55 protein-coding genes (1 of these 55 only partly in view) are annotated in these 56,826 nt (G+C 68.8%); 9 read left to right on the top strand and 46 right to left on the bottom strand.

Annotated elements, in window-relative coordinates:
• The 19 genes from gltB to hisD form a co-directional block, all read right to left on the bottom strand.
• Window positions 1-4,424, bottom strand: partial view of a glutamate synthase large subunit gene (gene gltB / locus ACLM5J_RS17980; protein ID WP_413657900.1) — the 5' portion only. It extends 106 nt beyond the left edge of the window; the window shows 4,424 of its 4,530 coding nt (coding positions 1-4,424); its start codon is at window positions 4,422-4,424; its stop codon lies off the left edge, out of view.
• A gap of 202 nt (window positions 4,425-4,626) precedes the next feature.
• A complete protein-coding gene (locus ACLM5J_RS17975) occupies window positions 4,627-5,424 on the bottom strand; it encodes a VIT1/CCC1 transporter family protein (RefSeq protein WP_413657898.1) in 798 nt (265 codons plus the stop codon).
• Window positions 5,321-6,259, bottom strand: a complete 939-nt coding sequence (gene lgt, locus ACLM5J_RS17970) for a prolipoprotein diacylglyceryl transferase (protein ID WP_413657896.1) — start codon at window positions 6,257-6,259, stop codon at window positions 5,321-5,323. Before lgt ends, ACLM5J_RS17975 begins: the two co-directional genes overlap by 104 nt.
• Entirely contained in the window at window positions 6,259-6,876 is a 618-nt protein-coding gene (locus ACLM5J_RS17965) for an SCO family protein (protein WP_413657894.1), read from the bottom strand. Before ACLM5J_RS17965 ends, lgt begins: the two co-directional genes overlap by 1 nt.
• Window positions 6,869-7,660 carry a tryptophan synthase subunit alpha gene (trpA, locus tag ACLM5J_RS17960; RefSeq protein ID WP_413657892.1) on the bottom strand — a complete coding sequence of 264 codons (792 nt, stop codon included), beginning with the start codon at window positions 7,658-7,660 and terminating at the stop codon, window positions 6,869-6,871. The genes ACLM5J_RS17965 and trpA overlap by 8 nt, the downstream gene beginning before the upstream one ends.
• The gene (gene trpB, locus ACLM5J_RS17955; protein ID WP_413657890.1) at window positions 7,657-8,877 is read right to left on the bottom strand and encodes a tryptophan synthase subunit beta; all 1,221 of its coding nucleotides are present in this window, start codon (window positions 8,875-8,877) and stop codon (window positions 7,657-7,659) included. Before trpB ends, trpA begins: the two co-directional genes overlap by 4 nt.
• Entirely contained in the window at window positions 8,877-9,683 is an 807-nt protein-coding gene (gene trpC / locus ACLM5J_RS17950) for an indole-3-glycerol phosphate synthase TrpC (RefSeq protein ID WP_413657888.1), read from the bottom strand. The genes trpB and trpC overlap by 1 nt, the downstream gene beginning before the upstream one ends.
• Before the next feature lie 69 nt (window positions 9,684-9,752).
• Window positions 9,753-10,121, bottom strand: a complete 369-nt coding sequence (locus tag ACLM5J_RS17945; RefSeq protein ID WP_413657886.1) for a DUF2752 domain-containing protein — start codon at window positions 10,119-10,121, stop codon at window positions 9,753-9,755.
• Between the two features lie 43 nt (window positions 10,122-10,164).
• The gene (locus ACLM5J_RS17940) at window positions 10,165-10,359 is read right to left on the bottom strand and encodes an HGxxPAAW family protein (RefSeq protein ID WP_413657884.1); all 195 of its coding nucleotides are present in this window, start codon (window positions 10,357-10,359) and stop codon (window positions 10,165-10,167) included.
• A gap of 54 nt (window positions 10,360-10,413) precedes the next feature.
• Window positions 10,414-11,034 carry a Trp biosynthesis-associated membrane protein gene (locus ACLM5J_RS17935; protein WP_413657882.1) on the bottom strand — a complete coding sequence of 207 codons (621 nt, stop codon included), beginning with the start codon at window positions 11,032-11,034 and terminating at the stop codon, window positions 10,414-10,416.
• Window positions 11,031-11,420, bottom strand: a complete 390-nt coding sequence (gene hisI, locus ACLM5J_RS17930) for a phosphoribosyl-AMP cyclohydrolase (protein WP_413657880.1) — start codon at window positions 11,418-11,420, stop codon at window positions 11,031-11,033. Before hisI ends, ACLM5J_RS17935 begins: the two co-directional genes overlap by 4 nt.
• A complete protein-coding gene (locus ACLM5J_RS17925; protein WP_413657878.1) occupies window positions 11,384-13,177 on the bottom strand; it encodes an ABC transporter ATP-binding protein in 1,794 nt (597 codons plus the stop codon). Before ACLM5J_RS17925 ends, hisI begins: the two co-directional genes overlap by 37 nt.
• Window positions 13,174-14,964, bottom strand: coding sequence for an ABC transporter ATP-binding protein (locus tag ACLM5J_RS17920; protein ID WP_413657876.1), 1,791 nt, complete (start codon window positions 14,962-14,964; stop codon window positions 13,174-13,176). The genes ACLM5J_RS17925 and ACLM5J_RS17920 overlap by 4 nt, the downstream gene beginning before the upstream one ends.
• A gap of 219 nt (window positions 14,965-15,183) precedes the next feature.
• Window positions 15,184-15,960: an imidazole glycerol phosphate synthase subunit HisF gene (gene hisF / locus ACLM5J_RS17915; RefSeq protein WP_413657874.1), complete on the bottom strand. Its 777-nt coding sequence runs from the start codon at window positions 15,958-15,960 to the stop codon at window positions 15,184-15,186.
• A complete protein-coding gene (priA, locus tag ACLM5J_RS17910) occupies window positions 15,957-16,694 on the bottom strand; it encodes a bifunctional 1-(5-phosphoribosyl)-5-((5-phosphoribosylamino)methylideneamino)imidazole-4-carboxamide isomerase/phosphoribosylanthranilate isomerase PriA (protein ID WP_413657872.1) in 738 nt (245 codons plus the stop codon). The genes hisF and priA overlap by 4 nt, the downstream gene beginning before the upstream one ends.
• Before the next feature lie 68 nt (window positions 16,695-16,762).
• The gene (gene hisH, locus ACLM5J_RS17905; RefSeq protein ID WP_413657870.1) at window positions 16,763-17,407 is read right to left on the bottom strand and encodes an imidazole glycerol phosphate synthase subunit HisH; all 645 of its coding nucleotides are present in this window, start codon (window positions 17,405-17,407) and stop codon (window positions 16,763-16,765) included.
• Complete coding sequence (gene hisB / locus ACLM5J_RS17900) at window positions 17,404-18,033, bottom strand: imidazoleglycerol-phosphate dehydratase HisB (protein ID WP_413657868.1); 630 nt, start codon at window positions 18,031-18,033, stop codon at window positions 17,404-17,406. Before hisB ends, hisH begins: the two co-directional genes overlap by 4 nt.
• Window positions 18,030-19,121 (bottom strand): histidinol-phosphate transaminase, encoded by a 1,092-nt coding sequence (locus ACLM5J_RS17895; protein ID WP_413657948.1) that lies wholly within the window; start codon window positions 19,119-19,121, stop codon window positions 18,030-18,032. The genes hisB and ACLM5J_RS17895 overlap by 4 nt, the downstream gene beginning before the upstream one ends.
• 5 nt (window positions 19,122-19,126) lie before the next feature.
• Window positions 19,127-20,431, bottom strand: coding sequence for a histidinol dehydrogenase (gene hisD / locus ACLM5J_RS17890; RefSeq protein WP_413657866.1), 1,305 nt, complete (start codon window positions 20,429-20,431; stop codon window positions 19,127-19,129).
• 132 nt (window positions 20,432-20,563) lie between these two features.
• Between hisD and ACLM5J_RS17885 the strand changes: the two genes are divergently transcribed.
• Both ACLM5J_RS17885 and ybaK read left to right on the top strand, forming a co-directional pair.
• The gene (locus tag ACLM5J_RS17885; protein ID WP_413657864.1) at window positions 20,564-21,232 is read left to right on the top strand and encodes an LON peptidase substrate-binding domain-containing protein; all 669 of its coding nucleotides are present in this window, start codon (window positions 20,564-20,566) and stop codon (window positions 21,230-21,232) included.
• The gene (ybaK, locus tag ACLM5J_RS17880; protein ID WP_413657946.1) at window positions 21,232-21,720 is read left to right on the top strand and encodes a Cys-tRNA(Pro) deacylase; all 489 of its coding nucleotides are present in this window, start codon (window positions 21,232-21,234) and stop codon (window positions 21,718-21,720) included. The genes ACLM5J_RS17885 and ybaK overlap by 1 nt, the downstream gene beginning before the upstream one ends.
• On the opposite strand, the gene ACLM5J_RS17875 is transcribed toward ybaK, so the two are convergent.
• From ACLM5J_RS17875 to mraZ, 24 genes are all read right to left on the bottom strand, one after another.
• Window positions 21,717-22,280, bottom strand: coding sequence for a hypothetical protein (locus ACLM5J_RS17875; protein ID WP_413657862.1), 564 nt, complete (start codon window positions 22,278-22,280; stop codon window positions 21,717-21,719). The genes ybaK and ACLM5J_RS17875 overlap by 4 nt on opposite strands.
• A complete protein-coding gene (dnaE, locus tag ACLM5J_RS17870) occupies window positions 22,273-25,830 on the bottom strand; it encodes a DNA polymerase III subunit alpha (protein ID WP_413657860.1) in 3,558 nt (1,185 codons plus the stop codon). The genes ACLM5J_RS17875 and dnaE overlap by 8 nt, the downstream gene beginning before the upstream one ends.
• Before the next feature lie 55 nt (window positions 25,831-25,885).
• Window positions 25,886-26,365, bottom strand: a complete 480-nt coding sequence (locus ACLM5J_RS17865; RefSeq protein ID WP_413657858.1) for an N-acetyltransferase family protein — start codon at window positions 26,363-26,365, stop codon at window positions 25,886-25,888.
• Window positions 26,365-27,294 carry an RluA family pseudouridine synthase gene (locus ACLM5J_RS17860; protein ID WP_413657856.1) on the bottom strand — a complete coding sequence of 310 codons (930 nt, stop codon included), beginning with the start codon at window positions 27,292-27,294 and terminating at the stop codon, window positions 26,365-26,367. The genes ACLM5J_RS17865 and ACLM5J_RS17860 overlap by 1 nt, the downstream gene beginning before the upstream one ends.
• Window positions 27,287-27,868: a signal peptidase II gene (gene lspA, locus ACLM5J_RS17855; RefSeq protein ID WP_413657855.1), complete on the bottom strand. Its 582-nt coding sequence runs from the start codon at window positions 27,866-27,868 to the stop codon at window positions 27,287-27,289. Before lspA ends, ACLM5J_RS17860 begins: the two co-directional genes overlap by 8 nt.
• Window positions 27,841-28,968 (bottom strand): TraR/DksA family transcriptional regulator, encoded by a 1,128-nt coding sequence (locus ACLM5J_RS17850; RefSeq protein WP_413657854.1) that lies wholly within the window; start codon window positions 28,966-28,968, stop codon window positions 27,841-27,843. Before ACLM5J_RS17850 ends, lspA begins: the two co-directional genes overlap by 28 nt.
• A gap of 227 nt (window positions 28,969-29,195) precedes the next feature.
• A complete protein-coding gene (locus ACLM5J_RS17845; protein WP_413657853.1) occupies window positions 29,196-29,948 on the bottom strand; it encodes a DivIVA domain-containing protein in 753 nt (250 codons plus the stop codon).
• A gap of 109 nt (window positions 29,949-30,057) precedes the next feature.
• Window positions 30,058-30,351, bottom strand: a complete 294-nt coding sequence (locus ACLM5J_RS17840; RefSeq protein ID WP_413657852.1) for a YggT family protein — start codon at window positions 30,349-30,351, stop codon at window positions 30,058-30,060.
• Window positions 30,352-30,358: 7 nt separating this feature from the next.
• Window positions 30,359-30,835, bottom strand: coding sequence for a cell division protein SepF (locus ACLM5J_RS17835; protein WP_413657851.1), 477 nt, complete (start codon window positions 30,833-30,835; stop codon window positions 30,359-30,361).
• Between the two features lie 64 nt (window positions 30,836-30,899).
• Complete coding sequence (locus ACLM5J_RS17830) at window positions 30,900-31,592, bottom strand: YggS family pyridoxal phosphate-dependent enzyme (RefSeq protein ID WP_413657850.1); 693 nt, start codon at window positions 31,590-31,592, stop codon at window positions 30,900-30,902.
• Window positions 31,585-32,322: a peptidoglycan editing factor PgeF gene (gene pgeF, locus ACLM5J_RS17825; protein WP_413657849.1), complete on the bottom strand. Its 738-nt coding sequence runs from the start codon at window positions 32,320-32,322 to the stop codon at window positions 31,585-31,587. Before pgeF ends, ACLM5J_RS17830 begins: the two co-directional genes overlap by 8 nt.
• 7 nt (window positions 32,323-32,329) lie before the next feature.
• Window positions 32,330-33,538, bottom strand: coding sequence for a cell division protein FtsZ (gene ftsZ, locus ACLM5J_RS17820; protein WP_413657848.1), 1,209 nt, complete (start codon window positions 33,536-33,538; stop codon window positions 32,330-32,332).
• Between the two features lie 497 nt (window positions 33,539-34,035).
• The gene (locus tag ACLM5J_RS17815; protein WP_413657847.1) at window positions 34,036-34,782 is read right to left on the bottom strand and encodes a cell division protein FtsQ/DivIB; all 747 of its coding nucleotides are present in this window, start codon (window positions 34,780-34,782) and stop codon (window positions 34,036-34,038) included.
• Window positions 34,775-36,211 carry a UDP-N-acetylmuramate--L-alanine ligase gene (gene murC / locus ACLM5J_RS17810; RefSeq protein ID WP_413657846.1) on the bottom strand — a complete coding sequence of 479 codons (1,437 nt, stop codon included), beginning with the start codon at window positions 36,209-36,211 and terminating at the stop codon, window positions 34,775-34,777. Before murC ends, ACLM5J_RS17815 begins: the two co-directional genes overlap by 8 nt.
• A complete protein-coding gene (gene murG / locus ACLM5J_RS17805; protein ID WP_413657845.1) occupies window positions 36,208-37,278 on the bottom strand; it encodes an undecaprenyldiphospho-muramoylpentapeptide beta-N-acetylglucosaminyltransferase in 1,071 nt (356 codons plus the stop codon). The genes murC and murG overlap by 4 nt, the downstream gene beginning before the upstream one ends.
• A gap of 63 nt (window positions 37,279-37,341) precedes the next feature.
• Window positions 37,342-38,526: a putative lipid II flippase FtsW gene (gene ftsW, locus ACLM5J_RS17800; RefSeq protein ID WP_413657844.1), complete on the bottom strand. Its 1,185-nt coding sequence runs from the start codon at window positions 38,524-38,526 to the stop codon at window positions 37,342-37,344.
• A 64-nt stretch (window positions 38,527-38,590) separates the two neighbouring features.
• A complete protein-coding gene (gene murD / locus ACLM5J_RS17795) occupies window positions 38,591-40,060 on the bottom strand; it encodes a UDP-N-acetylmuramoyl-L-alanine--D-glutamate ligase (RefSeq protein ID WP_413657843.1) in 1,470 nt (489 codons plus the stop codon).
• Entirely contained in the window at window positions 40,042-41,157 is a 1,116-nt protein-coding gene (gene mraY, locus ACLM5J_RS17790; protein WP_413657842.1) for a phospho-N-acetylmuramoyl-pentapeptide-transferase, read from the bottom strand. Before mraY ends, murD begins: the two co-directional genes overlap by 19 nt.
• Complete coding sequence (locus ACLM5J_RS17785) at window positions 41,154-42,563, bottom strand: UDP-N-acetylmuramoyl-tripeptide--D-alanyl-D-alanine ligase (protein ID WP_413657841.1); 1,410 nt, start codon at window positions 42,561-42,563, stop codon at window positions 41,154-41,156. The genes mraY and ACLM5J_RS17785 overlap by 4 nt, the downstream gene beginning before the upstream one ends.
• Complete coding sequence (locus ACLM5J_RS17780; protein WP_413657944.1) at window positions 42,560-44,014, bottom strand: UDP-N-acetylmuramoyl-L-alanyl-D-glutamate--2,6-diaminopimelate ligase; 1,455 nt, start codon at window positions 44,012-44,014, stop codon at window positions 42,560-42,562. Before ACLM5J_RS17780 ends, ACLM5J_RS17785 begins: the two co-directional genes overlap by 4 nt.
• Before the next feature lie 74 nt (window positions 44,015-44,088).
• Complete coding sequence (locus ACLM5J_RS17775) at window positions 44,089-45,807, bottom strand: peptidoglycan D,D-transpeptidase FtsI family protein (RefSeq protein ID WP_413657840.1); 1,719 nt, start codon at window positions 45,805-45,807, stop codon at window positions 44,089-44,091.
• A gap of 41 nt (window positions 45,808-45,848) precedes the next feature.
• The gene (locus ACLM5J_RS17770) at window positions 45,849-46,448 is read right to left on the bottom strand and encodes a hypothetical protein (RefSeq protein ID WP_413657839.1); all 600 of its coding nucleotides are present in this window, start codon (window positions 46,446-46,448) and stop codon (window positions 45,849-45,851) included.
• Window positions 46,445-47,431 carry a 16S rRNA (cytosine(1402)-N(4))-methyltransferase RsmH gene (gene rsmH, locus ACLM5J_RS17765; RefSeq protein ID WP_413657838.1) on the bottom strand — a complete coding sequence of 329 codons (987 nt, stop codon included), beginning with the start codon at window positions 47,429-47,431 and terminating at the stop codon, window positions 46,445-46,447. The genes ACLM5J_RS17770 and rsmH overlap by 4 nt, the downstream gene beginning before the upstream one ends.
• A gap of 212 nt (window positions 47,432-47,643) precedes the next feature.
• Window positions 47,644-48,072, bottom strand: a complete 429-nt coding sequence (gene mraZ / locus ACLM5J_RS17760) for a division/cell wall cluster transcriptional repressor MraZ (protein WP_413657837.1) — start codon at window positions 48,070-48,072, stop codon at window positions 47,644-47,646.
• A 330-nt stretch (window positions 48,073-48,402) separates the two neighbouring features.
• Between mraZ and ACLM5J_RS17755 the strand changes: the two genes are divergently transcribed.
• Genes ACLM5J_RS17755 through ACLM5J_RS17745 form a run of 3 tightly spaced genes read left to right on the top strand, consistent with a single transcriptional unit; the run spans window position 48,403 to window position 53,040 of the window.
• Window positions 48,403-49,380 carry an AAA family ATPase gene (locus tag ACLM5J_RS17755; protein ID WP_413657836.1) on the top strand — a complete coding sequence of 326 codons (978 nt, stop codon included), beginning with the start codon at window positions 48,403-48,405 and terminating at the stop codon, window positions 49,378-49,380.
• A gap of 7 nt (window positions 49,381-49,387) precedes the next feature.
• Window positions 49,388-50,659 (top strand): DUF58 domain-containing protein, encoded by a 1,272-nt coding sequence (locus ACLM5J_RS17750; RefSeq protein ID WP_413657835.1) that lies wholly within the window; start codon window positions 49,388-49,390, stop codon window positions 50,657-50,659.
• Complete coding sequence (locus tag ACLM5J_RS17745) at window positions 50,656-53,040, top strand: transglutaminaseTgpA domain-containing protein (protein ID WP_413657834.1); 2,385 nt, start codon at window positions 50,656-50,658, stop codon at window positions 53,038-53,040. Before ACLM5J_RS17750 ends, ACLM5J_RS17745 begins: the two co-directional genes overlap by 4 nt.
• A gap of 32 nt (window positions 53,041-53,072) precedes the next feature.
• Here ACLM5J_RS17745 and ACLM5J_RS17740 read toward each other — a convergent pair whose 3' ends face one another.
• From ACLM5J_RS17740 to ACLM5J_RS17730, 3 genes are all read right to left on the bottom strand, one after another.
• On the bottom strand, window positions 53,073-53,501 hold the full coding sequence (locus ACLM5J_RS17740) for a DUF3040 domain-containing protein (RefSeq protein WP_413657833.1): 429 nt from the start codon (window positions 53,499-53,501) through the stop codon (window positions 53,073-53,075).
• A 99-nt stretch (window positions 53,502-53,600) separates the two neighbouring features.
• Window positions 53,601-54,326, bottom strand: a complete 726-nt coding sequence (locus ACLM5J_RS17735) for a class I SAM-dependent methyltransferase (protein ID WP_413657832.1) — start codon at window positions 54,324-54,326, stop codon at window positions 53,601-53,603.
• A 22-nt stretch (window positions 54,327-54,348) separates the two neighbouring features.
• Window positions 54,349-54,807, bottom strand: a complete 459-nt coding sequence (locus tag ACLM5J_RS17730) for an SAV_6107 family HEPN domain-containing protein (protein WP_413657831.1) — start codon at window positions 54,805-54,807, stop codon at window positions 54,349-54,351.
• A 147-nt stretch (window positions 54,808-54,954) separates the two neighbouring features.
• Between ACLM5J_RS17730 and ACLM5J_RS17725 the strand changes: the two genes are divergently transcribed.
• The 4 genes from ACLM5J_RS17725 to ACLM5J_RS17710 are packed head-to-tail and all read left to right on the top strand — an operon-like array spanning window position 54,955 to window position 56,650.
• On the top strand, window positions 54,955-55,422 hold the full coding sequence (locus ACLM5J_RS17725) for a YbaK/EbsC family protein (protein ID WP_413657830.1): 468 nt from the start codon (window positions 54,955-54,957) through the stop codon (window positions 55,420-55,422).
• Entirely contained in the window at window positions 55,422-55,790 is a 369-nt protein-coding gene (locus tag ACLM5J_RS17720; RefSeq protein ID WP_413657829.1) for an ArsC/Spx/MgsR family protein, read from the top strand. Before ACLM5J_RS17725 ends, ACLM5J_RS17720 begins: the two co-directional genes overlap by 1 nt.
• Window position 55,791: 1 nt before the next feature.
• A complete protein-coding gene (locus ACLM5J_RS17715; protein ID WP_413657828.1) occupies window positions 55,792-56,412 on the top strand; it encodes a DUF4126 domain-containing protein in 621 nt (206 codons plus the stop codon).
• 40 nt (window positions 56,413-56,452) lie between these two features.
• A complete protein-coding gene (locus ACLM5J_RS17710; RefSeq protein WP_413657827.1) occupies window positions 56,453-56,650 on the top strand; it encodes a hypothetical protein in 198 nt (65 codons plus the stop codon).
• Window positions 56,651-56,826: the final 176 nt, after the last annotated feature.

Below are 56,826 nucleotides of genomic sequence, written 5' to 3'. Positions count from 1 at the left end.
ATGACCTCGGTGAACCGAGCCACACTCGCCTCCCAGTCAGCCAGCAGCGCCTGAGCCACGTCGGACTCGGTCTCCTCGAAGTGCTTGGTCACCAGTTCCTTCAGCTCGTCGGCGGCGGCGCCACCGAGCGGGCTGAGGTCGACCAGCTCCGGGTTGACCCGGGCCCGGTCGAGGTCGAGCACGTAGGCGTAGCCACCCGACATGCCTGCCGCGAAGTTACGGCCGGTCGGACCGAGCACGACGACACGACCGCCGGTCATGTACTCGCAACCGTGGTCCCCCACGCCTTCCACGATCGCCGTGGCGCCGGAGTTGCGCACGCAGAACCGCTCACCGGCCTGGCCCCGCAGGAAGACCTCACCCGAGGTGGCGCCGTACCCGATGGTGTTACCGGCGATCACCTGCGCACCGGCCTCGAAGGTCGAAGCGCGATCCGGGCGGACCACGATCCGACCACCCGAGAGGCCCTTGCCCACATAGTCGTTGGCGTCGCCCTCCAGGCGCAGCGTGATCCCGGCCGGCACGAAGGCACCGAACGACTGACCAGCAGAACCGGTGAAGGTGATGTCGATCGTGCCCTCGGGCAGACCGGCACCCCGATACCGCTTGGTGACCTCGTGGCCCAGCATCGTGCCGACGGTGCGGTTCACGTTGCAGACCTCGACCTGCGCGCGCACCGGCTCACCGTTCTGGATCGCCGGCTGGGCGATCTTGATCAGTTCGACATCCAGTGCCTTGTCCAGGCCGTGGTCCTGACCGGTGGTGTTGTGCAGCGCGGCGCCGGCCGGCAGCTCGGGAGCGTGCAGCACCGGGCTGAGATCCAGGCCGGACGCCTTCCAGTGCGAGACCGCACGGTCGACGTCGAGCGCACCCACCTGGCCCACCGCCTCCTCGATGCTGCGGAAGCCCAGCTCGGCCAGGATCTCGCGCACCTCCTCGGCGATGTAGGTGAAGAAGTTCTCGACGAACTCGGGCTTGCCGCTGAACCGGTCGCGGAGCACCGGGTTCTGGGTGGCGACTCCCACCGGGCAGGTGTCGAGGTGGCAGACCCGCATCATGATGCAGCCGGAGACCACCAGCGGAGCGGTCGCGAAACCGAACTCCTCGGCACCGAGCAGCGCCGCGATGACGACGTCCCGACCGGTCTTGAGCTGGCCGTCGGCCTGCACCACGATCCGGTCCCGCAGCCCGTTGAGCAGCAGGGTCTGCTGGGTCTCCGCGAGACCCAGTTCCCAGGGGCCACCGGCGTGCTTGAGCGAGGTCAACGGCGACGCGCCCGTACCACCGTCGTGGCCGGAGACCAGGACGACGTCCGCGTGCGCCTTCGAGACACCGGCCGCGACCGTGCCCACACCGACCTCGGAGACCAGCTTCACGTGCACCCGTGCCGACGGGTTGGCGTTCTTCAGGTCGTGGATCAGCTGGGCGAGATCCTCGATCGAGTAGATGTCGTGGTGCGGCGGCGGCGAGATCAGGCCGACGCCCGGGGTGCTGTGCCGGGTCTTGGCCACCCACGGGTAGACCTTGTGACCGGGCAACTGGCCACCCTCACCAGGCTTGGCACCCTGCGCCATCTTGATCTGGATGTCGTCGGCGTTGGTCAGGTACTCGGAGGTGACGCCGAAGCGACCCGAGGCGACCTGCTTGATCGACGAGCGACGGGCCGGGTCGTAGAGGCGCTCCGGGTCCTCGCCACCCTCACCGGTGTTGGACTTCGCACCGAGCCGGTTCATCGCGATCGCGAGGGTCTCGTGTGCCTCCTGGCTGATCGAGCCGTAGGACATCGCGCCGGTGGAGAACCGCTTCACGATGGCCGAGACCGGCTCGACCTCGTCGATCGAGATCGCCTGGCGACCGAGCGCCGCGGCATCCTTGAACGTGAAGAGGCCACGCAGGGTCATCAGCCGCTCGGACTGCTCGTTGACCCGCTCGGTGTACTGCTTGAAGACGTCGTAGCGTCCGGCCCGCGTCGAGTGCTGCAGACGGAAGACGGTCTCCGGGTCGAACAGGTGCGGCTCACCTTCACGCCGCCACTGGTATTCGCCACCGATCTCCAACTCGCGGTGCGCCGGAGCGATCCCACTGGCCGGGTACGCCTTGGCGTGGCGCAGGGCCACCTCCTCGGCGATGACGTCGATGCCGATGCCACCCAGCTTGGAGGTGGTGCCGGTGAAGTACCGGTCGACGACCTCCTGGGAGAGGCCGACCGCTTCGAAGATCTGCGCACCGGTGTAGGAGGCGACCGTGGAGACGCCCATCTTGGACATCACCTTGAGCACGCCCTTGCCCAGCGACTTCACCAGGTTCTTGACCGCGATCTCGGGGTCGGTGGTGACGTAGTAACCCTCGCGCGCCAGGTCCTCCACGGACTCCATCGCCAGATACGGGTTGACCGCTGCCGCGCCGAAGCCGACCAGCAGGGCCACGTGGTGGACCTCGCGGACGTCGCCGGCCTCGACCAGCAGCCCGACCTGGGTCCGGCTCTTCTCGCGGACCAGGTGGTGGTGGACCGCCGCGGTCAGCAGCAGCGACGGGATCGGCGCGAGTTCGGCGTTGGAGTGCCGGTCCGAGAGCACGATGATCCGGGCACCGTCGGCGATCGCCTGGCTGACCTCGGCACAGATCTCCTCCAGGCGCGCGGCCAGAGCGGCACCGCCGCCCTCGACCGGGTACAGACCGCGGGCCACGTGGGTCCCGAAACCGGGGCGCTCGCTGTCGCGGTTGAGGTGCCGGATCTTGGCCAGGTCGTCGTTGTCGATGACCGGGAACGGCAGCACGATCTGGCGGCACGAGTCGGCGCTCGGCTCCAGCAGGTTCGACTCCGGGCCGATCGAGCCGAAGAGCGAGGTGACCAGCTCTTCGCGGATCGCGTCCAGAGGCGGGTTGGTGACCTGCGCGAACAGCTGCGCGAAGTAGTCGAAGAGCAGCCGCGGCTTGGCCGACAGCGCCGCGATCGGCGAGTCGGTACCCATCGAGCCGATCGCCTCGGCGGCGGTGTTCGCCATCGGGGTGAGCAGCACCCGCAGCTCCTCCTCGGTGTAACCGAAGACCTGCTGACGGCGGGTGACCGAGGCGTGCGTATGCACGATGTGTTCGAGGTTCGGGATGTCGTCGAGCTTCAGGATGCCGCCGTCGAGCCACTCCTGGTAGGGGTGCTCGGCCGCCAGCGCCGACTTGATCTCGTCGTCGTTGATGATCCGGTGCTCCGCGGTGTCGACCAGGAACATCCGGCCCGGCTGCAGCCGACCCTTGCGGACGATCGAGGCCGGGTCGATGTCGAGCACGCCGACCTCGGAGGCCAACACGACCAGGCCGTCGTCGGTGACCCAGTAGCGGGCCGGGCGCAGACCGTTGCGGTCCAGCACGGCACCGATCTGGGTGCCGTCGGTGAAGACGACGCAGGCCGGGCCGTCCCAGGGCTCCATCACGGCGGAGTGGAACTCGTAGAACGAGCGGCGGGCCGGGTCCATCTCGGCGTGGTTCTCCCACGCCTCGGGGATCATCATCAGCACCGAGTGCGGCAGCGAACGGCCGCCGAGGTGGAGCAGCTCCAGGACCTCGTCGAAGGAGGCCGAGTCGGAGGCGTCCGGCGAGCAGATCGGGAAGAGCCGCTCCAGGTCACCCGGGATCTCGTTGGATGCCAGGAGGGCTTCGCGGGCTCGCATCCAGTTCCGGTTGCCCTTGACGGTGTTGATCTCACCGTTGTGCGCGATGTAACGGAACGGGTGGGCCAGCGGCCAGCTCGGGAAGGTGTTGGTGGAGAAGCGCGAGTGGACCACACCCATCGCCGAGGCGACCCGCTCGTCGACCAGGTCGGGGAAGACCTGGTCAAGCTGCTCGGTGGTCAACATGCCCTTGTAGGCCAAGGTGCGCGAGGACAGCGACGGGAAGTAGACCCCGGTCTCCCGCTCCGCACGCTTGCGCAGGCAGAACGCGAGGCGCTCCAGCTCCATCCCGGTCTGCGCGGCGTCGCCGCTCACGAAGAGCTGGACGAAGCTGGGCATGCAGGAGAGCGCGGTGGCGCCGAGCGACTCCGGGTTGACCGGAACCTCACGCCAGCCGAGAACGGTCAGGCCTTCGGCCACGGCGATCTTCTCGATCGCGGTCCGGGCCTCGGCGACCTCGCCGTCCGAACCCGGGATGAAGGCGGTGCCCACGGCGTAGGCGCCCTGAGCGGGCAGCTCGAACCCGGCTACCGCGCGCAGGAAGGCGTCCGGAACCTGGATCAGGATGCCGGCACCGTCGCCCGAGTTGGGCTCAGCGCCAGCGGCGCCACGGTGTTCGAGGTTACGGAGGGCAGTCAGGGCCTTGGCCACAACGTCGTGGCTGGCCTCACCGGTCAGGGTGGCGACGAAGGCAACACCGCACGCGTCGTGCTCGTGCTGGCCGTCGTACAGACCCTGGGGCGGCGGGAATGCGTGCATGGCATTCTCCCGTCATCTGCGCCTGCCACGGCTCAATGCCGCGACATGGCGGACTGGGCAGTGCAAGATGGTGGAGCTCGCAGGGGACGACGTTGGCCCGAACGGAGGGACAGCGTAGCACCTGGATACGTAGTTGTAGACGCCGCGAAACCTCAGCGACACATCACCGTGACTCGAATCTCACCACCCCGACCCCGCTGGTTCAGCCCAGACCGGTGCCCACCAGCGAGCCGATCCCCCAGGTCAGCGCGAACGCCGCGCCGCCCAGAGCCGCCTGGCGCAGGCCTCCGAACCACCAGGGCCGCGACGTCAATCGGGTCACCACGGCGCCACAGCCGAAGAGCGCGACCAGGGTCAGCACGAGCGCGAAGAGCACGTTCGGAAAACCCAGCAGGTACGGCAGCAGCGGCACCACGCCACCGAGGGTGAAGGAGATGAAGGAGGAGACCGCGGCCAGCATCGGAGAGGCCAGGTCGTCGGGATCGACGCCGAACTCCTCCATCGAGTGCACCGCGACGGCCTTGTCGACGTCACGGTGGACCTGCCGGGAGACCTCGTCGGCCAGTTCGGCCTCCAGACCCTTGGCCCGCAGTGCGTCGGCCAGCTCGGCGCGCTCGGCCTCCGGGTTGGCGATGATCTCGCGCCGCTCGATCGCGATCGCGCGTTCGGCCGCCTCACTCTGACTGGCGACTGAGGCGTACTCCCCCGCCGCCATCGAGAAGGCACCGGCCGCCAGACCGGCGAAGCCGGCCAGCAGGACCGCCTTCGACGCGCCGCCCTGGGTACCTCCGGCGACGCCGGCGATCAGTGCTGCGTTGGAGACCAGGCCGTCCATCGCCCCGAAGACCGCCGGCCGGAGCCAGCCGCCGTCGAGGTCATGGTCGTGGGACGCCGGCTCAGTCGGAGTCGGACGATCGGGCCGGGTCCGACTCCGATGCGGAAGATTCTTCGGCTTCGTCGACGGTTGCGGCGGCGTCGACTGACTCAGTTCCTGGTCCACGCCCCTCACGGTAGACCTGAGCCTCGCGGCCGGGGAAGCGTCGGTTGGAATAGACGAACCAGGCCAGGGCCAACGCGAACAGAATGATCGAGGTCCAGACGTTCCAGCGCAGGCCGCCGACGTCGTCGAGTTGGACGTTGTCGATGCGCAGGCTCTCGATCCAGCCGCGGCCCAGGGTGTAGGCCATCACGTAGAGCGCGACCATCCGGCCGTGGCCGATCTTGAACCGGCGATCCAGCCAGATCAGCAGCGCGAAGGCGCTTACGTTCCACAGGGCTTCGTAGAGGAAGGTCGGGTGGAAGAGCGTCCCGGCGGCGTACCCGGCAGCCTCCGCGACCTGGTCGCTGACCTCCAGGCCCCAGGGCAGATCGGTGGGCTTGCCGAACAGCTCTTGGTTGAACCAGTTACCGAACCGGCCGATCGCCTGGGCGACCAGGACACCGGGAGCAAGGGCGTCCAGCACGGGCAGCACCCGCAGGCCCATCACCCGGGCGCCGATCACCACACCGAGCGCACCCATCGCGATACCGCCCCAGACGCCGAGCCCACCGCGCCACACGTAGAGCGCCGTGATCGGGTCCTTGCCCTCACCGAAGTAGAGCTGCCAATCGGTGGCCACGTGGTAGAGCCGGGCACCGACGATGCCGAACGGCACCGCCCAGATCGCCAGGTCGGCGATCTGGCCCTTCTCTCCCCCGCGCGCGACCCAACGCCGCTCGCCGATCCAGATCGCCGCGAGCACTCCCGCCACGATGCACAAGGCATAGCCGCGGATCGGCACCGGTCCTAGGTGCCAGATCGACTCCGCGGGGCTGGGAATGCTCCAGACGCTCATCAGCTCTCCTTCACCAGCAGGGTGAGGTCTTCGGCCAGTACCGCGGCCGAGGTGTCCTGTTTCCAGAAGTACGGAACCTGATCATCGCCGTCGACCAGGAAGATCTGCGTGCCGTGGGTGACGTCGTAGCCGCCGCCCGGCAACTTCTTACCCTTCTGCCACGCCACGTGGAACCCCTCGGCGGCCGCGCGCAGCGGCTCGATCTTTCCGGTCAGCCCGATGAAGCTCGGGTCGAACCGGTTCAGGTAGCCGCTGAGTGCCTGGGTGGTGTCGCGGGCCGGGTCGGTGGTCACGAAGACGACGTCGACCTTTTCGCGCACCTTGTCGTCGACCCGGGTCAACGCCGAGGCGATGTTCGACATCACCATCTTGCAGATGTCGGGACAGTTCACGTAGCCGAAGAAGACCAGGGTGAACGGCTTCGTGGAGTCCTCGGTCAGCGAGTAGTCGCCACCGGTGGTCGCCATCAACGAGACCGGCGGGACCTGGTACGGCGTCTCGGTGATGTCGACGGCGCTGATCTCACCGTCGGGCTCCGTCGAGGAACAGGCGCTCGCCAGCAGGCCGAGCGCCAGTACGGCACCGACCAGCCGGGTCCGGAGTCGGCGTTCAGCCACGGCGGACGCCCTGCGCCAGGTCCTCGGTCAACCTGGCCAGTTCCTTCAGACCGGCGGCCCGGTCCGGCGTCTGCAGGGCCCGTACGAAGGCCGAACCGACGATCACGCCGTCGGCGAACTTCGCGACCTCGGCCGCCTGGTCGCCGTTGGAGACGCCCAACCCGACGCCGACCGGGAGGTCGGTGGTCGCCTTGGTCCGGGCGACCAACGGGCCGGCCAGATCGCTGGTCGCCTCGCGCGCCCCGGTCACGCCCATCACCGCGGTGGCGTAGACGAAACCGCGGCAGTTGGCGGTGGTCATCGCGATCCGCTCGTCGGTCGACGACGGCGCGACCAGGAAAATCTTGTCGAGATCACGAGCGTCTGCTGCGGCGATCCACTCCGGCGCGTAGTCCGGGGTGATGTCGGCGGTGATCAGGCCGGAGCCACCGGCGGAGGCTAGGTCGGTGGCGAACCGCTCGACGCCGTAGGCCTCGACCGGATTCCAGTAGGTCATCACCACGGTGGCCACGCCGGTCGCGGCGACAGCCTCGACGGTGCGTAGCACGTCGGTGATCCGGATCCCGCCCTCCAGCGCCTGCTGAGCAGCGGCCTGGATGGTGGGGCCGTCCATCACCGGATCGGAGTACGGCAGACCGATCTCGACGACGTCGACGCCGGCCGAGACCATCGTCTTGATCGCTTCGATCGACCCGTCGATGTCCGGGAACCCGGCCGGGAGGTAACCAACCAGCGCGGCTCGGCCCTCGGCACGGGCCTTGTCGAATGCGGGCTTGACGCTCACTGGTCGTCTCCCTGTCCCAGGTTGAAGTACTCGATCGCAGTGCCCATGTCCTTGTCACCGCGGCCGCTGAGGTTGATCAGCAGGATCGCCTCGTCGCCCTTCTCCTCGCGGAGCTTCGGGGCCATCCGCAGGGCACCGGCCAGCGCGTGCGACGACTCGATGGCGGGGATGATGCCTTCGCTGCGTGCCAGCAGCGCCATCGCGTCCATCGCCTCGGCGTCGGTGACCGACTCGTAGGCGACCCGGCCGATCCGGGCCAAGTGCGAGTGCTGCGGGCCGACGCCCGGGTAGTCGAGTCCGGCCGAGATCGAGTGCGACTCGATGGTCTGGCCGTCCTCGTCCTGGAGCACGAAGGTGCGGGCCCCGTGCAGGACGCCACTGGCGCCGGCACCGATCGTCGCGGCGTGCCGCCCGGTCTCGACGCCGTCGCCGCCGGCTTCGAAGCCGTAGATGGCGACCTCGGGATCGTCCAGGAATCCGGCGAAGAGGCCGATCGCGTTGGAGCCGCCGCCGACACAGGCAGCGATCGCATCCGGCAGTGCGCCGTACTGCTCCAGGCACTGGGCCCGGGCCTCGTCACCGATGCCGCGACAGAAGTCGCGGACCATGCTCGGGAACGGGTGCGGTCCGGCAGCGGTGCCGAAGAGGTAGGCGGTCTCGTCGACCGTGGCCACCCAGTCGCGCAGCGCTTCGTTGATCGCGTCCTTCAAGGTCGCGCTGCCGGAGTCGACCGAGACCACCTTGGCGCCCAGCAACTGCATCCGGGCCACGTTGAGCGCTTGCCGACGGGTGTCGACGGCGCCCATGTAGACGGTGCAGTCGAGACCGAAGTAGGCCGCGGCGGTGGCACTGGCGACACCGTGCTGGCCGGCGCCGGTCTCGGCGATCACCCGGGTCTTGCCCATCCGCTTGGTGAGCAGGGCCTGACCCATCACGTTGCGGATCTTGTGGGCACCCGTGTGGTTGAGGTCCTCACGCTTGAGCAGCACCTTGACGCCGACCGCCTCGGAGAGCCGCTCCGCGTGGTACAGCTTCGACGGCACTGCGGCGTAGTCGCGCAGGATCCGGTCGAACTCACCGGTGAACTCCGGGTCGGCCATCGCGCCGCGCCAGGCGACGTCCAACTCGTCGAGAGCCGCGACCAGGGCCTCGGGCATGAACCGCCCACCGAAGTCTCCGAAGAATCCGCGCTCGTCGGCGTCGAATCGGGTGCTCATCACGCTCCTGCAGGGTTGGGGCTGCTGGCGCGGACCGCGCTCAGTGCCCGGGTTGCGGACTCAGGGTCTCCGTCCTTGACCAGCGCTTCGCCGACCAGCACCACGCTGGCGCCCTCGTCGGCGAACCGCTGCACATCAGCCACACCGGTGATCCCGGACTCGGCGACCCGGACCCGGTCATCGGGGATCAACGGAGCGAGCCGGGCGAAGGTGTCGTTGTCGACGGCGAGGGTCTTCAGGTTGCGCGCGTTGACACCGATCAACTCGGCGCCCAGGTCGACCGCACGGCGGGTCTCCTCGGCGTCATGGACCTCGACCAGGACCGTCATCCCGAGGCTGCGCGCCTCCTCGTGCAGGCGGGTCAACAGCGACTGCTCGAGCGACGCCACGATCAACAGGATGAGGTCGGCCCCGGCGGCGCGGGCCTCGTGGATCTGGTACTCGGTGACCATGAAATCCTTGCGCAGCAAGGGCGTCTCAACCGCCGCACGCACCGCGCGCAGGTCGTCCAGCGATCCCTTGAAGCGACGCTCCTCGGTCAAGACGCTGATCGCGGCAGCGCCGCCCCGGCTGTAGGCCGAAGCCAGCGCGGCGGGGTCGGTGATCTCGGCGAGCGCACCCTTGCTGGGGCTGCTCCGCTTGACCTCGGCGATCACGCTCATCCCGCTGCCGCGGAAGTGCGGCATCGGGTCACGCGGGGCCGGGGCCGCGGCTGCAAGCGCGCGGATCTCGTCGTCGCTGATCCTGGCCTGGCGCTCGGCCAGATCCAGACGGACTCCGGCGACGATGTCGTCGAGCACGGACATGCAGGGAACCTCCCGTTGAGAATCTGCTCACTAGCCTCTCACCTCGGCCCGAACCCGGTCCGAGGTGGCTCAACCTGCGGCCAGCCACGACCCTGCAGGAAGGTTGCGCACGACGGCGAAGACCGCCAGCACCAGCAGCACGGTGACTGCGAACGGCGTCGACCAATCCATCAGGCGAACCCGTTCACCGCGCCACGACCGGCGGAGCCAGAGCACCCAGCCGATAAAGAAGAACGGCAGCGCGATCACCAGCAAGAAATTGCTGGAGGCGGCTGCCGCCAGATTGCCGTCGGTGAGGTCGTGGACGGCCCGCAGGCCACCACAACCGGGACAGTCCCAACCGGTCAGCACCTTCGTCGGGCAGATCCCCCACGAGCCCTGCTCGTGGGGGTCCCGAAAGTGCAGCGCGACCGAGGCAGCCAGAACCGTCGCGCCCACGGCTAGAGGCGCGACCACCCGGCGCGAACGCTGGGACAGGAACTCAGCTGTCGCCAAACCCCATCTTGTCCATCACGATGAAGACGATGAAAGCGATCGGGAGCAGTGCGATCCCCGCCCAGAAGATCGGCATCTTCACGGGGTCGTTCATCACGCCGATGCTGCCGACAAGAAAGCCGGCCAGGGCAACGATGACTCCGGTCCATGCCGCCGGGGTGTTGCCGTGGTGTGCAGACATGCCAGTTCTCTCCTTGTAATGCAGACAAACGCCGCGCTGAGTCTAGTTGATCAGTTACTCGGTCGGGTCGCGACCCTCGTCGAGTTGCTTCCACAGATCCAGGTTGCTCTGCTCCTCTATCTCCGCCGTCCCCGTGTTGGCGCTGCCTTGGCCGGTCGGGGCGTCGTAGCGACTCCCCATCTCCGGCCAGAACGGGGCAAGTCGGACAGCCAGCACACCGGCCACGACGCAGAGCAGTCCACCGACCAGCAGCGCCCAGAACCAGCCGGTGATGTGCACCGAGAACGCGTCGGCGACCTCAGCCGGCATCCCGACCTTCACCACGGTGTCGGCAGCGAAATCCTCACGTAGGCCGACCATTCCGACGACGGCGGCGACCAGCACCCCGACCGAGCCCAACGCGGCGAGCACCGCGACCAACCGACGGAACGTGCCGCGGGTGAGCAACAGCACGCCCCACGAGGCCAGGGCGACCAACGCCAGGGCTTGGGCCAGGGGCAGGTTCGCGGTGCCGTCGGTCGCCATCTCGATGGTCGCTGTGCCGAGCTTCAGGCTGTCCAGGTCGCTCTGGTCGATGCGGACCTGGTCCTTGCCGGCGCTGACCGCGGCCAGCGCCCCGGCAGCCAGACCCAGCAGGACCAGCGGCCCGAAGCTGGCCCGCCGGCGGTCGCTCACGCCAACGCCTCGGCAGGCCCGAGCAGCGCGGCGTCGAAGCAGGTGCGGTCCCCGGTGTGGCAGGCCGCGCCCTCCTGGTCGACCTTGACCAGCAGGGTGTCGCCGTCGCAGTCGAGGCGCACCTCTTTGACCCACTGCCGATGGCCCGAGGACTCGCCCTTCACCCAGTACTCCTCGCGCGACCGGCTCCAGTAGGTGGCCCGGCCGGTGGTCAGGGTGCGGGCCAGCGCCTCGTCGTCCATCCAGCCGAGCATCAGTACCTCGCCGGTGTCATGCTGCTGGACGACTGCGGGAACCAGGCCGTCGGTGGTGCGCTTGAGGCGCTGAGCGATCGTGGGGTCGAGAACTGTCACTGCCCCATTGTCGCACTCTGCTGGGCCACCCATGACGCGTGCAGTCCCGCATAGACACCGGGCTCGGTGACCAGGACGGCGTGCGGGCCCCGCTGCACGATCCGGCCGGCGTCGACGACGATCACCTCGTCGGAGTTCTCAGCCGTGCTCATCCGGTGCGCGATGGTGACCGAGGTCCGGTTCGCCATCAGCCGCTCCAGAGCCCGCCCGATCCGCATCTCCAGGCGCGGGTCGACCGCGCTGGTCGCCTCGTCCAACACCAGCAGGTCGGGGTCGGCCAGGTGCGCGCGGAGCAGCGCCACCAGTTGACGTTCGCCGGCTGAGAGCGACTCGCCGCGCTGGCCGACCCGGGTGTCGAGTCCTGCGGGAAGCCCGTCCAGCCAGTCGGCCAGGCCGAGCGCCTGCGCCGAGTCCAGGATCTCCTCGTCGCTGGCGTCGAGCCGGCCGTAGCGGACATTGGCCCGCAGCGTGTCGTCGAAGAGGAAGCCCTCCTGGGGCACCAGCACCACGGAGCGCCGCAGCGACGCACTGGCGACGTCACGGATGTCGACGTCGTCGAGCAGGACCTGGCCGGCGACCGGGTCCATCAACCGGGTCAGCAGCTTGGCGAAGGTCGACTTCCCGGAGCCGGTCTCGCCGACGATCGCGATCCGGGTACCCGGCTCGATCGTCAGGTCGACATCACGCAGCACCGGCGGACCACCCGGGTAGGCGTAGCTGACGTCGCGGAACGCCACCGAGACGGCGCCTGGCGGCAGCTCCTTGCCCGCCTCGCCCGGGTCGTGGAGGTCGGCCGGGGTGTCGAGCACCGCGATCACCCGGCGCCAACCCGCGATCGCGCTCTGCGCATCCGTCAGGATCTGGGTACCCATCTGGATCGGGCCGACGAAGAGCGTGACCAGGAAGGCGAACGCCAACACCTCGCCGGCGGTGATCTCTCCCGCGAAGCCCAGCCAGATACCGATGATCAGGACACCCGCATTGGCCAGGCCGCCGGAGAGGCCACCGAGGGAGAAGGAGAACGCGGTGAAGCCCTGCGCCCGGGTGCTGGCCGCCTGGTACTCGTCGACGGCGGCGTCGATCCGTTGCTGGGTGCGGGACTCGATGCCGTAGGAGCGGACCACCTCGGCCCCGACCACCGGCTCGGCGATCGCGGAGAGCAGCACGCCGACCTGCTGACGCACCACGCCGTAAGCCAACGACAGCTTGCGTTGGAAGTACCGCAGGCTGAGCAGCAGCGGCAGGAAGGCGATCCAGACCACGAGGGTCAACTGCCACGAGTAGACGAGCATGATCACCGTCGCCACCAGTACCTGACCGATGCTGACGATGAAGAGGATGCCGCCGAAGACGAGGAACTGACTCACCTGGTCGACGTCCGAGGTGACCCGAGAGACCAAAGCACCGCGGCGTTCGGTGTTCTGCGTGAGCACCGGCAGATCGTGGACATGGCGGAACGCCTTGATCCGCAAGGTGGCCAGGCCGCGTTCGCCCTGGCGGAAGAGCCTGGTCGTCATCAGGAACGAAGCGACTCCGGTCAACACGACGGCGAGCCCGGCGAGCAGGCCCATCCGGACCACGAAGCCCACATCGACGCCGCCGGAGCCACCGAGGCCGTTGTCGAGCGTCTGCTGCACCGCGATCGGCACGATCACCTGACCGCCGGTCGCGAGCACCGCGAGAAAGAGGGTGAGGCCGAGACCGTGGCGCAGCTCAGGCGAATGCTGCATCCCCCGACGGATCGTCTCGATGGCGCGCAGTTCGTCGCCGGTGCCCAAGGTGGCGCTCATCGTGCCTCGCTCTGCGCCGCAGCCGCGGGTTGGTCGGCGTCGTGGTCGTACGCGTTGACCAACGTCGCGTAGTCGGTGCTGGCGGCCAGCAGTTCGGCGTGGCTGCCCCGTCCCGCGATCCGACCTTCGGCGAGGTGCACCACCTCGTCCGCCAGCGCGATCGTCGCCTTGCGGTAGGCGACGACCAGCAGGCTGGCTCCGTCGGCGCGCTCGGCGCCCTCGGGCCGGAGTGCCGCCAGGATCCGGGCCTCCACCTCCGGGTCGACGGCTGAGGTGGCGTCGTCCAGGATCAGCAGGCGGGGGCGACGGACCAGCGCGCGGGCTAGCGCCAGGCGTTGCCGCTGACCGCCCGAGAGTGAGGCACCGCGCTCGCCCAGCCGGGTGTCGAGGCCATTGGGGAGCGCCGCGACGAAGCCGTCGGCCTGCGCCACCCGAAGCGCCGACCACACCTCGTCGTCGCTGAACTCGCCGCCCAGGGTGACGTTGCCGCGCACCGTGTCGTCGAAGAGGAAGGCCGTCTGCCCGACCAGCGCCACCGCCGTCGGCAGTTCGCCGCGGGCCAGCTCACGCAGGTCGACGCCGTCCGCGCGGACAGCACCGGCGTCCGGGTCGACGAGACGGGTGACCAACGAGGTCAGGGTGCTCTTGCCGGACGCCGTCTCCCCCACCAGTGCGACACTCGCGCCGGGCTCGATGGTGAAGGTGACGTCGCTCAGCACCGGCTGGCCGTCGGGATACGTGTAGGCCAGGTCGGCGACCTCGAGGCGGAGGCCGTGCCGCTCGCCGCTCGGCAGCGCCTGCGGACCGTAGTCGGTGCGCTCGGTGGCCTCGAGCACCGCCTGAACCCGGTTGAACCCGACCACGCTGCGCGGGAAGTCGCCGAGGAGCCAACCGATCGAACGGATCGGGAAGGCGACCACGGTGAGCAGGTAGGCGATGGTGACCACGTCAGCGGCACTGCTGCTGCCGGCGTCGACGCGGGAGACCCCGACCGCCAGGACCGCGAGTACGCCGATGCTGGGCAGGGCGCTGAGAACCGGGTCGAAGGCGGCACGGACCCGACCGGCCTGGATCAGTTGGTCACGGAGCTGGGTGGCCTTGGCCGCGAACCGCTCGGTCTCCTGTTCCTCGCGGCCCAGGGTCTTCACCACCAGAGCACCCTCGAAGGACTCGTGGGCGATCTCGCTGACCTCGGCGCGGAGCTGCTGGGCACGGGTGATCAGGGGGGAGGAGAGCCGCTGGAAGATCACGTTGGCGATCACCACGCACGGGAAGACCAGCAGGCCCACTGCGGCGAGCACCAGGTCGGTCCACAGCATCTGACCGACCGCGATCACCAGCATCGCGACGGTGCCGACCGCCATCGGCAGCGGGGCGATCGGGCCCCAGGCGGCCTCGACGTCGGCGTTCGCGTTGGAGAGCAGTTCGCCGGTGGGGTGCCGTTGGTGCCACGCGACGGGCAGGTCGAGGTACTTACGGGTGACCGCGCGCCGGTAGTGCGCCTGCATCCGGTACTGCATGATGCCGGCGCCGAGCCGACGGGCGACGATGCCGACCGCACGCAGGATCGCGACACCGACGAAGAGCCCGAAGACCGCCCAGAGCACCCCCGCGCCGATCTCGCCGTCACGGAACGCCGGGATCACCGCATGCTGCGTGGACCATCCCAACACCCACGCATCGGCGACCGTCAACGCACCGAACAGGATGCTCCCGAGCGTCGACACCGCGAAGACCCACGGCTCACGCCGAATCGCCACACCAAGTACTGCGAATCCCTCACGCACCCCTGAGCAACCTCTCTCTCGCCCGCCCCATTCCCGAACCGTCAGGCATATCGCCCGAACCGTCATTAATTCGGGCCGAACCGTCAGTCAACCGCGCCGAACCGTCAGTTGATTCCATGCATGTGACGGCTCGGCGCGTATGCGCGACAGTTCGGCGCGTGCGACTGACGGTTCGGCGCGCATGCGTGACGGTTCGGGGCGTATGTGTGACGGTTCGGGTCAGCGGGTGGGGTGGCCGGCGGCGGCCAACGCCTGCTTGACGTCGCCGATCCGTAGCGTGCCGAAGTGGAAGACCGAGGCAGCCAGGACGGCGTCGGCACCGGCCTCGACGGCGGGCGCGAAATCCTCCACCTTGCCCGCACCACCGGATGCGATCACCGGGATGGAGACCTCGCGGCGGACCCGCTCGATCATCTCGATGTCGAAACCGTCCCGGGTTCCGTCCGCGTCCATCGAGTTGAGCAGGATCTCGCCGACGCCCAACTCGGCGGCACGGATCGCCCAGGCCACGGCGTCCATACCCTCCACCGCCTTCTTGCCGCCGTGCGTGGTGACCTCGTAACCGGAGTCGGTCGGCGTGCCACCCGGGCGGACCCGGCGGGCGTCCACAGACAGCACCAGCACCTGGTTGCCGAACCGGTCGGCGACCTCGCTGATCAGCTCGGGACGGTTGATCGCGGCGGTGTTCATGGCGACCTTGTCGGCACCGGCCCGCAGCAGTCGGTCGACGTCGGCGACCTCCCGCACTCCCCCGCCGACGGTCAACGGGATGAAAACCTCCTCGGCGGTGCGCGAGACGATGTCCATCGTGGTGCCACGCGCCTCGACCGAGGCGGAGATGTCCAGGAAGGTCAGCTCGTCGGCACCTTCGCGGTCGTAGAGGCGAGCCAACTCGACCGGGTCACCGGCGTCGCGCAGGTTCTCGAAGTTGATCCCCTTGACCACCCGGCCGCCGTCGACGTCCAGGCACGGGATAACCCGGACCGCGAGCGTCATCGCTCACCGCCCTTGGTCGCAGCCAGTGCCTCGGCGAAGTCGATCCGGCCCTCATAGAGAGCGGTGCCGATGATGGCGCCCTCGACGCCACCCGCGACCAGGTCGTTCAAGGCGACCAGATCCGCGACCGAGGTGACGCCACCGGAAGCGATGACCGGCGAGGAGGTAGCGGCCGAGACGGCGCGCAACAGGTCCAGGTTGGGACCTTCCAGCATCCCGTCCTTGTTGACGTCGGTCAGCACGTACCGGGCACAGCCCTCCGCGTCGAGCCGGGCCAGCGTCTCGTAGAGGTCGCCGCCCTCCGAGGTCCAGCCACGGCCGGCCAGCGTCGTCCCCCGGACGTCGAGAGCGATCGCGATCCGGTCGCCGTGCTCGGCGATGGCGCGGGCACACCACTCGGGGTTCTCGATCGCGGCGGTGCCGATGTTGACCCGGGCGCACCCGGTGGCCAGCGCCTTCTCCAGCGACGCGTCGTCGCGGATACCGCCGGTCATCTCGACCTTGATGTCGAGGGTGCGAACGATCTCGGCCTTCTTCTCGAAGTTGTCGCCGGTACCGAAGGCGGCGTCCAGGTCGACCAGGTGCAGCCACTCGGCGCCGGCCTCCTGCCAGCGCAGCGCCTGGGTGAGCGGGTCGCCGTATGCGTTGCCGGTGCCGCTCACGCCCTGCGCGAGTTGCACCGCCTGGCCGCCACGGATGTCGACGGCGGGAAGAAGCTGGAGGTAGTCAGACACGAGATCACCTTTCACAGGCGGGAAGGGAAGCAGATGGGGCGCCGCGGCAGGTGCCGTGGCGGCCCGCGTCACAGCGAGGTGACCCAGTTGCGCAGCAGGGCCGCGCCGGCGTCACCGGACTTCTCAGGGTGGAACTGGGTGGCGCTCAACGGGCCGTTCTCGACCGCGGCGACGAACCGGTCGCCACCGTGCTCGGCCCAGGTCACCAGGGGTGCCCGGGTGCGGTCGTTGGTGACCAGCTTCCAGTCCCGCACCCCGTAGGAGTGCACGAAGTAGAACCGTTCGTCCTCGACGCCGGCGAAGAGCTGGGTGGGCTGGCCCTCGACCTGCGGGACCTCGACGGTGTTCCACCCCATGTGCGGGGTCACCGGTGCCTGCAGCCGCTCGACGACACCGGGCCACTCGTCGCAGCCGTCGGTCTCCACGCCGTGCTCGACTCCCCGGGAGAAGAGGATCTGCATGCCCACACAGATGCCGAGCACCGGACGGCCGCCGGCGAGGCGCCGTCCGATGATCCGCTCGCCCTTGATCGCGCGCAAGCCCTTCATGCAGGCCTCGAACGCACCGACGCCAGGCACCAACAGACCTTCGGCCTCCAGCGCGGTGGTGAAGTCGGAGGTCAAGGTGACCTCGGCGCCCGCCCGTTCGACCGCGCGGACCGCGGAGCGGAGGTTGCCAGAGCCGTAGTCGAGGACGACGACCCTAGGGCTCACTGGCCCTCCCCTTCGAGGGTGCCCTTGGTCGACGGGACGCCGGTCTCGCGCGGGTCGAAGGCGACGGCGTCGCGGAACGCCCGAGCGAACGCCTTGAACTGGGTCTCCACGACGTGGTGCGGCTCGATGCCGGCCAGCACCCGCACGTGCAGGGCGATGTGGGCGTGGAAGGCGACCGTCTCGAAGACGTGCTTGGTCAGCGAGCCGAGGTACGGCACGCCACCGTTGCCGCCACCGATCTGGACGTAGGTCTGTCCGGCTGGTTCACCACTGTGCACGCAGTAGGGACGACCGGAGACGTCGACGACCGCGTGGACCAGCGCCTCGTCGAGCGGCACCGTGGCGTCGCCGAAGCGACGGATGCCCTTCTTGTCGCCCAGCGCCTGGCGCAGGGCCTGGCCCAGGATGATCGCGGTGTCTTCGACGACGTGGTGCGCGTCGATGTGGGTGTCACCGGTGCTGCGCACGGTGAGGTCGACCAGCGAGTGCCGACCGAAGGCGTCGAGCATGTGGTCGTAGAAGGCGACGCCGGTCGAGACGTCGGTCTTGCCGCTGCCGTCGATGTTCACCTCGACCAGCACCGACGACTCCTTGGTGCTCCGTTCGATGCGTGCGATCCGGCTCATCGGTTCTCCTCCACTACCGCCACGAGGGCGTTCTTGAACGCAGTCATCTCTTCTGGGGTGCCGATCGACACCCGCAGCCAACCTTCGGGCCCGGACTCACGGATCAGGACGCCGTGGTCGAGCAGTTGTTGCCACACCGCATGCCGGTCGGCGAAGGTGCCGAACAGCGCGAAGTTGGCGTCCGAGTCGGCGACCGTGAAGCCCTGCTCACGGAGCCATGCGACGGTGTCGTCGCGCTCGGCGCGCAATTCGGCGACCTTGCCGAGCAGTTCGGGGGCGTGCCGCAGCGCGGCCAGCGCGACCGCTTGGGTGACCGCGGAGAGGTGGTACGGCAGCCGCACCACCCGGACGGCGTCGACCACCTCCGGGTGCGCTGCAAGGTAGCCGAGCCGGGCACCGGCAAGGGCGAACGCCTTGCTCATGGTGCGGGTGACGACCAGATTGCGGTGCTCGGGGAGGACCTCCAACGCGCTCGGCACGCCTTCGCGGCGGAACTCGCCGTACGCCTCGTCGATCACCACGATGCCGTTGCCGGCCGCTTCGCAGAGCATCGCGACAGCCTCGGGCGGCAACGCCGTCCCGGTCGGGTTGTTCGGGCTGGGCAGCAGCACCACAGCGGGCTGGGTCTCCAGCACCTTGGCGCGCGCCGCCTCCAGGTCGAGGCTGAAGTCGCTCTCCCGTCGTCCGGCGACCCACTCGGTGAGCGAGTCGCGGGCGTACTCGGGGTACATCGAGTAGGTGGGCGCGAAGGAGAGCGCCACCCGTCCGGGGCCACCGAACGCCTGCAACAGCTGCAACATCACTTCGTTGGAGCCGTTGGCCGCCCACAGGTTGGCCTCGGTGAGCCCCTTGCCGCCGTCGGCGTTGAGGTAGTCGGCCAGGCCGGCGCGCAGCGCAAACGCTTCGCGGTCGGGGTACCGGTTCAGGGTGAGTGCAGCCTCGCGAACCGAGTCGGCGATGTCGGCTGCCGCCTCGGCCGACGGCCCGTACGGGTTCTCGTTGGTGTTCAGCTGCACCGGGACGTCGATCTGTGGGGCGCCGTACGGCACCTCCCCCACCAGCGCGTCACGTAGCGGGGGCCAGGGCAGCGCGGTCACCGGTCGTCACCGGCGAATCGCACCGTGACACCGGCACCGTGGGTGGGCAGGTCCTCGGCGTTGGCCAGGATCTCGACATGGGCGGCGACCTCCGCGAGGGCCTCGCGGGTGTAGTCGACGACGTGCATCTCCTTGAGGAAGGCGGAGACCGCTAGGCCCGAGGAGTGGCAGGCACAGCCGCTGGTCGGCAACACGTGGTTGGAACCGGCGCAGTAGTCGCCGACCGCGACCGGCGAGAAGGCGCCGACGAAGACGGCACCGGCGTTGCGGACCCGGCCGGCCATCTCGGCGGCGTTGCGGGTGTGGATCTCCAGGTGCTCGCTGGCGTAGGCGTTCGCGACGTCGAGTCCCTGCTCGACGTCGTCCACGAGGACGACGGCGGACTGCTGGCCGGCGAGGGCGTCGGCGATCCGAGCACCGTGCGGGGCGGCGGCGACCTGCTTGGCCAGCTCGACGTCGACGGCGTCGGCGAGCTCCGGCGAGTCGGTGATCAACAGTGAGGCCGAGGTGCCGCCGTGCTCGGCCTCGGTCATCAGGTCGGCGGCGACGAAGGCCGGGACAGCCGTCTCGTCGGCCAGGATGGCGATCTCGCTGGGGCCGGCCTCGGAGTCGATCCCGACCTCGCCGCGGAGCAGCCGCTTGGCGGCGGTGACGTAGAGGTTGCCGGGACCGATCACCATGTTCACCGGCTTGCACGGGCCGGCTCCGAGCGCCAGCATCGCGACGGCCTGGGCGCCACCGGCGACGTAGACCTCCTCGACGCCGAGCAGCGCACAGGCGGCAAGGGTGGTCAGGTCGGGCATCCCGGTCTCACGCTGCGGCGGCGTCGCCAGAGCGATCGACGGGACGCCCGCCACCTGAGCCGGGACCACGTTCATCACGACGGTGGAGACCAGCGGCGCCACGCCGCCCGGTACGTACAGGCCGACGCGGTCGACGGGGACCTTGCGGTGGGTGATCACCGCACCGGGGGCCACCTCGATCACCTTGTCCGGCGTCAGATCGGCCTCGCAGGTGGTCCGCAGCCGCCGGATCGACTCCTCCAGCGCAGCCCGCACCTCGGGGGCGAGGTCCGAGAGGGCCTTATCCAGCACGGTGGCCGGGACCGCGATCTCGTCCAGCTTCACACCGTCGAACCGCTCGGTCAGCTCGATCACTGCCTCGACGCCGCGCTCGCGGACCGCCTCGATGATCGGACGCACCGCATGAGTTGCCGCCTCGACATCGAACTCGGCGCGCGGCAGCGCAGCGCGGTAGTCGACGGCAGCGTCGCTGCCCCTAAGGTCGATTCGGCGGATCATGGGGCAAGTCTAGGTGGCCGGAGCCCTGAGTCTCGACGCGGTTTCGACCTGCGGCCACCCGCCGCTGGGCCGCCCCGCGGAAACCGCGGCCGTTGGCCCGGAACTCCTGGCTCCTGCCACTAGGCTGGCACCGTGTTGCGTTCGGTTCCGCTCTTCCCGCTGAACACCGTCGTCTTTCCAGGCGTCACGGTGCCGTTGAGCGTGTTCGAGGACCGGTACCGGGCGATGATCCACCAGCTGCTGCGGATCCCGGACCCGGAACAACGGGTCTTCTGTACGGTCGCGATCCGCGAGGGGTACGAGGTCGGCGAACGGGCCGGCCACTCGATCCATCGGATCGGGTGTCTCCTCGAGCTCACCGACGCCGAGGAGCGGCCCGACGGCAGCTTCAGCATCCTGGCGGTGGCGAGGGACCGGATCAAGCTGATCGAGACCCATCCGGCGGACCCGTTCATCACCGCCGACCTGGTCACCCTCCCCGACGTGGAGAGTCCGAGCGCTCCGGTCCGGGCTCCCCGGGTCCGCAAGATCTTCGTCAAGTACCGCGACGCACTGACCAAGGTCCGTGGCTACAACGCGTACCCGGGCGACATCCCCGATGACCCGACGATCCTGGCGTGGGTGCTCGCCGCGACCTGCCAACTGCCGCTGGACGAGCAGCAGCGTCTGCTGGAGGCCGAGACCACCGACAACCGGTTGGATCTGCTGGAGATGTTGATGAACCTGGAGCGGGAGGCGATGGCAGCGATCCCGTCGCTGCCGGCGATCAACCTCGCCCGCAACCGGTGGTCCCCGAACTGATGGCGAAGAAGAAGGGCGCTGGCGGTACCCCGGCCACGGTGGCGTTGGCCGCTGCGTCGGTCTCATTCACCGCCCATCCCTACGACCACGATCCGCGGGCGGCCAGCTTCGGCTTGGAGGCCGCCGAGGCGCTGGGGGTGGCCCCGGAACGGGTCTTCAAGACGCTGCTCGCGGACGCCGACGGCGAACTGGTCGTCGCCGTGGTGCCGGTCAGCGGCCAACTCGACCTCAAGGCGTTGGCCCGCGCGGTCGGTGCCAGCAAGGCACAGATGGCTGACCCGGTGGCTGCCCAGCGCGCCACCGGTTACGTGGTCGGTGGCATTTCACCGCTGGGGCAGCGGCGCGCACACCGCACCGTCGTCGACGAGACGGCGGCGAGCATGGAGACCGTCTTCGTCTCGGGCGGACGCCGAGGCCTCGACCTCGAACTGGCGCCGGAGGACCTGATCCGGCTCACCGACGCCGCTGTCGCGGCGATCGGTCGCTAGCTCCAGGGCTGGTTCGGCGCGGCCGCTTCTGGCTGGGCGACCGGGAGCGCAGCCCGCTTGGCCTTACGCCCACCGCTGAGCAGCAGGACGGCGAGTGCGGCCAGGGTCGCTCCCCCGGGCATCGCGGTGAAGACCACGAGGCGGTCCGCGGTGAGCTCCGCCTTGACGGTGGGGAATCCGTTGGGATGCTCGACGTTGGGGTCGATGCTGGCCGGCGCATCCGGACCGAGCAGGTGGCCCAGCCAGGCCATCAACAGACCGCCGAGCAGCGCGGCCACCACGACGGTGATCAAGGTGACCACTTCGTCACGGTCGACGAACCACATCGCCAGACCGCCGAGCACGGCACCTACCGCCGCGGCGATGAAGAAGTAGAGCCCGGTGGCCCGAAAGATCACGTCGCGTTCGAAGAGCGGCCGGCCACCGTTGCGGAGGTAGACGTCGGTGGTCGGCGCCGGGGACCACCAGAAGTACCAGAGCAGGCCGGCGATCAGACCGGCCAGCAGGAACGCCGCGGCAACGAGGCCCAGCTCGCCGAGCTTCCGGCCCCGGCTAGCCAAGGCAGCCCGGCCCGAGGAGTTGCTTGAGGTCGGCGAAGAGCGAGGAGGACGGCGTCACCCGGAGGCGATCGTCGAGGCGTAGCACGGTGGTGCTGGCGCGAGCCTTCAGGTGCAACTGGACCTCCGACATTCCCGGGTGCGCTGAGAGCACGTCCCGGAGACCTTCGACGACCGGCGGCGTGCACCGGGTAGAGGGTAGCCGGATCACCACAGGGCCCGAGGGACCATCGTTGAGGTCGGGCAGCGAGACCTCCTGACCGCGGATCTCGGGCTGCTCCTTGTCGCGGGACAGGTTGCCCTTGACCCGGATGATGGAGTCCTCGGCGAGGTGCGGACCGGCGAGCTGGTAGGCGCTCGGGAAGAAGAGCACCTCGATCGCACCGTCGAGGTCCTCCAGGGTGATCGTCGCCCAGGCGTCGCCACGCTTGGTGATCCGGCGCTGGACACCGGTGACCAAGCCGCTGACGGTGATCATCGAGTTGTGCGGGCGCTCCTCGTCGACCAGGAGCTGACCGATCGTGGTGTCGGTGCCGTTGGACAGCACGTGCTCCAGCCCCAGCAGCGGGTGGTCCGAGACGTACAGACCCAACATCTCCCGCTCGTAGGTGAGCCGGGTCATCTTGTCCCACTCGTCGATCTCCGGGATATCGATGCTGGTCGCGGCCGACCCCATGTCGGCGGCACCGAGCATCTCGATCAACGAGTCCTGGCCACCCTCGTCGTCCTTCTTGGCCTGGACGTAGCGGTCGACGGCCTCTTCATGGATCAACTGGATCGCGCGACGGTGGTGACCCATCTCGTCGAAACCGCCGGCCTTGGCGAGCGAGTCCATGACGCGCTTGTTCATCGCAGCGAGCGGGATCTTGTCGAGGAAGTCGTTGAAATCCTTGAACCGCCCCTTGCCCTCGCGGGCCGCCACGATGCCGTCGACGACGTTCGAGCCGACGTTGCGGATCGCGGTCAGACCGAATCGGATGTCGGTACCGACGGCCGCGAAGTTGTGGGCGGAGGAGTTGACGTCGGGCGGGAGCACCTGGATCTTCATCCGGCGACACTCGTTGAGGTAGATGGCCATCTTGTCCTTGTCGTCCTTCACCGACGTCAAGAGGGCGGCCATGTACTCGGTCGGGTAGTTCGCCTTCAGATAGGCGGTCCAGTAGGTGATCACGCCGTAGGCGGCGGAGTGCGACTTGTTGAAGGCGTAGTCGGAGAACGGGAGCAGGATCTCCCACAGGGTGCTGATCGCGGCCTGCGGATAACCGCGCTCCAGCATGCCGGCCTGGAACCCGGCGTACTGCTTGTCGAGTTCCTCCTTCTTCTTCTTACCCATCGCGCGGCGGAGGTTGTCTGCGGCACCCAGGGTGAAGCCGGCCAGCACCTGGGCGATCGCCATCACCTGCTCCTGGTAGACGATCAGACCGTAGGTCTCGCCCAGGACGGGTTCCAGCGCCTCTTCCAGCGCCGGGTGGATCGGCTCGATCGGCTCGCGGCCGTTCTTACGGCGGGCGTACTTGTTGTGCGAGTCGGCACCCATCGGGCCCGGCCGGTAGAGCGCGGAGACAGCGGTGATGTCGGCGAACTTGTCGGGCTGCATCGAACGGAGCAGCGCACGCATGCCCTGACCATCGAGTTGGAAGACGCCCAGCGTGTCGCCGCGGCCCATCAGCTCGTAGGTCGGGACGTCGTCGAACGGCAGCTCCTCGAGGACGACCTTCTCGTTGCGGTTGGCCATGATGTTGGCCAGCGCGTCTTCCAGGATGCGGAGGTTGGACAGACCCAGGAAGTCCATCTTGACCAGGCCCAGCGACTCACACATCGGGTAGTCGAACTGGGTGATCACCGCGCCGTCCTGTGGGCGCGCCATGATCGGGACGATGTCGATCAGCGGCTCGCTGGACATGATCACGCCGGCCGCGTGCACACCCCAGTTACGGATCTGGCCTTCCAGGCCGACCGCGGTCTGGTAGATCTTGCGGACCTCATGGTCCTGCTCGTAGAGGGCTCGGAACTCACCGCCCTCGCCGTAGCGCTTGTGGCCCTCGTTGAAGAGCTCCTTGAGCGGAACGCCCTTACCCATCACGTCCGGCGGCAGCGCCTTGGTGATCCGGTCACCGATCGCGAAGCCGTGGTCGAGGACGCGTGCGGCGTCCTTGATCGCAGCCTTGGCCTTGAGCCGACCGAAGGTGGCGATCTGGGCGACGCGGGCGGCACCGTACTTCTCGGTGACGTACTGGATCACCTCGCCGCGGCGGGCGTCGTCGAAGTCGATATCGAAGTCGGGCATCGAGGGACGTTCCGGGTTGAGGAACCGCTCGAAGAAGAGGCCGTGCTCCAGCGGGCACAGGTCGGTGATCAGCAATGCATAGGCGGCGATCGAACCGGCACCGGAACCACGGCCGGGGCCGACCCGGATCCCGTGGTCCTTCGACCACTGGATGAAGTCGGCAACCACGAGGTAGTAGCCGCAGTAGCCCTTCTGCGAGATGATCGCGAGCTCCATCTCGACCCGGTCCTTGACCTCCTGGGTCAACCGGTCGCCAGGGTATCTGGCCTCGATCCCGCGCCAGACCTCCTTACGGAACCAGGACTCCTCGGTCTCCCCCGCCGGGATGTCGGCGCGCGCCATGTAGCCACCGGTCGACTCGGTGAAGTCGATCTCGCAGCGTTCGGCGATGGCCAGCGTGTTGTCGCAGGCCTCGGGCATCCCGAACCGTTCGGCCCACAGCTCACGCATCTCGGCGGCGGACTTGATGTAGTAGCCGCCGCCGTCGAACTTGAGCCGATTCGGGTCGGCCAACCGCTTGCCCGAGGCGACACAGATCAACGCGTCGTGGGCGTCGGCGTCCTCGGGGTTGTTGTAGTGCGAGTCGTTGGTGGCGATCGGCGGGATGTTCATCTGCTTGCCGAGCCGGAGCAGGTCGTCACGGACCCGCTTCTCGATGTCGATGCCGTGGTCCATCAACTCGAGGAAGACGTTCTCCCGACCGAAGATCTCCTGAAGCTCGCCAGCCTCACGGATCGCCTCGTCGTACTGACCCAACCGCAACCGGGTCTGGATCGCACCGCTCGGGCAGCCGGTGGAGACGATCACGCCCTTGCTGTGTTGGGCGAGGATCTCCTTGTCCATCCGAGGCTTGTAGAACATGCCTTCCAGGCTGGAACGCGAGGAGAGCCTGAAGAGGTTGTGCATGCCTTCGGTGTTCTCCGCCCACATCGTCATGTGGGTGTAGGCGCCACCACCGGCGACGTCGTTGCCGCCCTCCTCCTTGGAGTCGCCCTTGCCCCAGCGGACGCGGCGACGCTCGCCCCGGGAGGTGCCCGGCGTGATGTAAGCCTCGATGCCGATGATCGGCTTGACGTCGTACTTCTTGGCCTTCGACCAGAAATCGTAGGCACCGTGCAGGTTGCCGTGGTCGGTCATCGCGATCGAGCGCATGCCGAGATTGCTGACTCGGCTAAACAGGCCGTCAAGGAGCGACGCACCATCCAACATCGAGTACTCCGTGTGCACGTGAAGGTGCACGAACGAGTCGTTGGCGGCCTGCGACATTGGCGCCGATCACACTCCTTGAAGGGGTCGAACAAAAGCGAAACGCCAGACTACGTCACCCCTCCGACACAACCCCTGCTCGGCACTCCGGGCGCCACTCCATCCGGAGATCAGGCTCACCCTCTTCGTTCTCGGAGCCGTCCGTGTGCTCGCGTTCGACCAGCCCATGGGCGGCGTAGAAGGCCCGAGCCGAGGTGTTGCTGGCGAAGACCCAGAGCGAGAATCCCGAGGGCACCATCGCCTTGACGACGTCCAACAACGCCCTGCCCACACCACCCCCCTGAGCGGTCGGTGACACGTAGAGGTGGTCGAGCCAGGTCGGGGTGAAGGCGACGAAACCGAGCAACTCGCCGTCGTCGGAAGCCTCGGCGACCCAGAGCGTCAGAGCCGCCAGGTCCCAGCCGACGACCCAGGCCAGGACCTCGGCGTCCGGGTGGACGACGGCGGGCATCTGGCCATGCGCCGCACGCCGCGCGGAGAGGAAGAGTCCGGCGACCCGCGGCAGATCCGCAGCGGTGGCCGGCCGCAACTGCATCAGTGCGCGTCGCGGATGATCTCGAGGGCCTCGGCGAGGTCGTCGGGGTAGCTGGACTCGTAGCTCACGTAGTCCCCGGTGTCCGGGTGCTCGAAGCCGAGGCGGACGGCGTGCAACCACTGCCGCTCCAACCCCACCCGCTTGGTGAGGCTCGGGTCCGCACCGTAGGTGAGGTCGCCGACGCAGGGGTGCTTGATCGCCGACATGTGCACCCGGATCTGGTGGGTGCGACCGGTCTCCAGGTGGACCTCGAGCAGGCTGGCGAAGCGGTGTGCCTCCAGCAGCTCGTAGTGGGTCACCGACGGCTTGCCGTCGGCCATCACCGCGAACTTCCAGTCCGACTTCGGGTGCCGTCCGATCGGGGCGTCGATCGTCCCGACCAACGGGTCCGGGTGGCCCTGCACCAACGCGTGGTAGGTCTTGTCGACCGTGCGGTGCCGGAAGGCGTTCTTGAGCCGCGAATAGGCGTGCTCGCTCTTGCAGATCACCATCACCCCGGAGGTCCCGACGTCGAGACGCTGGACGATGCCCTGACGCTCGGAGGCTCCGCTGGTCGCGATCCGGAACCCGGCGCCGGCCAGGTGGCCGACCACCGTCGGACCGGTCCATCCCATCGACGGGTGCACCGCGACGCCGACCGGCTTGTCGATCACCACGATCGAGTCGTCGTCGTGGATGATCTTGATCCCCTCGACGACCTCGGGCACCACCTCCAGCGGATCGCGCTCCGCCGGGATCGTGACGTCGAGCATCTCGCCGGGGCTGACCCGGTCCGACTTGCCGACGCTGCGGCCGTCCAGGCTGACGTGTCCGGCAGCGATCAGGTCGGCCGACCTGGTCCGCGAGAGACCGAACATCCGCGCCATCGCCGCGTCGACGCGCTCCCCGGCCAAACCATCGGGAACCAGCACCACACGCTGCTCAGTCATCGTTTTCCTCACGAGTGCCGTCGAGTCGAATGCCACGCACCGCTTGGACGATGATCACGCCGGCTGCGACGTTGATGCAGATGTCCGCGACGTTGAAGATCGGGAAGTTCGGGAAGGCGAACATGTCGATCACATGGCCGCGACCGAAGCCGGGCTCACGGGTGAGCCGATCGATCAGGTTGCCGACCACGCCCGCCAACAGGAAGCTCAGACCGACCGCCCAGAAGGTGCTCCGCACCTTGAAGGAGAGCCAGACCACGACGATCGTGGCGATCGCGGCGACCACGGCCAACAGTTCGGTGAAGCTGGTGCCCATACTGAACGCCGCACCCGGGTTGCGGACCAACTGCAGGCCGAACCAATCGCCCACCAGCTCGACGCGGCCCTCGCCGGTCAGCTTGGCGATGGCCAACTCCTTGACCCACTGGTCGAGTGCGATCAGCACCACGGCCAGGGTCCAGAAGAGGGCCAGACAACGGTTACGCCTCGACCGAGCCTGCTTGAGGTCGTCGGGAGACGGTGACTGGGGGTTCGGCTCGCTGGGGCTCAGCGACGCTCCTCGCGCTGCTTGCATGACAGGCACAGTGTCGCACGCGGGAATGCCATCAACCGCATCTTGCCGATCGGCTTGCCGCACTCCTCGCAGACGCCGTAGGTCCCGTCGTGGATCCGGGCGAGGGCGCGTTCGGTCTGCAGCAGCATCTCGCGGGCGTTGTTGACCAGAGTGAGCTCGTGGTCGCGCTCGAAGCTGGTCGCCCCCATGTCGGCCTGGTCCTGGCCGGCGCCGTCACCGGCGTCGCGAAGCAGACCGGCGAGCTCCTCCTGCTGATCGTGCAGCTCACGCCGCAGCCGATCCGCGTGCCCTTCCAGCTCCGACATCACCTCGTCGAGCTCGGCGGCAGTCCAGGCGCTCTCGTCCTCACGGACCGCGAGCGATGCGGGGGCGGCCTTCTTCGCCGCGGTCTTGGCCGGGGCCTTCTTGGCCGGCGCTGCCACCTTCTTGACGGGCGTGGTCTGGTTCACGGGTACCGCCTTCTCTACCTGGGAGGGGCTCTTTTTTGTTGCGACCTTCTTAGCAGGTACAGCCTGACGTGTCGTCGGCTCAGCGTTGGCGATCTTCTTGGCTGCGGTCTTCTTGGCCGGGGCCGCCTTCTTCGCGGGGGCCGCCTTCTTCGCGGGGGCCGCCTTCGCCACGGAGGGCGCGGCCTTCTTCGCCGGGGCCGCCTTCGCCACGGAGGGCGCGGCCTTCTTCGGGGGTGCCGCCTTGGTGGTCTTGGTGGCGGCCTTCTTCGCCGTGGCCTTCTTCGCCGTGGCCTTCTTCGCGGGGGCCTTCTTCGCGGGGGCCTTCTTCGCGACAGAGGGCGCGGCCTTCTTAGCCGGAGCCGCCTTCTTCGTCGCGACGGCCTTCTTGGCCGTTGCCTGCGTCGCGGCGGCCTTCTTGGCCGGGGTGGCCTTCTTGGCCGGGGTTTGCTTGGCCGGGGTTTGCTTGGCTGCCGCCTTCTTGGCGGGCGCCGCGCTCGTCGCGGGCGGAGCCTTCTTCGTTGTGGCCCTGCTGGCGGGGACCGTCTTCTTTGCGGGCGCCGCCTTCTTCGCGACGCCGTTGCTGGCGCCCTTCGGCGTGACCTTCGCAGCAGGGGCCGCCTTCTTGGCGGCGGCAGGTTTGCCGCGCGTCATGACTCGTTTCGCGGCGGCAGCCGCAGTCTCGGCAAGGGACTTCCTACTGGTACGCGCCATGGAACCCGGCCTCCTTAGGGCCTAGCCATGTGGCGATAGCCACATACGAGTGGCTCGGACCCTAGCGGCTCGTCGAGATCCTCACAATCCGCCACGCGCGACAAATGCAAAGGAGCGGTCGACCCTCCAGGGTCGACCGCTCCTCATGCGTTACCGAGGTGAACCGCTCAGCTCTCGTCCTCACCGAGGATCGAGCGAAGCCGCTTGGGAGCGGCAGGCGAACCCTCGCCGGCGCCAACCTCAGGGGTGGCGTTCAGCGAAGCAAGCTGCTCGGTGAAGTAGCTCTTCAGGCGCGAACGGTACTCACGCTCGAAGGACCGCAGGTTCTCGACGTCAGCGTTGAGCTTGTCGCGCTCCTTCTCCAGGTCGCCGAACATCTGCTCACGACGCTCGCTGGTCTCGGAGTCGAGCATCTGCGCGCGAGTGCGGGCGTCAGCTTCGAGGCGGTCGGCCTTGATCTTCGACTCGGCCTCAAGGCGCTCGGCCTTGGTCCGGGCCTCACCGACGATCTTGTCGGCGTCGTTCTTCGCCTCGTCGACGAGCTCGTCGGCGTTGCGGGTCGCGATCTCGAGCAGACGGGCCGCGGCGTTGGACGCCTGGGCAACCGTCTCGACCCGGATCGTCTCGACCGGAGCAGCGGCCGGAGCGGCAGCAACCGGGGCCGGGGTCGGAGCCGGGGTGGGCTCGCGGACCGGCTCGGGAACAACGGGAGCAGCAACAACCGGCGCAGCAGCCTGGACCGGGGCACCAGACTGAGCTGCGGCCAGCTTGGACCGCAGGTCTTCGTTCTCCTTGGTGAGACGAGCCAGCTCTGCCTCCACCTCGTCGAGGAACTGGTCCACCTCACCCATGTCGTAGCCCTCGCGGAGCCGGACGGGAGTAAAGCGCTTGTTGCTCACGTCCTCAGGTGTCAGCGGCATGACCTCACCCAATTCGTCTGTAGTCGATGGTCAGATACTTGGTCGAACAATAGCGCCTGATGGTCTACACCAGGCATTGGCCCAAAGCCCGGATCTCTCCGAAAGGCTGTCAGGACAACAGAATCATGCTGTTGAGACTCAACAGCAAGTAGGCCCCCACCATGACGATCAGGAAGCTCAGGTCGAGCGCGAAATTCCCCAATCGTAGGGGCGGAATGACGCGTCGCAGGGCCTTGATCGGCGGGTCGGTGGTCGAGTAGACCACCTCGAGTAGCACGAGCAGCGGCCCGGACGGCGTCCAGGTGCGGGCGAAGACCTGCACCCAGTCGAAGACGAACCGCACCCACAGCAGTGCGATGAAGACCCACAGGACGATGTGGATCAGCCAGCCAACAGTCTCCACCCGTGGATCAGCTCTGGTTGAAGAAGCCGCCCTCGGCGATCCGCTGCTTATCTTCAGCGGTCACCGAGACGTTCTGGGGCGAGAGCAGGAAGACCTTGGCGGTGACCCGCTCGATCGATCCGCGGGTGGCGAAGATCAGGCCGGCAGCGAAGTCGACGAGACGCTTGGCGTCGGCGTCCTCCATCTCGCTGAGGTTCATGATCACCGGGACGCCGTCGCGGTAGTTCTCCCCCACCGTGCGCGCCTCGTTGTAGGTGCGCGGGTGCAGGGTGATGATCCGCGAGAGTTCTGCCACGGCCGGAGCCACCTCCACAGGCTGCGGCCGACGCCGCTCCGAAATACTGGCGACGGGTGCAGGGCGACGCTCCTCGTGGACCTCACGGGCAGGCTCGTCTGCGTACTCGTCGTGGTCCTCGTCCAGGTAACGGTCGCTCTCCTCGACCAGGCCGAGGTACTCACCGATCTTGCGCATCGCGCCGCTCATGAGTCTTTCCTCCGGGGTAGCGCGCCACCCTGTGGCGCTCGTGATGTGTTGGACACTACTGGGTTCATGGCCGCTCTCCGAGCACCGCACGGCCAATCCGTACGTGTGTCGCGCCACGCGAGACGGCGGCTTCCAGGTCGTTGCTCATCCCCGCGGAGAGCACCGTCGCCTCGGGATGCTGCGCCCGGAGCAGTTCGGCGAGCCGAGCCAGCTCGTCGAAGGCCGCCTCCGGTTCGGCGCCCAGCGGCGCCACCGCCATCAGGCCGCGGAGCACGAGCCCCTCCGCGGTCGCGACGGAGTCCGCGAGCGCCATCAGTTCGTCAGGGTGGACGCCGGAGCGTCCGTCCCGTTGCTCCGGCGGGTCGAGCGAGACCTGGACCAGGCAGTCGAGGTCCCGTCCTCGTTCGACGGCGCCACGCGAGAGGCCACCGACCAGACGGGAGCGGTCGACCGACTCCACGACGTCGGCGTAGCCGGCGACCGCGGCGGCCTTGTTGGACTGCAGACCACCGATGTAATGCCAGCGCAGCGCGAGGTCCGCACAGTCGGCAGCCTTGGCCATCGCCTCCTGGTGCCGGTTCTCGCCCACGTCGGTGACACCGAGGTCAGCGAGATGGCGGACATCGGCAGCCGGGAAGAACTTGGTGACCACGGTGATGGTGATCTCGTCTGGGTCGCGGCCGGCGGCTCGCGCCGCCTCAGCGACCCGCGCTTGGGTCGCGGCCAGGCCGGCCGCCAACTCGGCGCGCCTACTCATCGTGTGGTCCGTTCCTTCGTGCGAGGGTGATCAACCCGACGTGACGTCCGGCATCGGCCGCATCACGTCGATAGGAGTAGAGGTCGGCCGACTCGCGAGTGCAGCGGGAGACATCACTGACCGCGGCCCCCGCCTTCTGCAACTGCGCGGCGACGGCGGCCCCCAGGTCGAGGGAGGGCGTATCCCAACTGGTGCGAGCCTCGGCCGCAGGCACCGCAGCGACGACCTCGTCCTGCATCTGCTGCGGCACCTCGTAACAGGAGCCACAGACGTGGGGCCCCACCCAGGCCTGGATCGCGGTCGCGCCGAGCTCGCGCATCGCGGCGACGGTCGCCGACGCGACGTCGCTCAGCACCCCGTTCCGGCCCGCATGCGCGGCCCCGATGACACCGGCCTCGGCGTCGGCGAGCAGGATCGGGACGCAGTCGGCGGCACGGACGGCGAGCACGACGCCCGGCATCGCGGTGACGATGCCGTCGCATTCGGGCCGCGGCGCTGGACCGGCACCGACCACGGCCACCGTGTTGCCGTGCACCTGGCGCATGTCGGCGAGCCAGGAGCCGGGCGCGAAGTCATCGAGCAGACGACTCCAGTTGGCCTCGACCGCCGCCGGATCGTCGTCGCCGTCGAGAGCAAGGTTGAGCGACGCCCAGGGTGCGCCACTGACCCCGCCGAGCCGGTCGGTGAAACCGAGCTCTACGGGGTCGTTGTGGTCGCGGTAGGCGTACACCTGCGGCTTACTTCAGGAAGTCCGGGACGTCGAGATCGTCGTCGTCGAACTGCACCTGACGCGGCGCCTGGCGCGGGGCCGCGGGCGCCGGGTTGGCTGGAGCCGCGGGGCGCTGTGCCTGCTGGGGCTGGGCCGGAGCGGCGGGTGCCGCCGGGGTCTGCTCGGCGCGCTGGGTGGCGACCGCCTGCGCGGCAGCTCGGGTCTCGGCCTGGCTCTGCTGCGGCTGGGTCTGACGACGCAGGACAGTGCCCTCGTCGCGACGCTTGGGCATCCCGCCATCGAAGCCTGCCGCGATCACGGTGACCCGGACCTCGTCGCCGAGGGCGTCGTCGATGGTGGCACCGAAGATGATGTTGGCATCCGGGTGCACCGACTCGGCGACCAATGCGGCAGCCTCGTTGATCTCGAAGAGGCCGAGGTCCGAACCGCCGGCGATGGAGAGCAGCACGCCGTGCGCGCCGTCGATGCTCGCCTCGAGAAGCGGACTGGAGACGGCCATCTCGGCAGCAGCGACCGACCGGTCCTCACCACGGGCCGAGCCGATGCCCATCAGCGCCGAACCGGCGTTGGACATGACCGACTTGACGTCGGCGAAGTCGAGGTTGATCAGGCCCGGGGTGGTGATCAGGTCGGTGATCCCCGAGACACCCTGAAGCAGCACCTGGTCGGCCTGCTTGAAGGCGTCCAGCATCGAGACGCTGCGGTCGCTGATCGAGAGCAGCCGGTCGTTGGGGATGACGATGAGGGTGTCGACCTCTTCGCGCAGCTGCGCGATGCCCTCTTCTGCGGAGTTCGCCCGCCGGCGTCCCTCGAAGGCGAACGGGCGGGTGACCACACCGATCGTCAGCGCACCCAGCGAACGGGCGATCCGGGCGACCACGGGCGCGCCGCCGGTACCGGTGCCACCGCCTTCGCCAGCGGTCACGAACACCATGTCGGCGCCCTTGAGGACCTCTTCGATCTCGTCGCCGTGGTCCTCGGCAGCCTTGGCACCCACGTCGGGGTTGGCGCCGGCGCCGAGTCCTCGGGTGAGCTCACGGCCGATGTCGAGCTTGACGTCGGCGTCGCTCATGAGCAGGGCCTGAGCATCGGTGTTGATCGCGATGAACTCGACACCCTTGAGTCCGACCTCGATCATCCGGTTGACGGCGTTGACGCCACCCCCACCGATACCCACGACCTTGATGATGGCCAGGTAGTTCTGTGCTGCTGCCACGGCGGTGCGTGCCTCTCCTGATCGGTGTCACCCGGCCCCCAGGAGCGGGAGTCGAGTCTTGTTCATCTGCTGGCGCTGGTCCGGAGTTACTGGATCAGCCTTGTGTTCTTGGTGCGGTGCCACCCGGTAGGGCGCCCTCCGCGGCGGGGAAGACCGATCAGTCGAACCGTGAACCCTAACCCTGAACTAAAGGGTTATAGTTATGTCAACCTCTCGATGCTGAAGACATTAGGCATGACGCGCAGCGAAACCCCTTACGACACGCCGACATCCCGATAGTCCCTGACAAAAAGCCCCTCAATGTGCTTGTTTCAGGGGCTTTTCGTTCGGCAGCGGCGCAGGAACGACGCGAAGCCGCGAGTTGCGGACGACGTCCAAGGTCGACTCTCGCGTGCTATTTGTGCGCCCTCGGCACGTGCGCCTGACGGTTCGGCACGTGCGCCTGACGGTTCGGCGCGTATGCGTGACGGTTCGGCGCGTATGCGTGACGGTTCGGGCTACTTGACGGTGGGGTTGCCGGGGACGCTGACGTCGAGGGTGGTGCCCTCCTCGCCGAGCAGGACCTCGAGGACCTTGCCCTTGGTGGCGGACTCCTCGGCACTCCCCCAGACGACGCTGCGGCCGTCGCGTAGGACCAGGTCGATCTGGTCGACGGTGCGGAGCTCCACATACTCGACGCGGCGAGCCACCTTGGCCGGCAGCGCGCCGACCACCGAGGCACCCTCGGCCCGGACCTCCGCCGACAGCTCACCAGTCGCCCGGATCACCGGGACACCCTTGGGCAGGCGGGCGAACGAGCGGAACATGGTCCCGGTCTCGTCCATCCCCCGATAGCGCTGTCCGACCTGGATCACCGCGACGACGTCCCGCTCGCGGACCTGGACCAACAACGCGTTGGGCCACTTCCGGGATACGTCGACGCTCTTGACCGCCGGCAACTCCTCGATCCGAGAGGCCACCGCAGCGATGTCGACGCGAGCCAGCGGCTCGCCGTCGTCGATCTGGACCAAGCTCCGCACCTCGGCGTCGGTGACGAAGTCATTGCCCTGGACGTCCACCCGCTTCACCCCCAGCACGCTGGAGTAGGCGACCAACCAGACCCCGACCGCGACCACCATCAGGAGCGCAACGAGCGCAGCCAACAACCGCCCGAGCCGCCACCGACGCGCCCACTGACGGCGGGTGAACCGACGCCGCGTCGCCTCCGAGTCATCGACGCTACTGCGGCGCCGCCATTCAGGCATCGTCGCTGTCCAGCAGTTCCAGGACGCGCGGGCCGACGGTGGTGATGTCCCCCGCGCCGAGGGTGACCACCAGGTCACCGGCACGGGCCCGGGCTGCAAGTTCGCGGGCAGCGGTCTCCAGGTCAGGGGCGAATCCGACACACTCCGGTGCGAGCGGGACCGCCTCCGCGATGGCACGGCCGCTCACCTGGGGATCAGCCGCCTCGCGGGCCAGGTAGATCTCACAGACCACCACCTCGTCGGCAGCCCCCAACTCTTGGGCCATCTGCGCACCGAAGATCCGGGTCCGCGAGACCAGGTGCGGCTGGAACGCCACGATCAGTCGTCCTGAGCCGGCCACCTCGCGAGCCGCCTGCAGGTCGCCGCGGATCTCGCTCGGGTGGTGCGCGTAGCTGTCGTAGACCCGGACGCCGGCAGCTGTGCCCTTCGCCTCCATCCGGCGACGGGTGCCACTGAACTGGCCGAGCCCGGCGATCAGCGGCTCCAGTTCGAGCCCGAGTTCGGCACCGGTCGCCAGCACGGCAAGGGCGTTCAGCACATAGTGGCGCCCCGGGATCTGCAGCTCGACCTCGCCGAGATCGCGGCCCTCGCGCCGAAGGGTGAACCGGGTCCGGGTGCCGTCGTGGCGCACGTCGCGGGCGGCCAGGTCGAGACCGTCTTCGGCGTCGTCGTCCGTGGCGATCCCGTAGCGAAGCACCCGGCGCCCAGCGTCGCGAGCCGCGGCGGCCAGCACCGCACTGCCCGGGTCGTCCGCACAGGCGACAAGGAACCCTGCCGGGTCGAGGGTGGCGACGAAGTCGGTGAACGCCTGTTGGTACGCCTCTTCGGTGCCCCACTGGTCGAGGTGGTCGGCGTCGACGTTGGTCACCACGGCGGCGAACGGCTGGTAGTGCAGGAAGGCGCCGTCGCTCTCGTCGGCCTCGGCGACGAAGAGGTCGCCCGCGCCGACGGCAGCATTGACACCGGTACTGGTGAGCTCCCCGCCGATGGCGTAGGTCGGGTCGACCCCGGCCGCCTGCAGCGCGACGGTGAGCAGTGAGGTGGTGGTGGTCTTGCCATGGGTACCGGCGACCGCGATGGTGCGCCGTCCGGCCATCACCGAGGCGAGCGCAGCCGAGCGCGGCAGCAGCCGCAGCCCTTGGCGTTCGGCCTCCTGCACCTCCGGGTTGGTCTCCGCGATCGCGGTGGAGACCACCACCGTGTCGACGTCGTGGACCTGCGCGGCCGCGTGGCCGACATGGACCCGGGCACCCAACGCGGCAAGCGCGTCCAGGGTCTTCGAACCGGCCCCGTCGCTCCCGGAGACGGCGATGCCACGGGCGAGCATGATCCGGGCGATCGCCGAGAGGCCGGCGCCACCGATGCCGATGAAGTGGACGCGGCCGAGCTGGTCGGCCGGGAGCATCACCTCGGGGACCGGAACCTTCACCGTGCCGCCTCCAGAACGATCTTCGCCAGCTTCTCGTCGGCGTCCCGGCCGATCAGGGCGGCAGCTGCCGCCCCCATCGAGGCGAGCCGCGCCGGGTCACCCAGCAGCGCCGGAACGGTGTCGGCGATCCAGTCCGCGGAGAGTTCGGCGTCGTCGATCAGCAGGGCACCCCCTGCCTCGACCACCGGACGCGCGTTCTGGGCCTGCTCGCCGTTACCGATCGGCAGCGGTACGAAGATCGCCGGCAGCCCGGTCGCGGCAGCCTCGGTGACGCTGGAGGCACCGGAGCGGCAGAGCACCAGGTCGGCAGCGGCGTAGGCGAGGTCCATCCGGTCCACGAAGTTCAACACCCGGTACGGCACGCCGGAGTCACGCACCTCGGCCTCCCCCTTCGGGCCGACCACATGCAACACCTGGATACCGGCCGAGGCGAGCACCGGCGCGGCGGCGGCGACGGACTGGTTGAGCCGGCGAGCCCCTTGCGAACCGCCGGTGATCAGCAGAGTGGGGCGTTCGGCGTCCAGCTCGAAGAACTCCCGCGCCTCGGCGCGGAGCGCGACCCGGTCGAGTTGGCTGATCATCCGCCGGATCGGCAACCCGACGAACTCGCCGCCCTTGAGCGGGGTGTCGGGGAAACTGACCGCGACCCGGTCCGCGAACCGCGATCCGACCCGGTTGGCGAGGCCCGGCAGAGCGTTCTGCTCATGGATCACCAACGGCAGCTTGCGACGTCGCGCGGCCAGGTAGGCGGGCATCGAGACGTAACCGCCGTAGCCGACGACCACGTCGGGGTCGACCCGATCGAAGACGTCCATCGTCTGCTTGACCGCGGCCCGCAATCGGGCGGGCACCCGGAAGAAGTCGGCGTTGGGCTTGCGCGGCAGCGGCACCGGCGGGATCAGCTCCAGCGGGTACCCGGCCTCGGGGACCACGCGCGTCTCCAACCCGCGGGGTGTCCCCAGGCAGGTGATCTCAGCGGACGGCTCGAGGCGACGGATCGCATCGGCCGTCGCGAGCAAGGGAGAGGTGTGGCCGGCGGTACCCCCACCGGCGAGCAGAACGCGCAATCTGGAGCCTCGTGTCGGATCAGGTTGTTGGGACGGAAGAGAGAGCTGGGGCGCCGGTTCGTCTCAGCGCGCGGAGAGCCCGGCAGCGCCTCCGCGACGGCGGGCCGCCAGTGCCCGGGCCGCCTCCGGTTCCCGTCGGGCGAAGCCGATCAGGATGCCGAGGGCGATCAGGGAGGGCAGCAGCGCCGAGCCGCCGTAGGAGACCAACGGTAGCGGGATGCCGATCACCGGCAGGACCGCGAGCACCATGCCGACGTTGATCATCATCTGGCCGATCAACCACACGGTGATGCCGAAGGAGGCGTAGCGGACGAAGGGGTCGCTGGTGTGGGTTGCGATCCGGATCGCGGCATAGGCGATGGTCAGGAAGAGGGCAAGGACCAACAAGGTGCCGACCAGGCCGAGCTCTTCGCCGAGCACCGCGAAGATGAAGTCGGTGTGGGCCTCGGGGAGGTCACCCCACTTCTGCTGAGAGGCGCCGATCCCCTGGCCGAAGACCCCGCCGCTGGAGAGCGCGTAGAGGCCGTGGGCCGGCTGCCAGCCCGCGTCGTGGTACTCCTTGAACGGGTCTACGAAGTTGAAGAGTCGTTGACGGCGCTCGCTGTTGGTCGCCGCCAGATAGAAGACACCGACGCCCACCACCGTCAACGCGAAGGCGAAGAGCCGCATCGGGACGCCGACCGCCCACAGCAGCGCCAGCAGGATCGCGAAGACCACCAGTGCGGTACCGAGGTCGTTCTGCCAGACCACCAGCAGCGCCACCGCCAGCACGCCCGGCACCACCGGGACGGCGACCTCACGCCAGTCGTTGAGACGCCGCTCCTTGATCGCGAAAACATGCGCGGCCCACAGGACCACGGCCAGCTTGGCGACCTCGGACGGCTGGATCTGGATCGGTCCGAGCGCCAGCCAGTTGGTGTTGCCGTTGACCGAGACGCCGAGCGGTGTCTTGGTCAACGCGAGCAGCAGCAACGCGATGCCGAGCGCCGGCCAGGTGAGCCCCCGGAGCAGTCGCTGCGGCATCCGGGAGGCGATGAACGCCAGCGGGAGGCCGATGCCGACCCACATCAACTGACGCTTCACCACCGCGTAGGAGTCGCCATAGGTGCTGTAGGCGTGCACGCTGGACGCCGAGAGCACCATGATCATGCCGATGGTGAGCAGCAGGGCCGAGGCACCCAGCAGCATGTAGTAGGCGGCCAGCGGGTGTTCGATCGCGGACCGCAGGGACTGCAACCAGGCTGGCATCCGGAAACGCGATGCCGAGGCCGGTCGCTGCGACGTCGTACTCGCCACGCCCCGCCCTCTCTGGTCAGCCACCGAGTCGGCGCACCGCTTCGGCAAACTTGTCGCCCCGCTCGCCGTAGTTGGCGAACTGGTCCATGGAGGCGCAGCCCGGCGCCAGCAGAACCGTGTCCCCGGCCTGGGCCAGTTCCGCGGCAGCTGCGACGGCGCGCTCCATGATGCTGTCTGCTCCAGTCTCGCCGTCGCCGAGGACGATGACGGGCACATCGGGAGCGTGTCGCGAAAGGGCCTCGGCGATCAGCTCACGGTCGGCACCGATCAGGACGGCGGCGCGCAGCCGCCCACCCATCGCGGCGACCAACTCGTCGAAGCGAGCCCCCTTGGCCAGGCCGCCGGCGATCCAGACCACCGACTCGTAGGCGGCCAGCGAGGAGCGGGCCGCGTGCGGGTTGGTCGCCTTGGAGTCGTCGACATAGGTGACGCCGTTGTGCTGCGCGACCGTGGCGATCCGGTGCCCGTCGGGCCGGAACGCGATCAGGCCGTCGCGGATCGCGGTCCGCGAGACGCCGTGCGAGCGGGCCAGCGCAGCGGCGGCCAGGGCGTTGGCGACGAAGTGCGGGGCGGGCGAGGCGAGGTCCGAGATGGTGCACAGCTCGGCGGCGCTGGTCGCCCGTTCCTCGATGAAGGCACGGTCGACCAGGATGTCCTCGACCAGGCCGAGCATCCCGACGCCGGGCATGCCGAGGGTGAATCCGATCGCCCGAGCGCCCTCCTGGACGTCGGCGTCGATCACCATCTGCTCGGTCTGCGGGTCGTTCACGTTGTAGATGCAGGCCCGCTCGACCTGGTGGTAGATCTTGGCCTTGTCCCGGGCGTAGGCGGCCATCGCGTCGCTGCCGGTGTACCAGTCGAGGTGGTCCTCGGCGAGGTTCAGCACCGCCGCGGACTCGGCCTGCATCGACGAGCTCCAGTGCAGTTGGAAGCTGGAGAGTTCGACGGCGAGCACGTCGTACGGCGTCGGGTCCATCACCGCTTCCACGATCGGCACGCCGACATTGCCGACCGCCAGGGTCCGCTTGCCGGCGGCGGCCAGGATCGAGTTCAGCATCTGCACGGTCGTGGTCTTGCCGTTGGTGCCGGTGATCGCCAACCAGGGTGCCGCCGTCTCCGGGTCGCGCAGCCTCCAGGCCAGTTCGACCTCGCCCCAGATCGGGATGCCACGGGCCGCCGCCTGGGCGAGCAGGGGCGCGTCGGGGCGCCAACCCGGTGAGGTGACGACGAGGTCGACGTCGTCGGGCAGTACCGCCGTGCTCCCCTCCCCCAGCCGGAAGGTGGCGCCCAGGGTCTCCAGCAGTTCGGCGCGCTCGACGTCGACGTCGACGCGTTCGTCGAGTGCGGTCACCTGAGCTCCGAGGAAGAGCAGGTTGTCGGCAGCCGCGGCACCCGACACCCCGAAGCCCGCGACGACGGCGCGGACGCCGTCCCACGAACTATGACGACCGAGGTTCTGCAGGTCCATCAGGTGCCAGCCACCCATTCTGCGTAGAAGATGCCCATGCCTGCGCCGACGAAGAGGCCGGTGATGATCCAGAACCGGATCACCACGGTGACCTGTTCCCAACCGAGCATCTCGAAGTGGTGGTGGATCGGGGCCATCCGGAAGACCCGGTGCCCCTTCTCCACTCGGAAGACTTTGCGGATCGCACCGCTATGCGTCGAGGCTTTGAAGAAGCCGACCTGGATCATCACCGACAGGGTGACGATCACGAAGAGGCCGCCGAGGACGGCGAGCAGCAGCTCGGTCCGGCTCAGGATCGCGAAGCCGGCCATCGCGCCGCCGAGCGAGAGCGAACCGGTGTCGCCCATGAAGATCTGAGCCGGGGAGGCGTTCCACCACAGGAAGCCGAAACAAGCACCGGTCAACGCCGCCGCCACCACCGCGAGGTCGAGCGGGTCACGGACCTCGTAGCACTGTCCGTAGGAGATGTTCTGCTGGCCGCACCACTGGTTCGCCTGCCAGATGTTCACCAACGTGTAGGCACCGAAGACCATCATCGAGGCTCCGGCAGCCAGGCCGTCGAGCCCATCGGTGAGGTTGACCGCGTTGCTGAATCCGGTGACGAAGAGCCAGATCAGCAGCAACACCAGAACCACCGGCAGCGTCCACTGGTCGTAGTCGCGCAGGAAGGAGAGGTGCCGCGAAGCCGGCGTCTGACCGCGCTCGTCCTCCAGCCAGGGCGAGAGCGCCAGCGCACCGAAGGTCAGCGCGATCACGGTCTGGCCGATCATCTTGGCCTTGCTGCGCAGACCGAGGTTGCGCTGCTTGTAGATCTTGATGAAGTCGTCGAGGAAGCCGACGGTGCCCATCCCCACGAAGAGGAAGAGCAGCAGCAGGGCAGATGCGCTCGGCATCTGGCCGGTCACCAACTTGGCGACGGCGTACGCGATCACGGTGGAGGCGATCATCACGATCCCGCCCATCGTGGGCGTACCGCGCTTGGTGTGGTGCGTGGTGGGTCCGTCTTCGCGGATCTCTTGACCGTAGCCCTTGGACGACAGCACTCGGATCGCGTAACGCGTGCCCAGCAGCGACAGGATGAGCGACACCCCACCGCCAAGCAGGACCGCAATCATCTGGTTTCCTCCTCCGCCAGGCCTTCGGCCACGCTTTCCAGCCCAGCCGACCTGGACGCTTTGACCAGCACTACGTCGCGAGCGCCCGTCTTCTCGCGCAACCATGCCAGAGCCTCGGCCCGGTCGGCGACGGACACGACGGAACCAGGCTCCGATGTGATTCTCGCCGCTTCAGCCGCAATCGGAGCCGCGCCCGCACCGATGACGACGAGGACGTCGATACCGGTCCGCATCGCGATGGAGCCAATGGAGGCGTGCAGGGCGTCACTCTCGGCGCCCAACTCCTTCATCTCCCCCAGCACCGCGACCGTGCGGCGACCGCTGCGGAGACCGATCTCGTGCAGGGTGTGCAGCGCCTCGGTCATCGAGTCGGGGTTGGCGTTGTAGGCGTCGTTGAGGATCACGAGTCCGTCTGCGCGCTCGGTCAGCTCCATCCGCCAACGCGAGAGCCGGGTGGCCTGGTTGAGTGCCGCGACGATGTCATCGAAGTGGAGCCCGGCGGCCAGCGCCAGGGCTGCGGCGGCGGCCGCGTTGCTCACCTGATGGGTGCCGATCTGGCGCAGCACGAGCTCGGCCGTCTCGGCACCGTAACGCAGTGCGGTCCTGGGTCGGCCGAGGTCGTCGTAGTGCACCTCACGCCAGGTGACGGCACCGTCGAGCAGTGGATCGCCGCCAGGTTCCTCGCCGAAGCCGAGCACCGCGCCGACCGACGCTGCCGCCAGTCCCACCCGGGTCCGTCCGTCGGCCGTATTGATGACGGCGGTGCCCGTGGCCGGCAGGGCGGCGATCAGCTCGCCTTTGGCCTGCGCGGTCACCTCCAAGGAGCCGAACTCGCTGGCATGGGCCGACCCCACGTTGAGCACGGCACCGATCTGCGGACGCGCGATCTCGCAGAGCTCGTCGATGTGCCCCAGTCCGCGGGCACCCATCTCGACGACCAGGTACCGGGTCTCCGGTTCGGCGCGGAGCACCGTCAGCGGGACGCCGAGCTCGTTGTTGAAGTTGCCGGCAGTGGCGACGGTGGGCCCGTCGGTGGCCAGGATCTGGGCGAGGTAGTCCTTGGTACCGGTCTTGCCCTGGGAGCCGGTCATCGCGACCACGGTGAGCTGGGGCAACCGGTCGCGCACCGCGCGGGCGAGGCGACCCAGTGCCCTTACCGGGTCGGCGACCACGACCGTCGGCAGCCCGGTCGCCCTGGTGCCGAGGACGGCGACGGCACCGTTGGCACCGGCCGCGTCGGCGAAATCGTGTCCGTCGACATGCTCGCCCGGAACGGCGACGAAGAGCGCACCAGCGGTGGCCAGCCGGCTGTCGACGACCGCGGGGGCGGAGACAACCACGTCGGCGTCACCGACGACGGTGCCGCCGGTAGCCGCGGCGATCTCAGCAAGGCTGAACGGGATCATCGTCCGGCCTCCTCACGGACGACCTCGCGGTCGTCGAACGGATGCACCACACCGTTGATCTCTTGTCCTGTCTCGTGTCCCTTGCCTGCCACCACCACGATGTCGCCCGCGGTGGCGAGGTCGAGTGCCGCCCGGATCGCGGCCCGGCGTTCGCCGATCTCGCGGACCTCGGCCAGCCCACCGGACGCACCAGCCAGCACCTCGGCGCGGATCGCAGCCGGCTCCTCGGTACGCGGGTTGTCGTCGGTGACGACCACGACGTCGGCGAGACGGGCGGAGATCTCTCCCATCAGCGGGCGCTTGCCGCGGTCCCGGTCGCCGCCGGCGCCGATCACCAGGATCAGCCTGCCGCTCGCCAACGGCCGCAGGGTACGTAGCGCCGCCTCGATCGCATCCGGCTTGTGGGCGTAGTCGACGACCACCTCGTAGTCGGCGCCGACGTCGACCCGCTCCAACCGCCCGGGTACGCCACCCGCGGCAGCCAGCCCGGCGGCCAGCTGTTCAGCGTCGTGACCGACTTCGATCGCGGCCGCGAGTCCGGCCAGGGCGTTGGCCACGTTGAAGTCACCGGGGATCGGCACGAAGGTCCGCACGTCGACGCCGTTCGGCCCGCGGAGGGTGAACGCGGTGCCAGCCGGACCGGCGTCCAGATCGACGGCCTGCCAGTCGGCGTCACGACCGGTGATCGAGAAGGTCAGGGTCGGCACCTGGGCCTCGGCCAACAACCGTCGGCCGTGCTCGTCGTCGACGTTGACCAGGGCGCGCTTGGTGCGCGCCGGGGTGAAGAGTTCGGCCTTGGCCGCGAAGTACTCCTCGACGTCGGCGTGGAAGTCGAGGTGGTCACGGCCGAGGTTGGTGAAGACCGCGATGTCGAAGCGGATCCCGTCGACCCGACGCAGCACCAACGCATGGCTGGAGACCTCCATCGCGCAGGTCTCCACCTGCTGCTCCACCATCCTGGCGAAGAGAGCGTGCAGGTCGGGCGCCTCTGGGGTGGTCAGCGCGGTGGCGACATCGGCGCCGGCGATCCGGGTACCGACCGTGCCCACGACACCGGCGCGAACGCCCGCTCTGGAGAGCGCGAGCTCGACCAACCGGGTGGTCGTGGTCTTGCCCTGGGTACCGGTCACCCCGATCATCCGCATCGACTCGGTCGGGCGACCGTAGACGGTGGCGGCGATCTGGCCGAGCACGTTGCGCGGTTCGGTGACGACGAGGACGGGGACACCGAGCTCACCGGCCAGGGCAGCTCCCGCGGCGTCGGTGAGGACGGCGACGGCCCCAGCGGCGACGGCGTCGGCCGCGAACCGGGCGCCGTGCACCCGAGCGCCCCGAAGCGCTGCGTAGAGGTCTCCCGGCAACACCCGTTGCGAGCTGAGGGTGACGCCGGTGATCAGCGGATCACCGGGTCCAGCGGCGGATTCGCCGAGTTCAGCCCCCAAGCCACTCAGCGGAGTCTGCTGAGGTCGGGAGGGGCGCGTGCTGTTGAGATCTGCGGTGTTCACCACGACGTGAGGTTACCCGTTCACCACTCAATAGGCAGTGTCGACGGCGTGGTGCCGGTCGGCTTCACGCCGTACTTCCCGAGGAGGTAGGTCATCACCTGCTTGAAGACCGGTCCTGCGTTGCCGCCGCCGCCCATGCCGTTGGTCGGTCCGTCGATCACCACGTAGACGGTGAACCGGGCGTCGTCGGCCGGAGCGAATCCGGCGAAGGAGACGGTGAAGGTGCCGTCGTAGCAGCGGCAGGTCTTGCCGACCCGCTGGGCGGTCCCGGTCTTGCCCGCCACCCGGTAGTTGGGCACCGCGGCAGCGGAACCGGCCTCACCTTCAGCGGTGACCAGTTCCATCATCTCTGTGGTCTGGCGGGCAGCGTCCTCGCTGACCACCCGGCGCGTCTTCACCTCATCGGTGCCGACCTGCTGTCCGGTGTCGGTGGTCGCGCGGCCCATCACCAGGCTGGGCGAGACGTAGGTACCGCCGTTGGCGATGGTGTTGATCGCTGCCGCCATCTGCATGGCGTTGACGTTCAGACCCTGACCGAACGCGATCGTGTCGTGGGTGCCGGAGCTCCAGGTGGAGCCGTCGGCGACGACGCCGGCGGTCTCACCGGGGACCCCGATCCCGGTCTTCGAGCCGAGACCGAACGCCCGCAGGTAGTCGTAGAGGGTGGTGCTCTCCAGCCGCTTGGCCGCGATCACGGTGCCGATGTTCGACGACTTCGCCAACACGCCGGCCGCTGTCAGCTTGATCTTGTCGTGGTCCCAGTGGTCACCGATCGGCGCGGCGCCGGGCCGCTTGAGCTCACTGGGCACAACGATCCGGGTCCGGGCGCTCACCTTCCCGGCATCGATCAACGCCGCGAAGGTCAACGCCTTCTGCACCGAGCCGGGCTCGTAGGGGTTGGAGAGCGAACGGGCGCCGAGGTCACCCTTCTTGGTGCCCTCGAACGGCTTGTTGGCGTTGAAGGTCGGTACGTCGGCGAGAGCCAGCGTCTGACCGGTCTTGGTGTCGAGCACCACGGCCCGGCCAGACTCGGCTCCGGCCTTGCGGACCGCTGCGGCCAACGCGCGCTGGGTGTAGTACTGGACGTCGCGGTCGATGGTGAGCTGCAACGTCTCACCGTTCTTGGGCTTGACGGTGGTGCTCTCCCCGAGCGGGATCCGGTAGCCGGCGCCCACCTCGTAGGTGGCCTTGCCGTCGGTGCCCGCCAACTGCCCGTCGAAGGTACGTTCCATGCCGCGGAGCGGTTCGTCCTCGCCCAAGAAGCCGATCAGGTTGGCGGCGACGTCGTTGCTCGGGTAGTTGCGCATCGGGTCACGGTCGACGGTGATGCCCTTGAACCCGCGGTCCTTGATCACCTTGAGCGCAGCCTCGGCCTTGGTCGCCGGGACCCGGCGGGCCAGGTACTGGTAGCGGGTTCCGCTCTTGCGGAGCCGTTCCAGGGTGGAGACATAGTCGAGGCCGAGTTCCTCGACCAGGATCCGGGCGATCTGCGGGGCGTCGTCACGCGCCAACTCCGGGTCGCCGATCACCATCATCCCGTCGACCGAGGCGGCCAACTCGATGCCGGTCCGGTCGACGATCGCCCCACGCTCGGCCGGCAGCTCGACGGTCTGAACGCCGTCCCGCTTCGCCATCGCGGCATAGGACTTGGGGTCGATCGCCTGCAACTGCACCAGACGGGCACCGAAGAAGGAGAGCACCATCGCAATCACGATGAAGCCGATCCGCAGCCGGAACATCGCCGATCCGCTAGCTTCGCGGCGGGATTGGGCCAAGCGGCTCAACGGTTGCTCCGGTCTCCTGAGGGGTTGGTCTGCGTCTCATTACTACCTGCCGCGGAGTCCCGATCCGATGACCTGCGCCCCGTGTCGCGGTGGCGGGTCTCACTCGGCGTCGGGTCGACGTACTTGATCTTCGGGTCCGGGCTCAGCACCTTCGGCTTCTTCGCGGGCGGGCTCTCGATCGGGAAGGCCAAGGTGGCGTCGGCCGGCGTCGCCGCTCCACCCGTCACCTTGCCCTGCCGAAGGTCGATGAAGGCCGGCGTCGGTCCTTGGACCATGCCAAGCTCGCCGGCCCGCTGCGCGATCCGCTGCGGAGCGTTGAGGGCGTCGAGGTCCATCTGCAGGCCCTCCCGCCGAGCCGCGAGCTGACCGGCCTGTTTCTCCAGGTCGGTTGCGGTGAAGGAGTTCTGCTGCATCGTGGTGTTGAACATCAACAGCCCGACCACACCTGCGACCAGCAGCATCGAGACCATGATCACGAACGGGAACCGCGGGGTGCGCGCGCGCACCCGGGGAACAACCGTCAGCCGCGCCCTCTCGACCGCAGCTTCGGCAATCCGTTGGACGCGTACTCGGCTCTGCGGCAAGGGCGAGTTCATGCTGCATCTCCTCGAGTTCGCTCCACGGCGCGCAACCGCACGGAGGCGGCACGCGGGTTATCGGTCAGTTCTGGTTCCCGGGCCTTCTCCGCGCCTCGGGTGACGTTGACGAAGCGCGGCTGCAGCTCCTCAGGGACGAACGGCAGGTCCGGCGGGACGTCGGTGGTGGTGACCGCGGTGAAGGCCTGCTTCACCATCCGGTCCTCCAGGGATTGGTAGGACTCGACGACGACGCGGCCACCCACGCTGACGGCGTCCAGCGCCGCGGGCATCGCCCGGGACAGCACCTGCAGCTCGTCGTTCACCTCGATCCGCAGGGCCTGGAAGGTCCGTTTGGCGGGATGCCCGCCGGTCCGTCTGGCCGGTGCCGGGATCGCGTCGTAGAGCAGTTCGACGAGGCGGCCGGAGGTGGTGAACGGCTCGGCCTCCCGGGCCTCCACGACCCGGTCCGCGATCCGTTTGGCGAACTTCTCCTCGCCGTAGACCCGCAGGATCCGGGCCAACGCCGGCGCGTCGTAGGTGTTGAGCACCTCGGCAGCGGTGATCCCGCGCGAGTCGTCCATCCGCATGTCCAGCGGCGCGTCCTGGGAGTAGGCGAAGCCGCGGTCGGCCTCGTCCAACTGCATCGACGAGACGCCGAGGTCGAAGAGCACCCCGTTGACCGAGCTCAGGCCGAGATCGGCCAGCACGTCGGGGATCTCGTCGTAGACGGCGTGGACCAGGGTGGCCCGGTCTCCGAACGGCGCGAGCCGCCGTCCGGAGAGTTCGAGTGCGTGCAGATCACGGTCGATGCCGATCAGCCGGGCGTTCGGGAACGCCGTCAGCAGTGCCTCGCTGTGTCCGCCCAGGCCCAGGGTGGCGTCGATGACGACGGCGCCGTCCGCGGCCAGCGCGGGAGCCAGCAGCTCGACCACCCGGTCGAGCATGACCGGGACGTGGCGTGGCTGTTCCCCGTGCGGTGATCCGCTGACGCTGGGGTTCATCTGACTGGACCTTTACTGAGAGAGAGTGGCTGGTTGGTGGGGTGACCGCATCGAGATGCCGACTGGTGTCACCGAAAGATTCACAACGCCAGGTCCCTGCCCGCCCCCTTGGGGGAAGACGCCGTCTGGAACCGGGGAAGGTGCCCCAGAAGGCTTGAGAGCGGGCTCGAGACCTCGCGCGGTGAATCCAGTTCTTGTGTTGTGGGCTCAGCTCAGAAGCCGGGGAAGACCTCATCGCTGATCTCGGCGAACTTCTCCTCCTGCTCGGCGGAGTAGCTCTGCCAGGCAGTCGGGTCCCAGATCTCGATCCGGTTCATCGCTCCGATGACCATCACGTCTCGCTCAATCGAGGCGTACTCCCGCAGTACCGGCGCGATGCTGACTCGCCCCTGCTTGTCGGGAACCTCTTGTGAAGCTGCGGCGAAGAGCATGCGCACGTAGTCCCGTGCGCCTTTGTTGGTGACCGGCGCCTCGCGGAGCCGCTCAGTGAGTCGGCCGAAGTCCTCCATCGACCACACAGTCAGACAGCGCTCCTGTCCTCGTGTGATCACAAGACCCTCCGCCAACTCGTCCCTGAACTTCGCCGGAAGGAAAAGCCGACCTTTGTCATCGAGCTTGGGGGTGTAGGTGCCAAAGAACACCTGGCCTCACCCCTTCAGCCCACTTTTCCTCCACTGCGCCCCACTTTACTCCACATCTCCCCACCGTCAACCATGGCGGGGCGCGTTTCGCTCCCCTTCCACGCCTGAAACAGGCGGAGAAGCCGGAAACCCGCAGATCGACGTCGGCGCGTCGTTTCCCGCTCACGAGGGCGCTCGGTGCGCCAGCGCCACGCCTGGGCCCCTCCCATTTCGAGCAGAGGTGGAGGAAAGTGGAGGGAAAGGTGGAGGACCGTGGAGGAAGGCCTCCGGAGCACCACTCCCCTGCCCTCGCGACCTCCCATACGGTTGACTGGGCACAACGGTTGAACAGTGAGCGGAGGCAAGGTGGAGGCGCAGGCAGGCGACGTCGGTGCGGTAGCCCGGGTGGCGACCCGGATTCGCGAGAGCATCGAGCAGGTCATCGAAGGCAAGAGCGAGGTCGCCCGGACCGCGGTCACCGTCCTCCTCGCTCAGGGCCACCTGCTGATCGAGGACGTGCCCGGAGTCGGAAAGACCATGCTCAGTAAGGCGTTGGCGCGCTCCGTGGACGCCACCGTGCGCCGGATCCAGTTCACCCCGGACCTGCTGCCCTCCGACCTGACCGGCGTCAGCGTCTACAACCAGGAGAACCGCCAGTTCGAGTTCCGGCCCGGCGGGATCTTCGCCAACATCGTGGTCGGCGACGAGATCAACCGTGCTTCGCCCAAGACCCAGTCCGCGCTCCTCGAATGCATGGAGGAGCACCAGGTCACCGTCGACGGCCAGACCTGGCCGCTGGAGTCGCCGTTCATGGTGGTCGCCACCCAGAACCCGATCGAGATGGAGGGCACCTACGCGCTGCCCGAAGCACAGCGGGACCGGTTCATGGCGAAGGTCTCGATGGGCTACCCGCCGGCCGCCGCCGAGATCGCGATGCTCGCTTCGCACACGCGCTCCAACCCGCTCGACGACCTCGAGCCGGTCACCGACACCGCCGAGATCGCCAAGCTGATCTCGATCGTCGCGGGCGTCCACGCCGCGGACGCCGTGCTCCGCTACGTGGTCTCACTCGCCGAAGCGACCCGCGCGACGTCGTCGCTGCTACTCGGCGCCTCACCGCGGGCCTCCCTGCAACTGGTCCGCGCGGCCAAGGCACACGCCGCGATCAGCGGCCGCGACTACGTGCTGCCCGACGACGTCCAGTTGATGGCACGCCCGGTCCTCACCCACCGTCTGATGCCGAGCGTCGAGGCCACCATGAGCGGCCACACCCCGCACCAGATCCTGGACACGATCCTGGCCACCGTGCCGGTTCCCGCACCCCACTGAGGTAGCCGTGCGTCGAGGACTCTCCGGGCTGACCAGCCGTGGCCGCTCTTTCCTGGCGGCCGGGTTGACCGCGATCTGCTGTGCGATCGTGCTCGGCCAACCCGCGCTGACCCGGGTCGGAGTCCTCCTGGTCGCCCTCCCCCTGCTCTGCGCCGTCCTGGTCGGCCGTAACCGGTATCAACTCGCGCTCAGCCGCACCCTCAGTCCGGGCCTGGTCAGCGCCGGGGCGCCGGCCACCGTGCAACTCACCCTGCGCAACGAGGGCCGGATCAGAACCGGGCTGCTCCTGGTCGAGGATCAGCTCCCCTACGCGCTGGGCAACCGTCCCCGGTTCGTCGTCGACGGGCTCAAGCCACAGACTCCCCGGACCACCACCTACCAGGTACGCAGCGACGTCCGCGGCAACTTCGTGATCGGCCCGCTCCTGGTCCGGATCAACGACCCGTTCGGGATGGTGGAGCTGGGTCGCTCCTTCCACGCCAGCACGAACCTGGTCGTCACGCCGCGGATCACACCGCTGCCACCGATCCCGATCGGTGGCGCCTGGACCGGGGCCGGAGACAACCGCCCCCGCGCCTTCGCCACCGGTAGCGCCGAAGATGTCTCGGTCCGCGAGTACCGGCGCGGCGACGACCTGCGCCGGGTGCACTGGCGCAGCAGCGCCCGGACCGGCGAGTTGATGGTGCGCCGCGAAGAACAGCCCTGGCAGTCACGGGCCACTCTGGTCCTCGACAACCGCGCCACCGCCCACCGCGGCACCGGCGCTGCCTCCTCCCTGGAAGCCGCGGTCGCCCACACCGCGTCGATCGCCGCCCACCTGACCCAACGCGGCTTCACCGTTCGCCTCGTCACCGCCGACGGCGAAGACCCGAACTCGGTCTGGCACGACCGCTCCCGCGGCCAGGACGTCAGTCCGATCCTGGAAGCGCTGGCCGTGCTTGAGACCACCCGCCGCGCCCACCTGGCCACCGACTGGATCGCCGACGCCGGACACCAAGGCGTGCTCATCGCCGTCCTCGGCGAACTCGACGACCACGATCACGGCGCGCTACGCAGAATGCGGATCAGCGGACGACGTCCGCTGGCGATGACCCTCGACGTCAACGCCTGGACCCAGCGCAACGCTGCCCCCGCGGGTCGAGCAGCCTGGCTCTCCAGCCTGGGGTGGGCGGCGATCGACCTGCGCCCGGGCGACGCCCTCGCGCCGGCCTGGCAGGAGCTCGGACGGCGCGCCGACCGCCCGACCGGAGCGCCGGTGGCCGAGCGGAGTGCCCCATGAGCCTGAACCTCAACCGCACCGCTCAACTGCCGCTGCTGATCGTCACCGCCCTCACCAGCTGGCTCACCTTCCTGTCCTGGAACGGTTTCACCGACCAGCCCTCCGACTTCCTGATGCCACTGGCCGTCGGGCTGCCGATCGTCAGCCTGGCCGGCGCTCTCGCCCGCGTCGCGCGCTTCCCGTTGATGTTGGTGATGGGAAGTCAACTGCTCGCCATCTTCCTGATCCTCAACGTGGGCTGGGGCTCCGCCCCGCTCCCGACCCCAAGTTCGATCCGGACCGTGGTGGAACGACTCGACACCGCGTTCGGCGACATCGCCGAGTTCGCCTCGCCGGTGCCCAGCAACGAGGCACAGATCGCCATCGCACTCGTCCTCTTCGCGTTGCTGACCCATCTCCTGGTCGACCTGTTCGCCTGCACTCTCGGCCGTCCGCCACTCGCCGGGCTTCCCTTGCTGGCCGCCTACACGGTGCCGGTCAGCGTCCTGGAGAGCGGAGTACCGGCGACTGTGTTCATCCTCGGCGCGGCCGGGTTCCTGTTGATGCTGGTCGTCCACGAAGCCAGCCGCGCCAACCGCTGGGGCCGCGCCCTCGGCGCCTCGGTCGACACCATGCCGACCACGCTCTATCCCGCCCGGCGGCACCCCGTCGCGCTCGGGTCGCTGGCGATCCTGGCAGCGGTCTCGCTCCCACTGATCATCCCGACCGCCGGGGTCGACCTACTCGGTGGCCGCGGCGGCAACGACAACCAGGTGACGATCACCAACCCGATCACCGATCTGCGTCGCGATCTGGTCCGCAAGGCCGAGGTGCCGCTGCTGGAGGTCCGCGGCACCAACGCCCCCAGCTACTACCGGATCGCCGCACTGACCCGCTACACCGGCGCCACCTGGACGCCGGGCGACCGCGATCTCCCGGCAGAGAACGCCGCGGACGGCGAGCTGCCCAGCCCCACCGGGCTCGACGCCGCGACGCCGAGCTCCAGCACCCGGATGGAGCTGAGGGCCACCAAGGAGTTCGCCTCACTCTGGCTGCCCACGCCGTTGCGGACCCAGAGCCTCTCCGCCGGCGACGACTGGCGCTACGACGCCAAGGTGCTCGACATCCACTCCGCCGACAACGACATCACCACCGCCGAGTTCGCCTACTCCCTGGAGCAACTCGAGGTCGACATCACCGCGGAACAGCTGGACGAGGCGCCGCCAGCCCCCGGCGACCTGGTGCGTACCTATGCGACCGTGCCCGGAGACCTGCCGCAGATCGTCCGCGACCTGGCTGACGCCGTCACCGAGGACGAGACGACGGCCTATCGCAAGGCAGTCGCCCTGCAGCAGTGGTTCCGGGACCCGGCCAACTTCACCTACTCGTTGCACCCCGATGACAAGAGCTTCGGCAGTGGCAACCTCGCGCTGGAGCACTTCCTCTCCCCCGACGGGCGGGTCGGCTACTGCGAGCAGTTCGCCTCGGCGATGGCGATCATGGCGCGCAGCCTCGGCATTCCGGCCCGCGTCTCCGTCGGTTTCCTGAGCGCCGACAACCTCTCCACCAACAACTGGGTCTTCACCAGCCACGACCTCCACGCTTGGCCCGAGCTCTACTTCGAGGACGCCGGCTGGGTCGCCTTCGAGCCGACCCCGGCCAGCCGGGCGACCGCCGTACCCGAGTACACCGAGTTCGAGGTGGCGCCGCCGCGGAACACGCCGTCGGCCGAGCCGAGCAGCTCGGCGTCCGCCCAGCCCAACCAGCCGAGCCGGGCACCTACGGCCGCCCCTCGCGACCCGGCCCCGGTGGAGAGCACCAAGGCCCCGACCCAGGACGAGAGGAACCGGGCCTGGTGGCTGCTTGTTCCGGCCATCCTCGTCCTCCTCGCCGGGGCAGCACTCGCCCCGCGTTGGCTTCGGAGTCGGCGCCGCGAGCGCCGCTGGGCAGCCGCCGACGCGGGTTCACCCGCCGAGGCAGCCTGGGCCGAACTGCGCGACACCGTGATCGACGTCGGGCGCGAGTGGCCAGAAGGGACCTCGCCGCGGGTCACCGGCGCCTACCTGCGCTCCTGGCTGGGCGCCGTCGGCAACACCTCCGCGCGGCCCGGGACCGGGCCACAGGTGGCGCCCGAGGCAGCGGCCGCGCTTGCCGAGATCGTCGGCATGGTGGAGCGCAGCCGCTATGCCTCGACCGCCGACCAGACCGATGCCGCCACCGTGCGCGCGCTGACCGACGAGGTCAGCGCCGCGCTGATCGCCGGTGTCGCTCCGCGGATGCGGCGCCGCGCCCACTGGTTCCCGCGCTCCGTGCTGCGACGCACCGCCGCGAAGGGCGGGGTCACCGAGCCGGCCATGGACGAGGAGAGCGCCGAAGACAGGAACGACCACCTGCTCACCTGAGCAGATGGTCGGTTCGTTGGTGTCGGTCGAGCTCAGAAGCCCTGGTCGCGGCGCTTGCGCCAGCGCTCCTCCATGCGTTCCATGAAGGAACCGTCGGAGCCGCGCTTACGGCCGCGGGACGCGCGACCGCCGTCCAGGATGCTGAAGCCTTCGTGTCGGGTGGTGCGCGGGGCCTGTGCGGCAGGGGCGGCGTTCTGCCCGCGCAACGCGGTAAGACCCACCATCGCCGCGGCCAGCATGACCACGAAGCCGATGACACCGACCACGATCATCTCTGTGATCGCGCCGGTCATCAGCACGACGATCCCGAGAACGAAGATGACGCCGGCGATGACAGCCCGGCGACGAGCAGCGTGACGCAACGACGTGCCGCGCAGCGTGGAGGCGAACTTCGGGTCCTCTTCAGAGAGGGCGCGCTCCATCTGCTCGAGCAGTCTCAACTCCTCTTCGGAGAGTGGCACTGGTTCCTCCCGGTGAACTTCCCCGCAGTCGACTGGCGGGCCATCACCCCCAAGTCTAGGCAGGGTGATGCAAAGGCGGTAGCCGCACCTAGGAAATTCTCACCGCTTCTGCGCCAGCAGGTGGACCTGGCTGGCCAGCGGTAGATACTCGGGGCGGTCCGCTACCGCTCGCTCCAACTCCTGGAGCGCGGACGCCGAGCCCGGCTCGAGGTCGATCAACGAGCCCGGGACGAGGTCGGCGAAGACCCGGAGGCCCTGGATCCCGGTGACCTCGAACCCGGCCGCGGCCAGCAACTCCCCCGCCTGCTCTGCGGTGTAACGGTGCCGGACGCCGCGGCCCGTCGTCGCCTCGCCGAGGCCGTCGAGGAGACCCGCGGCCTGGGCGAAGTGGCCGGCCATCGCCCGCGCGATCACGGCGGCATGCCGCTGGGCCAGCACCAGGCTGATCACTCCACCAGGCTTGAGGGCGGTCGCGATCTGCTGGAGGCCGCGAGCGGGTTCGCCGACGACGTCGAGGACGCCGTGGCAGAGCACGACGTCGACGGTGCCCGCCTCCACCAGCGAGTCGAGCGCGAAGACGTCACCCTGCTGACCAACCACACGGTCGGAGACAGCGGCCTCCTGAGCCCGTCGAGCCAAGGCAGCAAGAGCATCGGGACTGGGGTCGATCACCCGGACGGTCGCACCGCGTTCGGCGATGGGTACCGCCAGGCCACCCGTTCCGCCACCGATATCCAGGACGGTCGTGACGTTCTCCACGACCGGCTGAAGCCGCTCCCAGAGCGCAGTGGAGCGGGCAGAACTACGACGTTCGCTAGCGACCATGCCGCCACCCTACGCGGCGGAATCAGGCGCTGCGCTCAGCCCTCCACGCCGATTCGTTCTGTGCCGAAACATGGGGTACCAGACCCAACGCCTGTTCGATCACGGCCAAGAACTGATCGGCGGAACGGACCAACGCGTCCGCCTCGGCCTGGCTGACAGCCCGGGTGGAGCCGGCCTCGGCAGCGGCACGCTTCGCCGCACCCGCAGCGAAGAAGCCGCTCCAGTCGGCGAGCTCCGGGGCGGCCTCGGAGAGCAGGATCCACGCGTTCCGCTGGCGGCGCCGTCCGGAGGCGGACGGCACCGAGCGGGCCGCGATCAGCGCCGCTGCCGCACGCAATGCGGCGACATGCGCGAAGGAGTACCGGCTAGCGGCGTCGGTGGCGGTGATCGCCTCGTGCAGCGACTCCGCCGAGCGCTGCAAGTACGAATGCGTGGTCGCCGGCAGCAGGTACGGCGTGACTGCCAGGGTTGAAACCGCCATCGTGGACTCCTTGATCACTGGCTCGAACACATGTTCGAACAATCCTCACGGTACCGGCACCTCCCGACTCACTCAAGGGCCGACACTCAGAAACTTCTGGCAACCTCTCAGCACCCTCCGACAGAACTCGCGGCCTACGATGCGGGCATGACTGTCGAGCATCCCTCCGTGGCCCGGTTCGCCGCCGCACTCGACGCTGCCGGCGGCACCGGAGAGATCCGGATACTCCCCGACTCGGTGCACACCGCTGCGTTGGCTGCCGAGGCCCTGGGCTGCCCGGTCGGGGCGATCGCCAACAGCCTGCTCTTCCACACCGACGGCACTCCGGTGCTGATCCTGACCAGCGGCGGGCACCGGGTCGATACTGCGAAGGTCGCCGCGCACACCGGCATCCTGCGACGCGCCGACCCGGAGTTCGTCCGCACCCACACCGGCCAAGTGATCGGCGGCGTCTCCCCGTTGGCGCACCCGGCACCGATCCCGACCTGGATCGACACCGAACTCCGAAACTATGAGGTGGTGTGGGCCGCAGCCGGACATCCGGCCGCGGTCTTCTCGACCAGCTACGACGAATTGCTGGCGATGACCGGCGCAACCGAAATTGAGGTGGCCTGATGGAGATCTGGATCAACCCCGCGTGCTCGAAGTGCCGCACCGCCGTCTCGACGCTCGACGAGGCGGGCGCCGAGTACACCCAGCGCCGCTACCTCGACCAGCCCCCGACGGTCGCCGAGCTCGACGAGCTACTCGGCCGCCTCGGGCTCGAGCCGTGGGACGTCGCCCGGACCGGCGACGCCGCGGCCAAGGAGGTGGGGCTTCGCGCGCTACCCAAGGACGCCGAGAACCGGCCCGCCTGGATCGCCACGCTGGTCGAGAACCCGCGGTTGATCCTGCGCCCGATCATCACGCTCGACGACGGCAGCGCCGTGATCGCCCGCGACCCCGAGACCCTGGCCCGGGTCATCGAGCAGGCCGGCAGCTGAGATGGAGTCGCTCGCTCTGGTCTTCTCCAGCGGCTGGGCCAGTGGGGTCAACGCTTACCTCGTGGTCCTGGTGCTGGGAATCGCGGACCGGGTGGGCGGCTACGACCAGATCCCCAATGTGCTGGGCAACCCGGCGGTGCTCGCCATCGCCGGAGCCCTCTACGCGATGGAATTCATCGCTGACAAGATCCCGGCGATCGACTCCACCTGGGACGCCATCTCCACCGCGATCCGACCGACCACCGGAGCCATCATCGGCGTGCTGATCGCCGGCGACGCCGACTCCCTCAACGGGGCGGTCGCTGCCGTCGTGGGCGGCGGCACGGCGTTGGCGTCGCACGCCGTGAAGATGGGCGGCCGACTCGCGATCAACAACTCCCCCGAGCCGGTCACCAACATACTTGCCAGCACTGCTGAAGACGTTGTGGTCCTTGCCGTGGTCTGGTTCGCGATCGAACACCCGGTGATCGCTGCCAGCATCGCAGCGACCCTCCTGGTCCTCGGGCTCGCCTTCCTCTGGTTCGCGATCCGGTTGATCCGGCGCGGCTGGGCCCGCCGGAAGGCCCGCCGCGCCGGGCTGGCAGCACCTTCAGCTGGGGCGAGCCCACCGGGCCGGGGTTAGATTCGGCGGTTCTGTCGGGCGGTTCTGATCGACTGTTCTCATGATCGAGATCGACGCCCGGCACGTCCCGTATGAGGTCACTGACCTCGATGCGGGTTGTCTGCTTGCGGTGATCTCCGAGAGCCACGAAACCTCGCTGGTACTGGCTCGGCGCCAACTGCGGTTCGCGCACCAATGGTGCGTGCTCAACCCCGTGGTGGACGGGTCTCGACAAGCTCGACCAACGGACCACCGGTGACCGAGCCTGCCGAGACCAACACCACCGGTGACCGAGCCTGCCGAAATCAAGACCACCGGTCATCGAGCCTGCCGAAATCAAGACCACCGATGATCGAGCCTGCCGAAATCAAGACCACCGATGATCGAGCTTGTCGAGATCAGGTCCACCGGTGATCGAGCTTGTCGAGATCAGGT

The organism is Nocardioides sp. Bht2 (assembly GCF_047308515.1).
Taxonomy (GTDB): domain Bacteria; phylum Actinomycetota; class Actinomycetes; order Propionibacteriales; family Nocardioidaceae; genus Nocardioides.
The sequence above is the reverse complement of the archived record's forward strand: the minus strand, read 5'-3'. Positions and strand labels throughout refer to the sequence as shown.

Excerpts from the sequence above, each read along its gene's own strand:
- ACLM5J_RS17815 (WP_413657847.1), bottom strand. The coding sequence starts at position 34,782 with ATGCCTGAATGGCGGCGCCGCAGTAGCGTCGATGACTCGGAGGCGACG.
- ACLM5J_RS17775 (WP_413657840.1), bottom strand. The coding sequence starts at position 45,807 with ATGTTCCGGCTGCGGATCGGCTTCATCGTGATTGCGATGGTGCTCTCC.
- hisI (WP_413657880.1), bottom strand. The coding sequence starts at position 11,420 with ATGGGTGGCCCAGCAGAGTGCGACAATGGGGCAGTGACAGTTCTCGAC.
- ACLM5J_RS17735 (WP_413657832.1), bottom strand. The coding sequence starts at position 54,326 with ATGGTCGCTAGCGAACGTCGTAGTTCTGCCCGCTCCACTGCGCTCTGG.
- dnaE (WP_413657860.1), bottom strand. The coding sequence starts at position 25,830 with ATGTCGCAGGCCGCCAACGACTCGTTCGTGCACCTTCACGTGCACACG.
- ACLM5J_RS17845 (WP_413657853.1), bottom strand. The coding sequence starts at position 29,948 with ATGCCGCTGACACCTGAGGACGTGAGCAACAAGCGCTTTACTCCCGTC.
- ftsW (WP_413657844.1), bottom strand. The coding sequence starts at position 38,526 with ATGCCAGCCTGGTTGCAGTCCCTGCGGTCCGCGATCGAACACCCGCTG.
- hisD (WP_413657866.1), bottom strand. The coding sequence starts at position 20,431 with ATGATCCGCCGAATCGACCTTAGGGGCAGCGACGCTGCCGTCGACTAC.
- ACLM5J_RS17860 (WP_413657856.1), bottom strand. The coding sequence starts at position 27,294 with ATGACTGAGCAGCGTGTGGTGCTGGTTCCCGATGGTTTGGCCGGGGAG.
- hisF (WP_413657874.1), bottom strand. The coding sequence starts at position 15,960 with ATGACGCTCGCGGTCCGGGTTATCCCGTGCCTGGACGTCGACGGCGGC.
- ACLM5J_RS17830 (WP_413657850.1), bottom strand. The coding sequence starts at position 31,592 with ATGAGTAGGCGCGCCGAGTTGGCGGCCGGCCTGGCCGCGACCCAAGCG.
- ACLM5J_RS17720 (WP_413657829.1), top strand. The coding sequence starts at position 55,422 with ATGGAGATCTGGATCAACCCCGCGTGCTCGAAGTGCCGCACCGCCGTC.
- trpC (WP_413657888.1), bottom strand. The coding sequence starts at position 9,683 with ATGTCCGTGCTCGACGACATCGTCGCCGGAGTCCGTCTGGATCTGGCC.
- trpB (WP_413657890.1), bottom strand. The coding sequence starts at position 8,877 with ATGAGCACCCGATTCGACGCCGACGAGCGCGGATTCTTCGGAGACTTC.
- ACLM5J_RS17835 (WP_413657851.1), bottom strand. The coding sequence starts at position 30,835 with ATGAGCGGCGCGATGCGCAAGATCGGTGAGTACCTCGGCCTGGTCGAG.
- ACLM5J_RS17925 (WP_413657878.1), bottom strand. The coding sequence starts at position 13,177 with ATGAGCGCCACCTTGGGCACCGGCGACGAACTGCGCGCCATCGAGACG.
- ACLM5J_RS17770 (WP_413657839.1), bottom strand. The coding sequence starts at position 46,448 with ATGAACTCGCCCTTGCCGCAGAGCCGAGTACGCGTCCAACGGATTGCC.
- ACLM5J_RS17715 (WP_413657828.1), top strand. The coding sequence starts at position 55,792 with ATGGAGTCGCTCGCTCTGGTCTTCTCCAGCGGCTGGGCCAGTGGGGTC.
- ACLM5J_RS17730 (WP_413657831.1), bottom strand. The coding sequence starts at position 54,807 with ATGGCGGTTTCAACCCTGGCAGTCACGCCGTACCTGCTGCCGGCGACC.
- rsmH (WP_413657838.1), bottom strand. The coding sequence starts at position 47,431 with ATGAACCCCAGCGTCAGCGGATCACCGCACGGGGAACAGCCACGCCAC.
- ACLM5J_RS17745 (WP_413657834.1), top strand. The coding sequence starts at position 50,656 with ATGAGCCTGAACCTCAACCGCACCGCTCAACTGCCGCTGCTGATCGTC.
- ACLM5J_RS17940 (WP_413657884.1), bottom strand. The coding sequence starts at position 10,359 with ATGTCTGCACACCACGGCAACACCCCGGCGGCATGGACCGGAGTCATC.
- murD (WP_413657843.1), bottom strand. The coding sequence starts at position 40,060 with ATGGGTGGCTGGCACCTGATGGACCTGCAGAACCTCGGTCGTCATAGT.
- ACLM5J_RS17850 (WP_413657854.1), bottom strand. The coding sequence starts at position 28,968 with ATGACGCGCGGCAAACCTGCCGCCGCCAAGAAGGCGGCCCCTGCTGCG.
- ACLM5J_RS17865 (WP_413657858.1), bottom strand. The coding sequence starts at position 26,365 with ATGCAGTTGCGGCCGGCCACCGCTGCGGATCTGCCGCGGGTCGCCGGA.
- hisB (WP_413657868.1), bottom strand. The coding sequence starts at position 18,033 with ATGAGCCGGATCGCACGCATCGAACGGAGCACCAAGGAGTCGTCGGTG.
- ybaK (WP_413657946.1), top strand. The coding sequence starts at position 21,232 with ATGGCGAAGAAGAAGGGCGCTGGCGGTACCCCGGCCACGGTGGCGTTG.
- ACLM5J_RS17785 (WP_413657841.1), bottom strand. The coding sequence starts at position 42,563 with ATGATCCCGTTCAGCCTTGCTGAGATCGCCGCGGCTACCGGCGGCACC.
- mraY (WP_413657842.1), bottom strand. The coding sequence starts at position 41,157 with ATGATTGCGGTCCTGCTTGGCGGTGGGGTGTCGCTCATCCTGTCGCTG.
- ACLM5J_RS17725 (WP_413657830.1), top strand. The coding sequence starts at position 54,955 with ATGACTGTCGAGCATCCCTCCGTGGCCCGGTTCGCCGCCGCACTCGAC.
- ACLM5J_RS17710 (WP_413657827.1), top strand. The coding sequence starts at position 56,453 with ATGATCGAGATCGACGCCCGGCACGTCCCGTATGAGGTCACTGACCTC.
- lgt (WP_413657896.1), bottom strand. The coding sequence starts at position 6,259 with ATGAGCGTCTGGAGCATTCCCAGCCCCGCGGAGTCGATCTGGCACCTA.
- lspA (WP_413657855.1), bottom strand. The coding sequence starts at position 27,868 with ATGCAAGCAGCGCGAGGAGCGTCGCTGAGCCCCAGCGAGCCGAACCCC.